The sequence below is a fragment of the Xanthomonas sp. fls2-241-TYG-148 genome, from assembly GCF_030208815.1.
In the GTDB taxonomy this organism is placed as follows: Bacteria; Pseudomonadota; Gammaproteobacteria; order Xanthomonadales; family Xanthomonadaceae; genus Xanthomonas; species Xanthomonas campestris.
Genome location: NZ_JARVTE010000001.1, coordinates 1,025,366 through 1,067,522 on the forward strand (window position 1 = coordinate 1,025,366; position 42,157 = coordinate 1,067,522).

The 42,157-nt window shown below is 65.9% G+C and carries 34 protein-coding genes; 15 read left to right on the top strand and 19 right to left on the bottom strand.

The window, feature by feature from the left end; genetic code table 11:
* Positions 1 to 78 precede the first annotated feature (78 nt).
* The 8 genes from QRM60_RS04630 to lpxH all read left to right on the top strand — a co-directional run bounded on the left by QRM60_RS04630 (position 79) and on the right by lpxH (position 10,435).
* On the top strand, positions 79 to 1,725 hold the full coding sequence (locus tag QRM60_RS04630; protein WP_115000584.1) for a M48 family metalloprotease: 1,647 nt from the start codon (positions 79 to 81) through the stop codon (positions 1,723 to 1,725).
* A gap of 69 nt (positions 1,726 to 1,794) precedes the next feature.
* A complete protein-coding gene (phoB, locus tag QRM60_RS04635; protein WP_011036177.1) occupies positions 1,795 to 2,484 on the top strand; it encodes a phosphate regulon transcriptional regulator PhoB in 690 nt (229 codons plus the stop codon).
* Positions 2,485 to 2,545: 61 nt separating this feature from the next.
* The gene (phoR, locus tag QRM60_RS04640) at positions 2,546 to 3,874 is read left to right on the top strand and encodes a phosphate regulon sensor histidine kinase PhoR (RefSeq protein ID WP_161962590.1); all 1,329 of its coding nucleotides are present in this window, start codon (positions 2,546 to 2,548) and stop codon (positions 3,872 to 3,874) included.
* A gap of 132 nt (positions 3,875 to 4,006) precedes the next feature.
* A complete protein-coding gene (gene ppk1 / locus QRM60_RS04645; RefSeq protein WP_228438504.1) occupies positions 4,007 to 6,109 on the top strand; it encodes a polyphosphate kinase 1 in 2,103 nt (700 codons plus the stop codon).
* Between the two features lie 63 nt (positions 6,110 to 6,172).
* Positions 6,173 to 7,693, top strand: a complete 1,521-nt coding sequence (ppx, locus tag QRM60_RS04650; protein WP_172666277.1) for an exopolyphosphatase — start codon at positions 6,173 to 6,175, stop codon at positions 7,691 to 7,693.
* Between the two features lie 221 nt (positions 7,694 to 7,914).
* Complete coding sequence (locus QRM60_RS04655) at positions 7,915 to 9,051, top strand: glycosyltransferase family 1 protein (RefSeq protein ID WP_285445695.1); 1,137 nt, start codon at positions 7,915 to 7,917, stop codon at positions 9,049 to 9,051.
* Positions 9,032 to 9,580: a phosphatase PAP2 family protein gene (locus QRM60_RS04660; RefSeq protein ID WP_042596226.1), complete on the top strand. Its 549-nt coding sequence runs from the start codon at positions 9,032 to 9,034 to the stop codon at positions 9,578 to 9,580. Before QRM60_RS04655 ends, QRM60_RS04660 begins: the two co-directional genes overlap by 20 nt.
* A 111-nt stretch (positions 9,581 to 9,691) precedes the next feature.
* Complete coding sequence (gene lpxH, locus QRM60_RS04665; RefSeq protein WP_115572593.1) at positions 9,692 to 10,435, top strand: UDP-2,3-diacylglucosamine diphosphatase; 744 nt, start codon at positions 9,692 to 9,694, stop codon at positions 10,433 to 10,435.
* A 101-nt stretch (positions 10,436 to 10,536) separates the two neighbouring features.
* Here the strand turns inward: lpxH and QRM60_RS04670 are convergent, their stop codons facing one another.
* From QRM60_RS04670 to QRM60_RS04720, 11 genes are all read right to left on the bottom strand, one after another.
* Positions 10,537 to 10,965 (bottom strand): hypothetical protein, encoded by a 429-nt coding sequence (locus tag QRM60_RS04670; protein WP_115573580.1) that lies wholly within the window; start codon positions 10,963 to 10,965, stop codon positions 10,537 to 10,539.
* 123 nt (positions 10,966 to 11,088) lie between these two features.
* Positions 11,089 to 12,342, bottom strand: coding sequence for a zinc-dependent metalloprotease (locus QRM60_RS04675; RefSeq protein ID WP_076056339.1), 1,254 nt, complete (start codon positions 12,340 to 12,342; stop codon positions 11,089 to 11,091).
* Positions 12,343 to 12,943: 601 nt separating this feature from the next.
* A complete protein-coding gene (locus QRM60_RS04680) occupies positions 12,944 to 13,744 on the bottom strand; it encodes a ferritin-like domain-containing protein (protein WP_285445696.1) in 801 nt (266 codons plus the stop codon).
* A gap of 79 nt (positions 13,745 to 13,823) precedes the next feature.
* Positions 13,824 to 15,290 (bottom strand): amidophosphoribosyltransferase, encoded by a 1,467-nt coding sequence (gene purF, locus QRM60_RS04685; RefSeq protein WP_011036167.1) that lies wholly within the window; start codon positions 15,288 to 15,290, stop codon positions 13,824 to 13,826.
* Between the two features lie 30 nt (positions 15,291 to 15,320).
* The gene (locus QRM60_RS04690) at positions 15,321 to 16,067 is read right to left on the bottom strand and encodes a CvpA family protein (RefSeq protein WP_014506849.1); all 747 of its coding nucleotides are present in this window, start codon (positions 16,065 to 16,067) and stop codon (positions 15,321 to 15,323) included.
* A 91-nt stretch (positions 16,068 to 16,158) separates the two neighbouring features.
* On the bottom strand, positions 16,159 to 17,217 hold the full coding sequence (locus QRM60_RS04695; protein WP_285445697.1) for an SPOR domain-containing protein: 1,059 nt from the start codon (positions 17,215 to 17,217) through the stop codon (positions 16,159 to 16,161).
* Between the two features lie 67 nt (positions 17,218 to 17,284).
* On the bottom strand, positions 17,285 to 18,553 hold the full coding sequence (gene folC / locus QRM60_RS04700) for a bifunctional tetrahydrofolate synthase/dihydrofolate synthase (RefSeq protein WP_285445698.1): 1,269 nt from the start codon (positions 18,551 to 18,553) through the stop codon (positions 17,285 to 17,287).
* Positions 18,554 to 18,737: 184 nt separating this feature from the next.
* The gene (locus QRM60_RS04705) at positions 18,738 to 19,286 is read right to left on the bottom strand and encodes a hypothetical protein (protein ID WP_228423858.1); all 549 of its coding nucleotides are present in this window, start codon (positions 19,284 to 19,286) and stop codon (positions 18,738 to 18,740) included.
* A 39-nt stretch (positions 19,287 to 19,325) separates the two neighbouring features.
* Positions 19,326 to 19,901 (bottom strand): hypothetical protein, encoded by a 576-nt coding sequence (locus QRM60_RS04710; RefSeq protein ID WP_285445699.1) that lies wholly within the window; start codon positions 19,899 to 19,901, stop codon positions 19,326 to 19,328.
* A gap of 17 nt (positions 19,902 to 19,918) precedes the next feature.
* Positions 19,919 to 20,563 (bottom strand): histidine phosphatase family protein, encoded by a 645-nt coding sequence (locus tag QRM60_RS04715; protein ID WP_285445700.1) that lies wholly within the window; start codon positions 20,561 to 20,563, stop codon positions 19,919 to 19,921.
* A 171-nt stretch (positions 20,564 to 20,734) separates the two neighbouring features.
* Entirely contained in the window at positions 20,735 to 22,816 is a 2,082-nt protein-coding gene (locus tag QRM60_RS04720) for a phospholipase C, phosphocholine-specific (RefSeq protein ID WP_285445701.1), read from the bottom strand.
* 114 nt (positions 22,817 to 22,930) lie between these two features.
* Between QRM60_RS04720 and QRM60_RS04725 the strand changes: the two genes are divergently transcribed.
* Positions 22,931 to 25,345 (top strand): TonB-dependent receptor, encoded by a 2,415-nt coding sequence (locus QRM60_RS04725; protein WP_285445702.1) that lies wholly within the window; start codon positions 22,931 to 22,933, stop codon positions 25,343 to 25,345.
* A gap of 559 nt (positions 25,346 to 25,904) precedes the next feature.
* Entirely contained in the window at positions 25,905 to 26,939 is a 1,035-nt protein-coding gene (tdh, locus tag QRM60_RS04730; protein WP_172666275.1) for an L-threonine 3-dehydrogenase, read from the top strand.
* A gap of 195 nt (positions 26,940 to 27,134) precedes the next feature.
* Here the strand turns inward: tdh and QRM60_RS04735 are convergent, their stop codons facing one another.
* The 5 genes from QRM60_RS04735 to QRM60_RS04755 form a co-directional block, all read right to left on the bottom strand.
* Positions 27,135 to 27,851 (bottom strand): TorF family putative porin, encoded by a 717-nt coding sequence (locus tag QRM60_RS04735; protein ID WP_011036158.1) that lies wholly within the window; start codon positions 27,849 to 27,851, stop codon positions 27,135 to 27,137.
* Positions 27,852 to 28,154: 303 nt separating this feature from the next.
* The gene (locus tag QRM60_RS04740) at positions 28,155 to 29,186 is read right to left on the bottom strand and encodes a sulfate/molybdate ABC transporter ATP-binding protein (RefSeq protein ID WP_011036157.1); all 1,032 of its coding nucleotides are present in this window, start codon (positions 29,184 to 29,186) and stop codon (positions 28,155 to 28,157) included.
* Positions 29,187 to 29,193: 7 nt separating this feature from the next.
* Entirely contained in the window at positions 29,194 to 30,147 is a 954-nt protein-coding gene (gene cysW / locus QRM60_RS04745) for a sulfate ABC transporter permease subunit CysW (protein ID WP_012439097.1), read from the bottom strand.
* Entirely contained in the window at positions 30,144 to 31,004 is an 861-nt protein-coding gene (gene cysT / locus QRM60_RS04750) for a sulfate ABC transporter permease subunit CysT (RefSeq protein ID WP_042596249.1), read from the bottom strand. The genes cysW and cysT overlap by 4 nt, the downstream gene beginning before the upstream one ends.
* 3 nt (positions 31,005 to 31,007) lie before the next feature.
* The gene (locus QRM60_RS04755; RefSeq protein WP_103699604.1) at positions 31,008 to 32,027 is read right to left on the bottom strand and encodes a sulfate ABC transporter substrate-binding protein; all 1,020 of its coding nucleotides are present in this window, start codon (positions 32,025 to 32,027) and stop codon (positions 31,008 to 31,010) included.
* A gap of 172 nt (positions 32,028 to 32,199) precedes the next feature.
* Here QRM60_RS04755 and kbl point away from each other — a divergent pair, with 172 nt between their 5' ends.
* Positions 32,200 to 33,408, top strand: coding sequence for a glycine C-acetyltransferase (gene kbl, locus QRM60_RS04760; protein WP_285445703.1), 1,209 nt, complete (start codon positions 32,200 to 32,202; stop codon positions 33,406 to 33,408).
* 2 nt (positions 33,409 to 33,410) lie between these two features.
* Positions 33,411 to 33,806, top strand: coding sequence for an HNH endonuclease (locus tag QRM60_RS04765; protein ID WP_285445704.1), 396 nt, complete (start codon positions 33,411 to 33,413; stop codon positions 33,804 to 33,806).
* Here the strand turns inward: QRM60_RS04765 and QRM60_RS04770 are convergent.
* From QRM60_RS04770 to QRM60_RS04780, 3 genes are all read right to left on the bottom strand, one after another.
* Positions 33,754 to 34,614, bottom strand: coding sequence for a pseudouridine synthase (locus tag QRM60_RS04770; protein ID WP_274348386.1), 861 nt, complete (start codon positions 34,612 to 34,614; stop codon positions 33,754 to 33,756). The genes QRM60_RS04765 and QRM60_RS04770 overlap by 53 nt on opposite strands.
* Positions 34,615 to 34,631: 17 nt before the next feature.
* Positions 34,632 to 35,144, bottom strand: a complete 513-nt coding sequence (locus QRM60_RS04775) for a hypothetical protein (RefSeq protein WP_011036150.1) — start codon at positions 35,142 to 35,144, stop codon at positions 34,632 to 34,634.
* A gap of 189 nt (positions 35,145 to 35,333) precedes the next feature.
* A complete protein-coding gene (locus QRM60_RS04780) occupies positions 35,334 to 36,431 on the bottom strand; it encodes an OmpA family protein (protein ID WP_103699515.1) in 1,098 nt (365 codons plus the stop codon).
* Positions 36,432 to 36,845: 414 nt separating this feature from the next.
* Here QRM60_RS04780 and QRM60_RS04785 point away from each other — a divergent pair, with 414 nt between their 5' ends.
* The 3 genes from QRM60_RS04785 (at position 36,846) to QRM60_RS04795 (ending at position 42,009) form a co-directional block, all read left to right on the top strand.
* Complete coding sequence (locus QRM60_RS04785) at positions 36,846 to 37,868, top strand: zinc-binding alcohol dehydrogenase family protein (protein ID WP_012439101.1); 1,023 nt, start codon at positions 36,846 to 36,848, stop codon at positions 37,866 to 37,868.
* 647 nt (positions 37,869 to 38,515) lie between these two features.
* Positions 38,516 to 40,555: an NADPH-dependent 2,4-dienoyl-CoA reductase gene (locus QRM60_RS04790; protein ID WP_115572581.1), complete on the top strand. Its 2,040-nt coding sequence runs from the start codon at positions 38,516 to 38,518 to the stop codon at positions 40,553 to 40,555.
* A 143-nt stretch (positions 40,556 to 40,698) separates the two neighbouring features.
* Positions 40,699 to 42,009 carry an MFS transporter gene (locus tag QRM60_RS04795; RefSeq protein WP_115555504.1) on the top strand — a complete coding sequence of 437 codons (1,311 nt, stop codon included), beginning with the start codon at positions 40,699 to 40,701 and terminating at the stop codon, positions 42,007 to 42,009.
* Positions 42,010 to 42,157 lie beyond the last annotated feature (148 nt).

The window sequence follows — 42,157 nt, forward strand, 5'->3', positions numbered from 1 at the left end:
AACACTGTGGATTAACTGCCGATTCACGCCAACGCGCCGCGCTGCCCGCATGCTCCGCGCACCACCTGGGAGTTCCTCTTGCGCCTGCTACCGCTCGCCACCGCCCTCACGCTGGCCGTCGCCATGGGCGTGGCGCCCGCGCAGGAGAATCGCCTGCCCGACATCGGCTCGTCGGCCGGCGAGCTGCTGACCCCGGCACGGCAGGCCGAGTACGGCAAGATGATGCTGGCCGAGCTGCGCAACTACGACTACGTGCTGGACGACCCGCTGGTCACCGACTGGCTGCAGACCATGGGCACGCGGCTGGGCGCCAACAGCGACCAGCCGCAGCAGCCGTTTACGTTTTTCATGCTGCGCGACCGCCAGATCAACGCCTTCGCCACGCTGGGCGGCTATATCGCCGTCAATGCCGGCCTGGTGCTGACCGCCGAGCGCGAGGACGAAGTGGCGGCGGTGCTGTCGCATGAAATCGCCCATGTCACGCAGCAGCACGTGCTGCGCGGGGTGGAACGCGCCCAGCGCGACCAGATCCCGATCCTGCTCGGCATGCTGGCCGCCGTGGTGGCTGCGCAACAGGCCGGCGGCAATTCCAGCGGCGACGCCACCATGGCCACGATCACCAGTGCCATGGGGCTGATGCAGCAGCGCCAGATCGACTACACCCGCTCCAACGAGTCCGAGGCCGACCGGCTGGGCATCCGCACGCTGGTGCGCAGCGGCTACGACGTGGATGCGATGGCCGGCTTTTTCGAGCGCATGTCGGTGGCGATGCGCGCCAACGAGGGCGGCTACAGCGCGCCGGACTTCCTGCAGACCCATCCGGTGACCACCACCCGCATCAGCGAGGCGAAGGCGCGCGCGGAGCAGATGAAGAAGAACACCGTGGTGCTGACCACCTCGGTGCCGGGCGGCACGCGCCAGGAGCGCGTGGACCCGTCCGACCCATCGCTGTCCGAGCCGCTGAGCCGCAACGGCAACGCGTTGCTGCCGTATGCGCTGCGCCTGCCGGTGGATGCATTGAGCCGCAGCAGCGACCAGCAGGGCTTCGACTGGGCCAAGGAGCGCCTGCGCGTGCTCAGCGCCAGCACGCCCGATAGCGCCATTCGCGAATACGAGAACCTGCGTCGCAGCGCCAAGCAGGGACTCACCGACGCGCAGCGCTATGGGCTGGCGCTGGCGCGGCTGCGCAACAGTGGCAGCCGCCCGGCCGAGCCGGTGGCCGAACTGACCAGCCTACTTGAGGCGCATCCGGACAACCTTTGGCTGGCGCTGGGCCTGAGCGAGGCACAGGCACGCGTGGGCCCGCGCGAACAGGCCAACGCGCGCTTCGATGCGCTGCTGAAGCGGCTGCCCAACAACCGCGCAGTGGCGCTGACCTACGCCGGCGCGCTCAACGAGCAGGCCAGCAAGGAGGCCGGCCAGCGCGCGCGTCAGGTGCTGGAGCCGCTGCTGTACCGCAGTGGCGAGGATCCGCTGCTGCAGCAGACCTATGCGCGCGCCTGCGAGCTGTCCGGCGACCATGTGCGCGCCAGCGAGGCGTATGCGGAGTCGGCCTACCTCAATGGGCGCGCAGAACAGGCGCTGATCCAGCTGGAAGCGCTGAAAAAGAAGGATCTCGATTATGTGACACGAGCCCGCGTGGATGCGCGCATTGCCGCGATCACGCCCACCGTGCTGGAGCTGCGCCGGCAAGGAATTCGCGACCCCGACCTGTCACAGCGCTAGGGGTGTCACATGAGAGTCACAAAACCGTAGTCTACTGGCGATCATCCGAAGCCAGACGGTAAGCCCCGCGTGCAGAAACGCATCCTGATCGTCGATGACGAACCCGCAATCCGCGACATGGTCGCGTTCGCACTGCGCAAAGGCGAGTTCGAGCCCATCCACGCCGGTGACGCCCGCGAGGCGCAGACCGCCATCGCCGACCGCGTTCCCGATCTCATCCTGCTCGACTGGATGCTGCCCGGCACCAGCGGCCTGGACCTGGCGAGGCGCTGGCGCAAGGAATCGCTGACCCGCGAGATCCCGATCATCATGCTGACCGCGCGCGGCGAAGAGAACGATCGCGTCGGCGGCCTGGAGGCCGGCGTCGACGATTACGTGGTCAAGCCGTTCTCGGCCCGCGAATTGCTGGCACGCATCCGTGCAGTCATGCGGCGCACCCGTGAGGACGATGAAGACGGCAGCGTGGCCGTGGGCCGCCTGCGCATCGACGGTGCCGCGCATCGCGTGTTTGCCGGCGATGCCCCGGTGCCGATCGGCCCCACCGAATACCGGCTGCTGCACTTCTTCATGACCCATCCTGAGCGCGTTTACACCCGCACCCAGCTGCTGGACCATGTGTGGGGCGGCAGCGTGTATGTGGAAGAGCGCACGATCGATGTGCACATCCGCCGCCTGCGCAAGACGCTGGAACCGTTCGGCCTGGAAAACATGGTGCAGACCGTGCGTGGATCGGGCTACCGTTTCTCCTCGGCCACCTGATGCCGGCCGCGCAGGCCGGCCCGGTCCCATGCCTACCTGACGCTCCGTGGTAACGCCTTCCATGCCCCAACATATCCGTTCCGCCTGGCTGAAGACGCTCGGCACCCTTGCGCTGTTGCTGGGCGCTGCCGTGCTGGCCGGTGTGCTGATCGGGCATGTCTGGATGGCGCTGACGCTCACCGCGCTGGGCGTGCTTGCCTGGCATTACTGGCGGTTGCGCCAGGTGCTGCGCCGCCTGACCGCGCGCCAGCGTGCCGAACCGGCCGCCGGTGTAGGCGCCTGGAACGAACTCGACCGGCTGCTGTATCGCAGCCAGGCCGAAATGCGCGCACGCAAGCGCCGCCTGATCGACATGTTGCGCACCTACCGCGCCGCCGCGCAGGCACTGCCCGATGCGGTGGTGGTGGTGGACCGCAACAGCCAGCGGGTGCAGTGGTTCAACAAGGCCGCCGCCGGCCTGCTCGGCCTGCATCATCCCGGCGATATGGGCGTGTCGGTGGTGGAGCGCCTGCAGCCGTTGCCGCTGGCCCACTGGCTGGCGGCCGGGCGCAATGCCGAGCCGATGCTCGATGCCGCCTCGCCGGTGGACCCGGACCTGCGCCTCAACCTGCGGCTGATCCCGTATTCGGACGACTACTGGCTGTTGGTGGCGCGCGACGTCAGCAAGCTGCTGCGGCTGGAGCAGGTGCGCCGCGACTTCGTGGCCAACGTCTCGCACGAACTGCGCACCCCGCTCACCGTGGTGCACGGCTATCTGGACATGCTCGACCCGGAGGACTTTCCGGATTCGGGCCCGATGCTGGCGGAGATGCGCAAGCAATCGCAGCGCATGGCGCAGCTGGTGGAAGACCTGCTGACGCTATCGCGCCTGGAATCGCAGGAAGAACTCGGCGAGGAACATGTGGCGATGGCACCGATGCTGTCCACGCTGCGCCGCGAAGCCGAAGCGCACAGCCAGGGCCGCCACACCGTGGAAGTGTTCGACGAAGCCGGCGTGGATCTGCTCGGTTCCAATAAAGAGCTGCATAGCGCTTTTTCCAATCTGGTGACCAACGCGGTGCGCTACACGCCCGGCGGTGGCACGGTGACGATTCGCTTCGTGCGCGAAGGCGATGGCGCGGCACTGGCAGTGCGCGACACCGGCTACGGCATTCCCGCCTCGCACCTGCCGCGCATCACCGAACGTTTCTATCGTGTGTCCAGCAGCCGCTCGCGCGAGAGCGGCGGCACCGGGCTGGGTCTGTCGATCGTCAAACACATTCTGGGCCTGCATCAGGCGCGCCTGGATATCGAAAGCGAAGTGGGACGCGGCAGCGAATTCTCGTGCCATTTCGGTGCGGCACGTGTTGTGCAACGCGAACAGTCCCTGCCCTTGTCACGCTCGGCGTGATATGAAGGATGCGCGCGCCACGGCGCTGCGCACTGCACCGACGCAGCGCTGGGTGTGGCGCATGTTGCGCATGGCGCGCACCGCATCGCCGCCGCCTGCCTTACCTTGATGACCGCCTCGAAGACCGACTCCATGGGCCACGCCAAGCACTCCAAAGACCCCGCACCTTCCGAGGACATCGGCAACGATCCGCTGCGTGACCCGGCGCTGTATCTCAACCGGGAACTGTCGCAGCTGGATTTCAATTTCCGCGTGCTGGCGCAGGCGCTGGACGAACAGGTTCCGCTGCTGGAACGGCTGCGCTTTTTGTGCATTTCCTGCACCAACCTGGACGAGTTCTTCGAGATCCGCGCGGCCACCGTGCGGCATGCGCAGGAGTTCGGCCTGCCGCCCGCACCCGATGGCATGAGCCCCACCGCCATCCTCAACGCGGTGCACGACCGCGCCGCCAAACTGGTGGATCAGCAGTACCACGTGTGGAACGATGTGCTGCGCCCGGCGATGGAACAGGCCGGGGTTGCGGTGCTGAGCCGCACCACCTGGAATTCGCGCCAGAAACGCTGGCTTCGCGCCTACTTCCGCAACGAGATCATGCCGGTGCTGTCGCCGCTGGGCCTGGACCCGGCGCATCCGTTCCCGAAGATCCTCAACAAGACCTTGAACATCGTGGTGGTGCTCGAAGGCCAGGACGCGTTCGGGCGCGCCGGCCATCTGGCGATCGTGCGCGCGCCGCGCTCGCTGCCGCGCATCATCCAGCTGCCGGCCAGCCTGTCGCCGGACGGCGAGCAGAGCTTCGTGTTCCTGTCCTCGGTGCTGTCGGAGTTCGTGGACGAGCTGTTCCCCGGCATGCAGGTCAAGGGCTCCTACCAGTTCCGCGTCACCCGCAATTCCGAGCTGGTGGTGGACGAAGAAGAAGTGGAAAACCTGGCACTGGCGTTGCGCGACGAACTGGTCACGCGCGGCTACCGGCCTGCGGTGCGGCTGGAGATTGCGCACGATTGCCCGCCGGCGATCATGCGCACCCTGCTGCAGAATTTCGGTCTCAACGAAAACGCGGTGTATCGCATTGCCGGTCCAGTGAACCTGAGCCGCGTGACCCAGGTGTACGACCTGGTGCAACGGCCCGAGCTCAAGTACCCGGCGTTCAATCCGCGCACCTTGCGCGACAACGTGGGCATCTTCGAGATCGTCAACAAGGGCGATGTGCTGCTGCACCACCCCTTCGATGCGTTCACTGCGGTGCTGGACGTGATCCGCCAGGCGGCAGTCGACCCGAACGTGTTGGCGATCAAGCAGACGCTGTACCGCACCGGCAAGGATTCGCTGATTGTCGATGCGTTGATCCTGGCCGCGCGCAACGGCAAGGACGTCACCGTAGTGGTGGAGCTGCGCGCGCGCTTCGACGAAGAAGCCAACCTGGGCCTGGCCGACAAGTTGCAGGAAGCCGGCGTGCAGGTGGTCTACGGCGTGGTCGGTTACAAGACCCACGCCAAGATGTTGCTGATCGTGCGCCGCGAAGGACGCAAGCTCAAACGCTACGTGCACCTGGGCACCGGCAACTACCACAGCGGCACCGCGCGCCTGTACACCGACCTGAGCCTGATCACCGCCGATGTGGAGATCGGCAACGATGTGCACATGCTGTTTCAGCAGCTCTCCGGCCTGGCGCCGCGCATGAAGCTGGAACAACTGCTGCAATCGCCCTTCACCCTGCATACCGGCGTGCTGCAGCGGATCGAACGCGAGACGCGGCTGGCGCGCAACGGCCGGCCTGGGCGCATCATCGCCAAGATGAACGCACTCAACGAACCGCAGGTGGTGCGCGCGTTGTATACCGCCTCGCAGGCGGGCGTGCAGATTGACTTGATCGTGCGTGGCGCCTGCACCTTGCGCCCGGGCGTGCCGGGCGTGTCGGACAACATCCGCGTGCGCTCGATCGTGGGGCGTTTTTTGGAACATAGCCGTGTGTACTGGTTCGGCAACGACGGCGCGGCGGAGTTGTATTGCGCCAGCGCCGACTGGCTGGAGCGCAATCTGCTGCGCCGGGTGGAGACCTGCTTCCCGATCCTGGACCCGGACCTGGCCAAGCGCGTCTACCGCGAAGTGCTGCAGAACTACCTGGACGACAACGTCAACGCGTGGGAACTGGATGCCGAAGGCATCTATCACAAGCGCACGCCCGGGCCTGGCGAGCCGGCGCATTCGGCCCAGATGACCTTGCTCGATCGGGTCTGAGGCCAGACGGGCTGCCGCCTCTCACGGGGCTGGCGGCCCATCGGCTACCATGCGGCCATGCCAATGCCCTCCCCCACGATCCCGCCCCTGCGCGATGGCGATTTTCTCGCCGCCATCGACTTAGGATCCAACAGTTTCCACATGGTCATTGCGCGCTACCTGATGGGTCAGTTGCGCGTTGTCGACCGCCTGCGCGAAACCGTGCGCATGGCCGACGGCCTGGATGGCAAGGGCGGCATTTCCAACGAGGCGCGCCAGCGCGCGCTCGAGTGCCTGGCACGCTTCGGCCAACGCATCCGCGAGGTGCCATCGCTGCGCGTGCGCGCGCTGGCCACCAACACCGTGCGCCAGCTGCGCTCGCCGCAGGCATTCCTGATGCCGGCCGAAACCGCGCTTGGCCATGCCATCGAAGTGGTCAGCGGGCGCGAGGAAGCGCGTCTGATCTATCTGGGCGTGGCGCATGCGCAACCACCCAAGCCCGATCAACGCCGGCTGGTGATCGACATCGGCGGTGGCTCCACGGAGTTCATCATCGGCCGCGGCTTCCAGACGCTGGAACGCGAAAGCCTGCAGGCCGGCTGTATTGCCAGTACGCGGCGGTTCTTTCCCGGCGGCAAGCTCTCCAAGAAAAAATGGAAAGATGCGCTGACCGAGATCGGCGCCGAGTTTCAGCAGTTCGCCGGCCAATACAAGGCGCTGGGCTGGCATGAAGCGATTGGCTCGTCCGGTACGCACAAGGCCATCGGCGAGATGTGCGCGGCGATGAAGCTGACCAAGGGCGCGATCACCGCCGAGGCGCTGCCGGCGCTGCGCGATGAGCTGCTCAAGGCCAAGCGCATCGAAGATATCCAGTTGCCCGGCCTGGCGGCCGAGCGGCGGCCGATCATCGCCGGCGGCATTCTGGTGCTCGAAGCGGCCTTCCAGGCGCTGGGCCTGGAGAAGCTGATGGTCAGCAAGGCGGCGATGCGCGAAGGCATCCTGTACGACATGCTCGGCCGCGGCGGCGAGAACGACCCGCGCGACAGTTCGGTGGCGTCGTTGGTGCAGCGCTACGGCATCGACGAGGCGCAGGCACGGCGCGTGGAAGCCACCGCGTGCCGCCTGTTCGACCAGGTCTGCGAATCCTGGCAGCTCGATGGCGACGACGCGCAAGTGCTGCGCCGTGCCGCACGCTTGCACGAGCTGGGCCTGATGATCGCGCACAGCCAGTACCACGTGCACGGCAGCTACATCCTGGAACACTCGGATATCGCCGGGTTCTCGCGGCAGGAACAGCAGGTGCTGGCCGCGCTGGTGCGCACGCATCGCCGCAATGTGCCCAAGACTGCCTTCGACGCATTGCCCGACCGCTTGCTGCTGCCAACCCGGCGCAAGGCCGCGCTGCTGCGGTTGGCCGTGCTGCTGCACCGCGCCCATGAAACCGATCCGATCCCGACCCTGGAACTCACCGCCGACGACAACCGGCTGTCGCTGATCCTATCGCAGGCCTGGATCGATTCGCGCCCGTTGCTGCGCGCCGACCTGATCGGCGAAGTGGAAGGGATGGCGGGTTTGGGCATCATGTTCCGGCCGTTTGTGACGTAGGCCAGCGGCCGTTGGCCTCTGGCGGGAATTGGGAATGGGGATTGGCCATGCATGGGGCGCTGAACGTCCCAGAGGTAGTTTCGCTCGGCGCCACAGCACCACGCTTTTACGATTCCCGATTCCCCACTCCCGATTCCCACCCCTCTGTCACCCCTGCGACTTCTTCGCGCAATACCGCTGCCATCGCGTTCCCGGAAGCTAGATCAAACGGGAGAACGACCATGCGCTACGCGATCGTTACCGAAACCTATCCACCCGAAGTCAACGGCGTTGCGCTCACCGTGCATGGCCTGGAAACCGGTCTGCGTGCGCGCGGCCACCAGGTCGATGTGGTGCGCCCGCGGCAAGCGGCCGACAGCACGCCGGCCGACACCGTGCTGGTGCGCGGCGCGTCGCTGCCACGCTACCCCGGGCTGAAGTTCGGGCTGCCGGCCACCCGGCGGCTCACCCGACATTGGGCAGCCACGCAACCGGATGCGATCTACGTGGCCACGGAAGGCCCGTTGGGATGGTCGGCCATGCGCGCGGCGCGGCGGCTTGGCATTCCGGTCGCAACCGGCTTCCACACCCGCTTCGACGAATACCTGCCCGACTACGGCGCTGCCTGGCTGCAAGGCACTGCGCTGCGCTGGATGCGGCGCTTCCACAACCAGGCCGAAGCCACGCTGGTTCCCACCCGCGAGCTGCAGCAGTTCCTGCGCGGCAGCGGTTTCGAGCGGGTGCAGTTGCTGGCGCGTGCGGTGGACAGCCTGCAGTTCGATCCGTCCCGCCGCGACCCCGCGTTGCGCGCCGAATGGGGGATCGAAGGCGAAGGCTTTGCGGCGATCTACGTAGGCCGGATTGCCAACGAGAAAAACCTGCCACTGGCGATTCGCGCGTTTCGCAAGCTGCAGCAGCTCCGCCCGAAAGCGCGCTTTGTGTGGGTGGGCGATGGCCCGGCGCGCGAAAAGATCGCTCACGAGAATCCGGACTTCATTTTTTGCGGCATCCAGCGCGGCGACGCGCTGGCGCGCCACTTCGCCAGCGGCGATCTGTTCCTGTTTCCCAGCCGCAGCGAGACCTTCGGTAACGTCACGTTGGAAGCGATGGCCAGCGGCGTGGCGACGGTGGCCTTCGATTACGGTGCGGCGCGCGAATACCTGCGCAATGGCCAGACCGGCGCTGCGGTGGAGGACGACGCTGCATTCGTGCAGGCCGCACTGACACTGACCGAAAACGACGACGTGCGCCAACGCATGGGCCATGCCGCCGCGCAAGCGATGAAGAAACTGCACCCGGACAACGTGGTGTCCGATTTCGAAGCACTGCTGCTGGGGATCACGGCGGCACGGGGGCGGTATGTCGTCGACGCGGCTTGAACTCCTGCACGGTCACGAAGCGCGCTGGTGCCGGCGGGCCAACCACTGGTGCCGCCGGCACCCGGTGCGGCGCAGCTTCGCGGCGATCAGCCGGCTGGGCGACGGGGTGTTCTGGTACAGCCTGATGGGCCTGCTGGTGCTGCTGGACGGAATGGACGGTGTGCGCGCCTCTGCGCACATGGCCGCCACCGGCCTGCTGGCGCTGACCCTCTACAAGACTCTCAAACGCTGGACGCGCCGGCCGCGTCCGTATGCGGCGGATGTGCGCATCCGCGCCTGGGTGGCGCCTCTGGATGAGTTCAGTTTTCCCTCCGGGCACACCCTGCACGCGGTGTCCTTCAGCATCGTCGCGCTGGCCTATTACCCCTGGCTGGCCCCGCTGCTGGTGCCGTTTTCTGCGGGCGTGGCGCTCTCGCGTGTGGTGCTGGGGCTGCACTATCCCAGCGACGTACTCGCCGCCACTGCGATCGGCATTGCGCTGGCCAGTCTCTCGTTGTGGTGGTTGCCGGTTCCCGCCTTGTTCGTCTGATGCGCGCCTTCCCGATCAGGGAACACCACACCGCACGCTCGCATCACCAGACCCGCCGCCAGCAATACATGAGGCGCTGATGCATCAGGGACGCTCCCGTACAATGGCGCGATGACGACCCTGTTCATCTCCGACCTGCATCTGGACCCGGCCCGGCCGGCGATCACCGAGCTGTTCCTGGATTTCCTGCGCACGCAGGTACCCGGCAGCGACGCGCTCTACATTCTTGGCGATCTGTTCGAGGCGTGGATCGGCGACGACACCCCGTCGACGGCCGCGGATGCGGTGGCCGAGGCCTTGCACGCTGTGGCCGCCACCGGTGTGCCGGTGTTTTTCATGCCCGGCAATCGCGACTTCCTGGTCGGTGCCGCCTACGCGCAACGCGCCGGCTTTCGCATCCTGCCCGACCCCACCGTCATCGATCTGTACGGGCAGCCGACGCTGCTGATGCACGGCGACCTGCTGTGCACCGACGACACTGCCTACCAGGCCTTCCGCGCGCAAACGCGCGACCCGGCTTTCCAGGCACAGTTCCTGTCGCAACCGCTGGCCGCACGCGTGGCGTTCGCACAGCAGGCACGCGCCGCCAGCCAGGCGCGCCAGTCAGAACTCAAGCAAGGCGACCAGGCACAGTTCGAAACCGTCACCGACGTGGCGCCGGCCGAGGTAGACGCCACCTTCGTGCGCTACGGCCTGGACCGCATCATCCACGGCCACACCCACCGCCCGGCCATCCACACCGTGCAGGCCGGTGGCCGCACCTGCACACGCGTGGTGCTGGGCGATTGGTACGAACAAGGCTCGGTGTTGCGCGTGGACGCCGACGGCTTGGTGCTGGAACAGCTGGCGCTGTGATCTAGCGCGTCCGTGCGACGGCGCAGGCATGGCGCGGTGGCGCGGTGCATGCACGCTGCGCAGTGGGCTTCACTACGTCTGCGCTGCTGATCGGCGCTGCATCACTGCGTGCTGCGCTGATGCTCGGCGTAGTCGACAAAATCCCCGTTGACCACGTCGTACCAGAGCAGGCGGCCATCGGCCTGCACGCGGAAGCGGTCGCGCACCGGACTGGTCTGCGGATCGCCCGGGCAGCCATCGCCGTGGCGTTCGTGCACGGCGAATTCAAAGGCGCCCGATGCAGATGTTTGGTCGTCCTGCTCGGTCATGATGCTGATGCAGTCATCAGGATAAAAACGGTCGCGCTGCAGTTGTGTCTGCAGGCGTTGCAGCGCGCGTTCTTCCGCTGCGTTGCCGGCGCTGGCCGCGGCTGCGGGGGTGGTGACTGCAGGTTTGGCCGGGGATGCGGCAGGCTCGGCCGGTTGCTGACGACAGCCGGCAACCGCCAGCACGGCCAGGCACAACACGCTGCAGGTCAGGGACTTGGACATGATCGCTCCGCTGGACATCACATGGCCGGCAACCACCGGCGGTGTGCCTAGTCTGCGCGATCAGCGTACGCGGATATAGCGGCACTGCCCGGCACGCGTGGTGCCGGGCAGGCTAGGCAGTGATCAGCGGAACGCGGCGATGTTGGCCTTGGTGTTGACCAGCACGCGTTGGTTGTCCGCGGTGCTGGCGTTGCCCATGGGCACGCCGTTGTAGCTGATGTTGGGATTGGACCAGTAGTTCAGGCGCGGGCAGCCGCTGGGACAGGCGTAGGCCATGATGGTGCGCCAGCTGTTGCCGTAGCGGTAGCCGTGGCCATACGCAAACGGCGAGGTGCTCGGGTCGGTGGCCGCATCGTGACGTGCACTCTGCAGGTGGCCGATTTCATGCGCAAAACTGTAGTAGCCGGTGGCGCAGTCCCAGTACACCGATGCAAACGCCGTGGCCGCCGTGGAGCCGATACCCGACGCCAGGCCGCAGTAGCTGCTGTTGTTCAACACGATCACGCCCACATCGGCGGTGTAGGTGTTGCGGCTGGTGTGGATGCTATCCATGTAGCCGTCGTTGGTGACGCGGAAGCGCTGCAGATCGGTGGTGAAGTTACCGGTTTCCGCATAGCTGGTGGTTTCATAGCGCGCCAGCTGCAAGGTGATGCCCACATTGCTGTTGACGTAGCCCTGGTTGGCCTCGGCCACCGCCAGTTGCACCAGCGACTGCATGTTGCCGCCGTACGCAGTCACCGCCTGGTTGGTGGCCACCACCAGCACGCGGATGGTGGCCGGGCTGCCGGACGAAGCCTGCGCAGCGGTCACGCGGCCGTCGCTGGGCATGTCGAACTTGGGCAACAGGCTGTATTCGGCCGGATGCTCCTGCGGCATGCGCTGCTCGTCCACCTGCACCAGCACATGGCGGCCATCGGCAAGCGGCCGCAGGCGATAGAGCTTGCCGGCGTAGCGGATGGTGCCGGTGACGGTGTCGCCGCTCCGCACCAGGATCGCCGAGTTGAGCGGGTCCACGCCGGACAGGGTGCGTGCACGGGTGCCGGCACGCGGGCCGAGATTGCCGTACCAGATGCTGTCGCCACCTTCCAACGCATCGACCTTGGCCTGGGTAGCGGTGATGGTCTGGCCATCCAGCTGTAGCTCGAGCAGTTTTTCCGCCGGCGCCACCGCGCCCGCATCGATCTGCACCACCTGTGCGTTTGCGGTGGATGGCGAGCTCAATACGCGCTGTAACGAGGGTTCTGCCGTGGCGGTGGCTGCAGCGCTGCGGCTCAATGCCGGGCCGGTTTGATACAGCGGCTTGCCTGCCGCTGCCGCCGAGCCAGCCAGACACATGGCAATCAGACCGACCGTGGTGCACATCGACTTCGACTTCATCGTCTCTCTCTCCTAGACATGGAAGCAACGGGATGTGAAACACCGGGCCCCTGTCCCCGGGACGCCATTAGGGCGCGCCGATCAGGATGGAATGCAAGTTGTTACAACAGAAAATTACCGTTCTGTGATGTTTGACGTTGACTGGATGCGATTCCAGCACCGGTGTGGCGCGACGGAGTGCACATTCCGGTGGACGGCAATGTCTTCCAGTGGGTCTCGACTCGGCGCTGCGAGGTGGCGGATGGCTGCTCCTGGGCCTTGATGAGGCCTGGCTTTCGGTTGGCAGCGCTCACGCACGCGGACGTCCAAGCAACGTTGGGACACGGGTGAAGGAAGGTAGTGACCGGCACCGCCTTGGCGCTGCACCGCATGCAGATTGTCGGGATCCAAGAGCATGCTGGCTTAAAGAGCCCGCTCTCCGTCGGATGGTGTTGCCTGGGCGTACACACGCTGGTCGACCGACACAGCGCTCATCGAAGCACCCTAATTAACCAGCGTGCTTCACTGCACGCACGAAATGCAGCGTCGGCAACACGCTCCTTGTCGGCCTGCGCGGAAGGATGCAAACCAATGGTTCTCCAAGCTGACCAGCGCGCGCGCCTCAGCCAGCCTGCTCCACCAGGCTCGCCAATTCGTCTTCATCGAAGCCTGCCAGCAGACGCGCTTCGATATTGAACGGGCCGTGCAGGTAGCCGCCGGCGTAGTCGCGCAACAGTTCCTTGAAGCGCGCGCGCGGCTCGATGCCGGCCTGCTCGCAATACCAGCGATACCAACGCGAACCCGCGGCGACGTGCGCAACTTCTTCGCGCAGGATGATCTCCAGCACCTGCGCAGTGGCGGTATCGCCCAGCGAGCGCAGTTTGTGGATCATGGCCGGCGTGACATCCAGCCCGCGTGCTTCCAGCACTCGCGGCACCAGCGCCATGCGTGCCAGGCCGTCGTGCGCGGTTTTCTCGCACATCTCCCACAGCCCGTTGTGCGCGGCAAAGTCGCCGTAGTCGTGGCCGTGCGCGTGCAACCGTGCGCGCAGCAGCATGAAGTGACGCGACTCGTCATCGGCCACCGCCACCCAATCGGCATAGAACCCGTCCGGCACACCACGGAACCGGTACACCGCATCCCAGGCCAGATCGATGGCGTTGAGCTCGATGTGCGCGATGGCATGGATGAAAGCTGCACGTCCCTCCGGCGTGCCCAGGCCGCGCCGTGGCAGCTCGCGCGGATGGACCAGCAACGGGCGCGGCGGGCGCCCCGGCATACGAATGGGTTCAGGCACGGCGGCCTGGTCCCGCAGCGGCAAGCTGCCCGCGCGAAACGCTGCGGCGTACTGCTGGGTCAGCGCGACCTTTTCGACCGGATCACATGCCTGCAGGCAGGCGTGCGCGGCTTGCAACAGATCCATCGTCACTCCCTGCGGCCCGCAGCCTTGTAGTTGCTGCGGCGCGCGCACTCACACTGCCGCGTCACAGTGCCCTGAGTGATCAGGCGCGCCGGCGCTTCTTGGCATCGTCCGAACGCAGCTGCTGGATGCGCTCGAAATACCCTGGCTCGATACCGGTGATGTACTCGCCGTTGAAGCACGACGAATCGAACTGCTTGATGTCCGGATTGCCTTCGCGCACCGCCACTTCCAGGTCTTCCAGATCCTGGTAGATCAGCCAGTCGCAGCCCAGGAATTCCTGGATTTCCTGCTCGCTGCGGCCATGCGCAATCAGTTCTTCGGCGGCCGGCATGTCGATGCCATAGATGTTCGGGTAGCGCACCGGCGGCGCAGCCGAGGCCAGATAGACCTTGCGTGCACCGGCGTCGCGCGCCATCTGCACGATCTGCCGGCTGGTGGTGCCGCGCACGATCGAATCGTCGACCAGCAACACCACGCGGTTGCGGAATTCCAGATGGATCGGGTTGAGCTTGCGACGCACCGATTTCTGCCGTTCGCCCTGCCCCGGCATGATGAAGGTGCGGCCCACGTAACGGTTTTTGACGAAGCCTTCGCGGTACTTCACACCGAGCACGTTGGACATCTCAAGCGCCACGTCGCGCGAGGTATCCGGGATCGGAATGATGGTGTCGATGTCATGGTCCGGACGCAGGCGCAGGATCTTCTCGCCCAGCTTCAGGCCCATGCGCATGCGCGCCTTGTGCACCGAGATGTTGTCGATCATCGAATCGGGACGCGCGAAATACACGTACTCGAAAATGCACGGCGCATGGTCGGTCGGCGCGGCACAGATTTCGGAGAACAGCTCGCCGCGCGCGGTGATCACCAGCGCCTCGCCCGGGCGCACGTCGCGCACGCGCTGGTAGCCGAGAATGTCCAAGGCCGCCGATTCGGACGACACGATGTATTCAGTGCCTTCGGCGTGTTCGCGCTTGCCCAGGACCAGCGGGCGGATGCCGTGCGGGTCGCGGAATGCCACCAGGCCCAGACCCAGCACCACGCTGACCACCGCGTAGCCGCCCTTGCAACGGCGATGCACGCCGGCCACCGCGCGGATCGCCGCTTCGGGGGTAAGCATGCGTTGCGCGTCCAGCTCGTAGGCGAACACGTTCAACAGCACTTCGCTGTCCGAATCGGTGTTGATATTGCGGCGGTCGGCCTCGAACACCTGCTGGCGCAATGCCTCGGTGTTGATCAGATTGCCGTTGTGCGCCAGCGCGATGCCGTACGGCGAATTGACGTAGAAGGGCTGCGCTTCGTCCATGCCTTCCGAGCCGGCGGTCGGGTAGCGGCAGTGCGCGATGCCGACGCGGCCTTCCAGCACCGCCATCTTCTTTTCGTCGAAGACGTCGCGGACCAGGCCGTTGGCTTTTTGCACGCGCAACCGCGTGCCATCGGCCGTGGCGATGCCTGCGGCATCCTGCCCGCGATGCTGCAGGACGGTCAGGCCGTCATAGAGCTGCCCGGCGACGTTCTGGTTGCCGACAATACCGACGATGCCACACATGGTGCGCGTTCTCCGCTTCGGCTTGCGCCGTTACTGTGAAGGTGGCCGTGCCTGGCCTTGGGACTCGACCCGAGCCGGGTCGCTTTCTCCGCCGCGAACCTGCGCCGGATCGATATTGGCCGGCATCGCCTGCGTCGGATCGCGTCCGTCGCTGGCAGCGTTGCCGGGTTTGCCGAGCGCCTTGTTGATCGTGTCGCTCAGGCCAGACCCAGAGAGCGCTTTGCCCAGGTCCGTATTATCGCCTGCCGAAGGCAACTTCCCCAACTCCGCTGATACGTTGCCGAGTTCCATCGATGGAAGGTCCATCGAGGGCATTCGCCAGGCCGGCAGTTGCGCGCGCATCCAGCCAGCGCCCGGCGACAGCACCGGCAGCAGGACCGATTGCCGCCAGGCCGGTTCGCGCGGCAGCGGCGTGAAGCCCATCAGCAGCACCAGCACGCAAGCCAGGAAGGCCCCGCGCACCACACCCAGACCGAACCCGAGCATGCGGTCGGTCCCGCCGAGCTTGACCGCGTCCACGCCGGCGCGGATCACCATGCCGATTACCGCCACGCTGATCAGCACGCCCACGAACACCATGGCGTAGCCACCGAACGACTCGGTCGCCGAGGGATGCTTGCCATCGGCCAGCCAGCGCGCGGCCGGGCCGCCGAACAGGAACGTGGCCCAGCCGGCCAGCAGCCACGACAGCGTGCCGACCACGATCGCCACAAATCCACGCAGCAGGCCCAACAGCGCCGACACCAGGATGATGACGCCCAACACCATGTCGATCATGGCCAACCTCGTGACGCGGGGTGCGCGCCGCTTGCCTGGCAGGATGCAGTCATCATCGCCCTCCCCTCCATGGGTGTGAGGCTATCGAGAATCAAGGATGTGGACGCACCATACCGGAGATGCCGACCTTGGCCGCCACCTGGGCACGCAATTGCTCGGCATCGCCCCGGTTGGCCACCGGCCCGACGCGCACGCGGTTGAGCGCGCCCTTGTCGGTGCGCACCTCTTCCACGAACGCGCTGAATCCGGCGGCGCGCACGCGGTCGCGCAGCGCATTGGCGTCTTCGGCACGGCCAAAGGCACCCAGCTGGACCGCAAACCCAACCCCACTGGCGGCCGGCGCGGTCGGCGCTGCCGCGACCGGCTTGGCCGGCTCGGGCTTGCTGGGTTCGGGCTTGGGCGCTTCCGGCTTGGCTGGCGCAGGCTTGGGCGCCTCGGCCGGCTTGGGCACTACGGCCACCGGCTTGGCCGGCTCCGGCGGCAGGCTCTCGGTCTTGGTCGGCGCCGTGGTGGCCGCCGCGGTGGTGCTGCCGGCCGGCTTGGGCGCGGTGGTGCTCGGGGTGGGAGCGGTCACCGGTGCAGGCGCATTGGCACCGGCATCCAGCGTCACCACCTGCGCGTTGACGTCGCTGCGCACCTTGACCGCCTGCAGACGGGCCGCTTCGGCCTGCGCCTGCTCGGCATACGGGCCCACCCGCACGCGCCAGGCAGGGCGACCATTGATCTGGGTCTTTTCGCTGAAGCCGGGCAACTGCGCCTGCTTGAGCCGCGCGATCACTGCATCGGCGTCGGCACTGCTGGCGTAGGCGCCGAAGTTGACCGCGTAATTACCCGCAGCCACCTCCGGTGCGAACGGCGTACTCGACGGGGCGGCCAGGTCGGCCGCATCCGGGTTGTCCTGCACTGCGGCCGGAGCGGTGGCAGCGCCCCGCATGCCGAGCGCGCCGCCAGCCGGCGTGGCACCGGGTGTGACCAGCGGCAATTCGCGGGTTTCGAACTCGCCATTGCCGGGTGCGGCAGGTGCGTCGAGCGGAACATCGGCCACGCCGCTGGAGGGCGCAGGGCCCTTGACCAGCATCGGCAGGAAAATCACGGCGAGCGCCACCAGAACGATGGCGCCAATCAGTCGCTGTTTCAGAACAGTATCCACGGAAGAGACAAGAGGCGGCGTGGCGGGGTGCCGCGGCGATTATAAGGCCGGCGCCCGGCAACCGACCTCAATGGCCTGAATGAAGTGCCTGCAACGCATCGGCCACGGTGTGGAAGGAGCCGAACACCAGCACGCGGTCGCCTGGCTGCGCCCCCGCCAGCACCGCGCGCAGCGCATCGGCCACATCGCCATGGCAGGCCGCCTGTGCGGCGGCGGTGCCCTGCAGGCGGGCGCGCAAGGCCTCGGCCGACTGCCCACGCGCGCCCTCCAGCCCGGCCAGCGCCCATTGGTCTACACATCCGGCCAGCGCCTCGACCACGCCTTGCACATCCTTGTCCGCCAGCGCCGCATACAGCGCAACGGTGGTGCCGGCCGGCGTGGCGGTGCCCAGCGCCTGGGCCAGGGCGCGCGCCGCCTGCGGGTTGTGGCCGACATCGAGCATCAGCTCCACCCCATCGCGCGCGACCTGCTGCAGGCGGCCAGGCAGCTGCGCGTCGGCCACACCCTGCGCCCAGGCGGTTGCAGGCAACTCGACCGGCAACGCCTGCAATGCGGCGATTGCCGCCGCTGCATTGGCCAGCTGCACCGGCGCCTGCAAGGCTGGCATCGGCAGCTCCAGGGTCTGCGCAACATCGCGCCAGCGCCAGTGCTGCACATCGATAGGCTCATGGAAATAATCGCTGCCGGCGCGGATGGCGTTGGCGCCCAATTGGTAGGCGCGCCGCAACACACTGGATGGCGGGTCGATCTCACCCAGCACCACCGGCTTCCAGCCGCGGATGATGCCGGCCTTCTCCGCACCGATCGCCTCGCGGTCCTCGCCCAGCCAATCGGTATGGTCGATGTCCACGGTGGTGATCACCGCCACATCGGCATCGATGATGTTGACCGCATCCAGACGCCCGCCCAGGCCGATTTCCAGCACCGCCAACTCCAGCGCGGACTGCTGCAACAGCCACAGCGCCGCTAGCGTGCCGAACTCGAAATAGGTCAACGCGGTGTCGCCGCGCGCCGCCTCCACCGCAGCGAACGCGGCCACCAATTGCGCATCGCTCGCCTCGACACCGTCGATACGCACGCGCTCGTTGTAGCGCAGCAGATGCGGCGAAGTGTAGGCGCCCACCTTCCAGCCGGCTGCACGCCCAATCGCTTCGATGAAGGCCACCGTGGAGCCCTTGCCATTGGTCCCGCCGACCACGATCACGTGCGTAGCCGGCGCTGCGATCTGCAGACGCGCAGCAACTTCGCGTACACGTTCCAGGCCCATGGCAATTGCGCTGGGATGCTGTTGCTCGATGTAGGCGAGCCAGTCGGAGAGTGTGTTGGGGGTGGTCACTGTGCTACCTGACGTCTTGCGGGCAGCGCGCATTATCGCGGTTGCCCGGGCCCTGGACTACCAGCAGCAGCTTTTCATCTTTGACCCGCAGACGTTAGGTGTCTGCCACCTTGTGAGCAGGTGGCAACGCGCTGAACATGGAACGACACCTATCCGGCCAACATGACGTCCACACCGTGGCGCGTCATTGCGGACCGTAGATTTCCACAATGTGTGTCCCCAATCGTGAGCGCTGCCCTTTCAATATCACTGCGACCTGCTGCTGTGGATAGCGGTGATACAGGTCTTCGTGGATGCAGAGGTAATCTGGAAACCCGTGTTCCATTGGCCCACCCCGCAGCCGATATTCACAGGTGCTTCGACTCGATTGATGGTCCGTCTGCATGACATACGCTTCTTCGAATGAACCGCCAATGGCCCAGGTCAGCAACCAGGGTGCCGTTTTTGCAAGCAACAACCACGACACAAAACCCAGCATCACCGGTGTTGCGCAGAACATGAAGACACTGAAAATACGCCCGTGTCCGTCCAGGTCCGTTGGTCGACCAAGACGCCGGTTGTGCCTGCGCAGCCACACCGTCAGCACGATGCCAACCGCTAAACATGGCCATTTCAAAGTGCGTCCTTGCAGGAATTGTGCAGGAACGAAATCGGCAAACAAGCCCAAGGCAAGCAGACCCATCACGGCGAAGAACGTTCCGATCTTCATCCATGCAAACAGTTTCGATGTCACTTGATCATCCTGACGAGGTACGTTGGAGGGTGCGCCGCGTTACGGCAGGGCCGATGCGATGCGCATGCCCAGCACCGACCGCTGGCCACGCACCCGCATCGCAACCTGCTGGTCCGGATGCCGCCGATACAGCTGCTCACTGATGCAGAGATGGCTCGGGAAACGCTCTTCGAGCGGGCCGCCGCTCAACCGGTATTTGCAGGTCCGCCCACTGCGCACGTACTCGGTTTGCATGAGGTGGGTTTCTTCAAAATCCACGCCCGCGATACGCGTATAGATCCACGGCGCGCCTCTGGCCAGCACGATCCAGCACAGCAACCCCAACAACGGCGGCGCCAGGCAGATGGCAAGCACGGTGTTGATCAGCTGCTTGCCGACGACCACCTTCCATCCCCCGAAGCGATAGCCCTGCACGACGATAAACGCCGTCATTGCCGCGCCCAGCAGCCACATCGGCGCAATCCAGTTCCGCCCGGACATGAAGGGTGCGGGGATGAAATCGGAGAAGCTCCCCAGCACCAACAGGCCGGCTACTCCCGCGAGCGCCGTGATACGGAACGCTTTTGGCCAGCGGGGCGGTGTTACGGTCGAACGCGCCATGGCGTCTTCCAGCATCCTTGCTGCACGTGGCCTTACAACGCCCGATGCTTGGCTTCACCAAAGAACGGCGTGTGGTGCGCGCAATCGTTGAGGCGGACCACTTCCAGGTGATCGACGTCGTCGCCTTCGAGCAGGTTGAGCGTGGTGGGGGCCTGGCGGAAGCTCCACAGCTTGGACAGCGGCAGGCCCAGGATCTTGCACAGGATCACGCGGTTGACCGCATCGTGCGCGACCACCAGCAAGGTGTCGTCTGCACCCAGGCCGTCGGCGGCGCGCGCCAGACCGCGCCAGCTGCGATCGAGCACCTGACGCAGCGATTCGCCGCTGGGCATCAGCACGGTGTCGGGTTCTTCGCGCCATGCGCGCAGGCGCGCCGGATCCTTGTCATTGATTTCGCTTGCAAGCAACCCTTCCCATTCGCCATGGGCGATTTCCTGCAGGTCCGCATCGGTCTGCAGCAAGCCTGCGCGTGCAGTGCCAAGTGCCAACTTTGCGGTGGCCTGGGCACGCGAGAGTGGCGATGCCACCGCGCGGTTGATCTGCAAGGCCTGCAGACGCGCGCCCAACGCGGCGGCCTGCCCTTCGCCGACCGGTGACAGCGGGATATCGATCTGGCCCTGGTAACGGCCTTCGGCGTTCCACGGCGTCTCGCCGTGACGGGCAAGCAGGATGCGCATGCGCGAGAGATTCCTTGGGGAGGGGCCGGCTCGCCTTGCGGCCAGACGGGAGCGGCATGATACCGCCCTCGCCGCCTCCCCGGGCCGCGAATCAGCCAGACGGTGAACTGGTCGGCGCACCGTCCTGCGCGTTGCATGTCACCCGCAGGCCAGCCAGCACCCGCGGCTGGCTCAGGCGCGACCGAGCGCCGGGTCGCTGCGACTGGGCTTGCCGGTTTCCAGGTGCCCGGCGAGCCGGCGGCGGAACGCGCTGCCCCGCTGCTCCACCACAATGTCATACCAGTGATCGCTCGCCGCCAATGCCAGGCGCAGGGTGTGGCGCTGCCCTGCGGCCAACTGCAGCGGCTGTGTGGTCGGCTCGGCGTACTCCAGCGCGCGCACCTGCAACGTGCACGGCTGGCGCCCGGCATTGCCGATCTCCAACACCAGCAGCTCGCCATCCTGACGCGCCTGCACCCACGGCGCTGACAACGCCGGCTGCTCGGCACCTAAATTCCCTGCGAATTCACGCAGGAATCCATTCGGGCCGTGCACGTGCAATGCATACGCGCCGTCGTGCACCGCGCCCATCGGCACGTCGTCCAGCTGAGTGCCGGGCAAGACGGTGTAATACCAGGGGCCGCCTGTCGCGGCGGACGTGTACACGTTGAAGGCAGCTGCAGCGGCACCGGTGTTGACGAACTGCAACTGCACGCCGTTGTCATCGTGGACACGCGCATGCACCTGCAACGCATACGGCAGCGCGCGCGCGGGCCGCTGCCCCGGTTCCTGCCGCGGCATCTGCGCAGTGGTTGGCGGCACCGGCAGCGGTTTGTCGCGCACCGCGGCCGTGCGTGCGCGGTAGTCGCCGATCGCTGGCAGCGCGCTCAGCGCGGAATGGTCCGGCTGGCGGAAGTCGAACACGCTGGTGAGATCGCCACTCACCGCGCGTCGCCACGGGCTGATGTTGGGTTCGGCCACACCGAAACGGCGCTCGAGCAAACGCAGCACGGAGGTGTGGTCGAACACCTGCGAGTTGACCCAGCCGCCGCGCGTCCAGGGCGAGATCACCAGCATCGGCACGCGAATGCCCAGCCCCACCGGAACGCCCTCGTGCACTTCGCCGCGCGCGTCCACGTTACTGCGGCCCATGCGCGCATCCAGCGCCGGCAGCGGTGCAGGCACGTGATCGAAGAAGCCGTCGTTCTCGTCGTAGTTGATGATTAGCGCGGTCTTGGACCACACCTCGGGATTGGCGGTGAGCGCATCGATCAGCCGCGCCACCAGCGATTCGCCATATGCCGGCGGCGCTTCGGGATGTTCGCAATAGGCGGTGGGCGGGATCACCCACGACACCTGCGGCAGTCGGTTGGCTTGTACATCGGCGGCGATGGCTGCGACCAGATGATCGGCCTGCGTGGTGGCGGCATTGTCGGCAGTGGAGCCCGGGACGCACGCACGTGCGCGTCGATAGCGCTCATCGTTGCGATCCAGATCGCGATAGTGCGCAAAGTACGCCAGCGAATTGCAGCCGAAGTTGTCGTACTCCTGATACACCCGCCAATCGACACCGGCCGCCTGCAGACGCTGCGCGTAGGTAGTCCATTGCATGGCGGCGTAACCGGGTTTGTCGCGCGCCATGTCGGCGGTCCAGTTGCCGTCGTCGGCATTGGTGACGGTCTGCGCACCGGTGTTGCCCACGCTCAAGCCGCTGGTACCGGTAAACAGATACATGCGATTGGGATTGGTGGGCCCATGAAGCGAGCAGAAATAGCCATCGCAAATGGTGAACGCGTCGGCGAGCGCGTGGTAGTACGGAATATCGCTGCGCTGGAAATAGCCCATCGTCAGCTCGCCCTTGTACGGCACCCAGGCGTCGTATTCCTGCCAGCGCAACGGGTCTTGCCCATGGCCGGCTTTCCAGGAGTGATCCAGGCTCTTGATCAGCGGCGCGCGGGTGTTGCGCGCATCGAAGGCGAACGGCAACACACGTCGCCCGTCGCTGGCGGCCTGGCTCCACACCGGGTTGCCGTCGCGCAACTGCAGCGCACGTGGGTCGCCGAAGCCGCGCACCCCGCGCATGGTGCCGAAGTAATGATCGAAAGAGCGGTTTTCCTGCATCAGGATCACCACGTGTTCGATGTCGCGCAAGGTACCGGTGCGTGCGTTCGCCGGCAGTGCGAGCGCGCGTCCGATCGAGGCGGGTAGCGCACCGGCAGCCGTCAGTGCTGCCACACGCTTGAGAAAGTCGCGACGCGAGGGGGAAGCCGTCATGGAAGAAAAACCTTTGGAAAACCCTGAAAAAGACGGCGTGCCGCAGCGGCGCCCGACGCCAGTGCACACGTATAGCCCCCGCACGCGACAGTTTTGCGACAGCCACCGTCATCAATGTTTCATGAGCCGTTGACACCCTGCGTCGCGAAACGCCGGTCTTGCACCGTGCGTCCGCCCTCAGCCGTGCTCGAACAGGATTCCCCCATGACTTCCGCCCGTCGTTTCCATGTCACGCCACTGGCGCTCGCCCTCGCCGCGCTGCTTCCCGTCATCGCACACGCCGCCGACCCCATCCCCGCCAGCGCGGCGGACGCGCCGGTAACGCCCGCCGATGCGGCTGGCAACGCGACCCAGCTGGATGCGATCAACGTGGTCTCGCAAGGCAGCACGCGGCAGGTGCAACGCATCAGCCGGCAGGACATCGAACAGCTGACACCGGGTAGCAGCGCCTTCAAGGCGGTGGAAAAGCTGCCCGGCGTGCAGTTCCAGTCCGCCGATCCCTTCGGCACCTATGAGTGGTCTACGCAGGTCACCTTGCATGGCTTCGACCAGAGCCGCCTGGGCTACACGCTCGACGGCATCCCGCTGGGCAACATGAGCTACGGCGTCACCAACGGCCTGCACATCACCCGCGCCATCATTTCCGAAAACCTCGGTTCGGTAGAGATCGCACAAGGCGCCGGCGCACTCGGCACCGCGTCCAACACCAATCTGGGCGGCACCATGCAGTTCTACTCCGCCGATCCGCAGACCACGCCCGGCGCGCGGCTGGTGCAGACGGTGGGCAGCGATGCAACGCGACGCACCTTCGTGCGCGCCGATACCGGCGATCGCAATGGCTTGTCGGCGTATCTGTCCTACGCCAATGCCAGCACCGACAAGTGGAAGGGCTTCGGCGATCAGCAGTCCGAGCAGGCCAACCTCAAGACTGTCTACCAGTGGGGCGATGGCAATCGCCTGAACCTGTTCCTGGATACCTCGCGGCGCAAGGAATACGACTACATGGACCTGTCGTTGACCAGTCAGCGCGCGCTGGGTTGGGACTACGACTACCTGCAACCGGATTGGGCCACCGCGGTGCAGATGGCGCGCGCCTACCAGACCACCGGTGCCACCAGTGGCGTGGCCAACGGCTATCCGCAATCGCTGGCCGGATTGCCGGACGACTACAGCTGGCTCGATGCCAGCTACTACGCCGGCGGTGGCCTGCGCCGCGACAATCTTGCCGGCCTGTCGGGCACGTTCGTGTTCGGCGGTGCAACCCTTGATGCCGCCGGCTACTACCACGCCAATCGCGGCGAGGGGCAGTGGGTGACACCGTATGTCGTCACCTCGGCGCAGATCCCGGTGTCGATGCGCACCACCGACTATGGCCTGGACCGTTTCGGCGGCACCAGCGCATTGAAGTGGTCGTGGGGCAATCACGATCTGGAAGCCGGCGTGTGGGCCGAGAATGCACGCACCACGCAAGGGCGCAATTACTTCGCGCTGGGCAACGAGGGCTACACCTCGCTATACAACGTGTACGAAGCGCAGACCCCGTTCCGCCGCGATTTCCAGCAGCGCTACACCACCCAGACCCGCATGCTGTACCTGCAGGACACCGTGCGCCTGCTCGATGACCGCCTGACGGTGAACTACGGCGCAAAGGCGCTCAGCACCACCACGCGTGCGCAATCGCTGGTGCCGACCACCGCGCTGGCGCAAGGCCGCATCCGTGCCGAAGACAACTTCCTGCCGCAAGTCGGCGTGAACTACAAACTCGACGAACGCCAGGACATCTACGCCTCCTATAGCAAGAACATCGCCGCGTTCGGCTTTACGCCGTTCGCCACCTCGCAGGCCGCGTTCGACCGCAGCCGCTCCACGCTGGAGCCGGAAGAATCGCAGACGGTGCAGGTGGGCTACCGCGTGCAGGACGCGCAATTTCAGCTCTCGGCCGACGCCTACTTCACCAAGTTCTCCAACCGCCTGCTGACCACCTCGCCGTGTACGGCGGTGCAGACCTGCGCATCGATCCTGAGCAACGTGGGCGCGGTGCACAGCGCTGGCGCCGACCTGGCGTTGATGTGGCGCCCGATCGAGGGCCTGAGCTGGTTGAACTCGCTGTCGTGGAACCGCTCGCGCTACCAGGACGATTACCTCAACAACGGCGTGGTCGCCACCGCGGGCAAGGACGTGGTCGGCATTCCGGCGTTGATGTTCTCTTCCAGCGCGAGCTACCAGATTGGCAACCTGCGCCTGGATCTGGACGGCAAGTATGTCGACAAGCGCTACATCACCTTCCTCAACGATTCGCAGGTGCCCTCGTACTGGCTGTTCAATGCCGGCGCGCGCTATGACTTCGGCCGCCTCGGCGGCGTAGTCAATGTGGCGCTGGCCTTGAACATCACCAACCTCACCGACAAGCGCTACTTCGCCAGCACCGGCACCAATGGCTATGTCGCCTCCGATCCGAATGGCTACAACCAGACCATGGTGGTGGGCGCGCCGCGGCAGACCTTCCTGAGCCTGGATGTGAAGTTCTGACGCTGGCGAATGAACAGTGCGGTGTTGGATGCGCGTTGCCTCCGCGAGTGAAATGCGGTGCAACGCCAGCGCATTGAGGAGTCCACCGTAGTGGCGCCTTCTCGGGCGCCAGCAGATTCTCGACCCAAGCCCCTCGCCGTCGGGAGAGGGGCCCGCCAGAGCGGACACCGGCAGCGGCGCTGGATGGCACGACCATCAAGCGCCGCACGTTGCGTCATCCGTTCCTGCCAGGCATTTTTCTTCAGGGGCAAGCTCCACGCGGGCTAATCCACCGCTCCGCCAGTCGATCGCACGCATCAGGTCGCTACGGCGGCGCTGCGAGGCTGACATGCGTCTGCCTCGCACGCCTCCGGATCTCTCCATCAGGCACGGGCATGGCCCATTCCGCCACATGATCGACCGCAACGCGCTCAACGCCATTCGCTTGGCGCGCCTCCCGCTCCACCCCGTCACCTGCCAAGCCAAGCCGAGTTCCACCGCAATCGTGCACCGCCGCATGGCGCCGACGCCCAGCCGCATATAATTGCCGGCTTATCTTTCACTGAGCAGGTCCCGCCAGATGGCGCAGACGATGAAGGCGCTGGTCAAGCGCGAAGCGAGCAAGGGCATCTGGCTGGAACAGGTCCCCGTGCCCACCCCGGGCCCGAATGAGGTCCTGATCAAGCTGGAAAAGACCGCCATCTGCGGCACCGATCTGCATATCTACCTATGGGATGAATGGAGCCAACGCACCATTACGCCGGGCCTGACCATCGGCCACGAGTTCGTCGGCCGCGTGGCCGAGCTCGGTTCGGCGGTGACCGGCTACCAGGTCGGCCAGCGCGTGTCGGCCGAAGGCCACATCGTGTGCGGGCATTGCCGCAACTGCCGTGGCGGCCGCCCGCATCTGTGCCCCAACACGGTGGGCATCGGCGTCAACGTCAACGGCGCCTTCGCCGAATACATGGTGATGCCGGCCAGCAACCTGTGGCCGATCCCCGACCAGATCCCCTCCGAGCTGGCCGCCTTCTTCGACCCCTACGGCAACGCCGCGCATTGCGCGCTGGAATTCGATGTCATCGGCGAAGACGTCCTGATCACCGGCGCCGGCCCGATCGGCATCATTGCCGCCGGCATCTGCAAGCACATCGGTGCGCGCAATGTGGTGGTCACCGACGTCAACGACTTCCGCCTCAAGCTGGCCGCCGACATGGGTGCCACGCGCGTGGTCAACGTGTCCAAGACCTCGCTCAAGGACGTCATGGCCGACCTGCACATGGAAGGCTTCGACGTGGGCCTGGAAATGAGCGGCAACCCGCGCGCGTTCAACGACATGCTCGATTGCATGTACCACGGCGGCAAGATCGCGATGCTCGGCATCATGCCGCGCGGCGCCGGTTGCGATTGGGACAAGATCATCTTCAAGGGCCTCACCGTGCAGGGCATCTACGGCCGCAAGATGTACGAGACCTGGTACAAGATGACCCAGTTGGTGCTATCGGGTTTTCCGCTGCAGAAAGTGCTGACCCACCAGTTGTCGATCGACGAGTTCCAGAAAGGGTTCGACCTGATGGAAGAAGGCAAGGCCGGCAAGGTCGTGTTGAGCTGGAACTGAGTAACCGCTCCACCGCTGTGAAACGCAAAAGGCGCCGGAAGGCGCCTTTTGCATGTCAGCTCCAGTGATTATCTCGGGACGCATCACCGGCGCTGTCGCTTCGCTGCCTGCTGCACCAAACTGATTGCCCTACCCCGCCCTCATGCCTGCAGCACGCTCCAATGCTCCGGCAAACGCCCTGTGCGCAGCGCCTTGCTACGGCCAGGTCACCGTCGCGGTGGCGACCAGATGGTTCTGCGAATTCTGCCGGCCAAATCCGAACTCCGCCGCTTCGCTGGTGTCGTAGTAGCCCACGCTCAAACCGAGCGGGCCAAACGCCTTGCCCACGTTCACCCCGAAATCGTTGTAGTCGTGATCCACCTGACTGAGCGAAGAGGTATAGATGCTGTGGCCCGCATGCGCGCCAAAGGTGAAGTCGTACGGCAGCGTCCAGTTGGCGTCCAGCGCGTAGTAGTAGCCATCGGTCTTGGTGCCGTACAGATCGTTGGTATAGGCAACCGTGACGCTGTAGGTTTTGAGGAACGTGGTCTTGGTGATCAGTTCGGCGTAATTCGACGCGCCCGCTCCCAGATACTGGTAACGGTTGACCATGACATCGACATTCCAGTTGGCCCCGAGGTCCTTGTTGTAGCCGACAAAACCATCCACTTCCCAATCCGGATCGCCCGCGCCGTAATCGACGTTGGAAGTCCAGGTGCCGATGTACAGGCCGAACGGTGTCTTGTAGGTCAGCCCGGCCTGAAACGCAGCCTCTTCGTTGGTCTGCGAAATGCCGCGGAACAGGTAATCGCTGGTCACCGCGAAGGTGCCGGTGAACGGTGAGGCGGGTGCGTCTTCGTCCTGTGCCTGTGCCAACGGCGCGGCACCTAGGAGCAACAGCGACAGGCAACAAGCAAGCGAGGATGGCTTCATCGGGCATCTCCTGGAGCGGTGGGCGTTCGGATTGCATGAAGCGAGACTGCACAGACTTATTAGTCCAACTGCCATTGCAGCGCAACATAAATGTCGCGCTCGCTTGACCTGGCGCACATCCTTCGACGGCAGGCCGTGCGACTCAGTCTCCCTTTCATCGACCGCCGACGCACAATCTTGATGCGCGCACTGCAGGATGAAGACGCGTCACAGCCCACGACCGACGCCACTCTTACGACTCCTCAGTCACCGCTAACCACTCACACATTCGAGCTCAACAGCCCAGCGCCAACCGGCGATGCATCAGGCCGGAAACACTCCGTAATGCCGCGCAGCCAGCCGCAGTTGCTGGCCTGCCGTGATGGTGCCCGCCGATGCCGGCAGTTCCACTTCCACTTCATTGCCCGCCGCGTCCAGGATGGCGCGCACCCGCAGGCGGGCGCCGCTGCGTTGTGCCCAGGCCACGGTGGCCGGCCAGCCATCGGCGTCCGGCACCAGATCCTCGGGGCGCACGTAGACCTCCACCGGGCCCGCAGCCAGTGCGGGGTTGGCCGACGGCAGCGCATGACCGGCCACCTGGATCTGGCCGTGCGCAAGCACGCCCGGAATCCGGTTCACCGCACCGACGAATGAGTACACGAACGGCGACGCTGGCGTGTCGTAGACGCGCGCCGGCGTATCGAGCTGTTCGATCCTGCCGCGGTTGAGGATGGCCACGCGGTCGGCCAGTTCCAGCGCTTCTTCCTGATCGTGCGTCACGAACACCGTGGTCAGGCCGGTTTGCTCGTGCAACTCGCGTAGCCAGCGGCGCAGGTCGCGGCGCACCTGTGCATCCAGGGCACCAAAAGGCTCGTCCAGCAGCAGCACGCGCGGCTCGATCGCCAGCGCGCGCGCCAGCGCCACGCGCTGACGCTGCCCACCAGACAACTGGGTCGGGTAACGCTGCTCCAGGCCCTGCAACTGCACCAGCGCCAGCAGCTCTTCCACGCGTGCGCGGATGCGCGCTTCGGCCCAGCGCTCCTTGCCGCGCCGCACGCGCAGCCCGAACGCGATGTTCTCGAACACATCCATGTGCTTGAACAGGGCGTAATGCTGAAACACGAAACCCACCCGCCGCGACTGCACGCTCATGCGGGTGGCGTCTTCGTCGCCGAACAACACCTGCCCGCCGTCTGCATGCTCCAGCCCGGCCATGATGCGCAACAACGTGGTCTTGCCCGAGCCGGACGGCCCCAGCAGCGCCAGCAACTCGCCCTGGCGCACGTCCAGGGTGATGTCGTCCAGTGCGGTGAAGCTCGCGAACTGCTTGCGCAGATGGCTGATACGGATGCCCATGGTCACCTCAGTGGCGGTGGTTGGCGGCGAGCGCATCGCCATGCCGCCATTCCAGATATGTCTTCACCGCCAGCGTCAGCAGCGCGGTCAATGCCAGCAGCGAGGCGCATGCAAACGCGGCGCTGTAGGCGTATTCGTTGTAGAGAATTTCCACGTGCAGCGGCAGCGTATTGGTGCGCCCACGGATATGCCCGGACACCACCGACACCGCGCCGAATTCGCCCATCGCCCGCGCCGCACACAGCAGCACGCCATACAGCAGGCCCCAGCGGATATTGGGCACGGTTACGCGCCAGAACATCTGCCAGCCGTTGGCGCCCAGGCTCAGTGCCGCCAGTTCCTCGTCACTGCCCTGCTGCTCCATCAGCGGCATCAGCTCGCGCGCGATGAAGGGAAAGGTCACGAAGGTTGTCGCCAGCACGATGCCCGGTAGCGCAAACACAATGCGCGGCAGCTGGATCAGCACCACGCCCAGTGCCGGCAATTCCACCCGCCAGCCTTCATCGATCAATGGCCAGGCCCAACCGTTGCGGCCGAAGATCAACACGAAGATCAGGCCCGCCACCACCGGCGACACCGAGAACGGCAGGTCGATCAGGCTGATCAGCAGGCGTTTGCCCGGGAACTGGTGCTTGCTCACCGCCCATGCGGCGGCCACGCCGAACACCAGGTTCAGCGGCAATACCACCGCGGTGACCAGCAAGGTCAGCTTGATCGCCGACAGCGCATCCGGGTCGACCAGCGCGTGCAGAAATGTCGCCCAGCCACCACGCAGCGCCTCGGCGAACACCAGCACCAGCGGCAACAACAAAAAGGCCAGCAAGAATCCCAATGCGCCAAGAATCATCAGCCACTGCACCCAGCGCGGCTCGCTGGTGGCCGACTCGGTGATGCGGCGTGCCTGTCGGGCGGTGGCAGTGCTCTGCAGCATGGTGGGCAGCGGCGAAACGGCGTCGGTCATGCGCTGCTCCGTTGATAGCGCAGCAGGCGTGCCTGCAGTGTATTGACCACCAGCAGGATCACGAACGACAGCAGCAGCATCGCCGCGGCAATCGCAGTGGCGCCGGCGTAGTCGAACTCCTCCAGGCGAATGGTGATCAGCAGCGGCGCGATCTCGGTCGCGTTGGGCAGGTTGCCGGCGATGAAGATCACCGAGCCGTATTCGCCCACACCGCGCGCAAACGCCAGCGCAAAGCCGGTCAGCACCGCCGGCCACAGTGCCGGCAACACCACCCGCCAGACCGACTGCCAGCGCGAGGCGCCCAGCGTGGCCGCGGCTTCCTCGATTTCGCGCTCGCTCTCGGCCAGCACCGGCTGCACTACCCGCACCACGAACGGCAGGCCCACGAACACCAGCGCAATCACGATGCCGAGCTGCGTATAGGCCACCTTGATGCCAATCGCCTCCAACCAGCGGCCCACCCAGCCATTACCGCCATACAGCGCCGTCAGCGCGATACCGGCCACCGCCGTCGGCAAGGCGAACGGCAGGTCGATCACCGCATCGAACAGGCGCTTGCCGGGAAAGCGGTAGCGCACGAACACCCAGGCCACCCAGGTGCCCATCACCGCGTTGAACGCACCGGCCGCGAACGCCGTGCCGAAGCTCACCCGCAGCGCCGACAGCACGCGCGGCTCGCTCCAGACCCGCCACAGGCCATCCCAGCCCAGCCCGCTGGTCTTGATGAAGACACCCAGCAACGGAATCAACACGATCAGCCCCAGCCAGGTCAGGGTGATGCCCAGGCTCAGTCCAAGACCGGGCATCACGCGTCTGCGCGATGCCCGCGCCGGAGGGGGTGCAACCGACATCTGCATCGCCTACTTGCTGGCCTGGATCTGGTCGAACAACCCACCGTCGGCGAAATGTTCCTGCTGCGCCTTGTCCCAGGAGCCGAATGCCTCCTGGATGGTCACCAGCTTGATGTCCGGGAACCGCGCCAGGTCGTTGCGGTCGGCAAACTCCGGATGGCGCGGGCGGTAGAAGTGCTTGGCGGCCAGCTTCTGGCCTTCCGGTGCATAGAGAAACCGCAGATAGGCTTCGGCCACATCGCGGGTGCCATGCTTGTCGACGTTCTTGTCCACCAGCGCCACCGAAGGCTCGGCCAGGATCGACAGCTTCGGCACCACGATCTCGAACTTGTCCTTGCCCAGTTCCTGGCTGGCCAGCAGGGCCTCGTTCTCCCAGGCCAGCAGCACATCGCCAATGCCGCGCTGGGCAAAGGTGGTGGTGGCGCCGCGTGCGCCTGTATCCAATACCGGCACGTTGCGGAACAGCGCGCGCATATAGCGCAGGGTGCGCTCGCGGTCGCCCTTGAAGATGTGGTCCGCGTAGGCCCAGGCCGCCAGATAGTTCCAGCGTGCACCGCCGGAGGTCTTGGGGTTGGGCGTCACCACCGACACGCCGGAGCGCAGCAGGTCCGGCCAGTCCTTGATGTTCTTCGGGTTGCCCTTGCGTACCAGAAACACGATGGTCGAGGTGTACGGCGCACTGTTGTCGGGCAGGCGCTTTTCCCACGCGGTGTCGATCAGCTTGGCCTTCTGCGCGATCGCATCAACGTCGTAGGCCAGCGCCAGCGTGACCACGTCGGCCTCGATGCCGTCGATCACCGCGCGCGCCTGCTTGCCGCTGCCACCGTGCGAGGTCTCCACACTGACGGTGTCTTGCGGATGCTGCTGCTTCCATTGCGCAGCAAAGGCCGTGTTGTACTCGCGATAGAACTCGCGGGTGGGGTCGTAACTGACGTTGAGCAGATTGATCTCACGGGCGGCAGCCGGGCCGGCCAGGGCCAGCAGCGTGCCGAACACCGCAGCAATAAGGCGGAAGCGGGAATGGGTCACAACGATCTCCTGGCCGATGGGGCGCAGCCTGAACAGCAAGCATGCCATGCTGCGCAGCGGCACGCGGCCGGTGAAATGACATCCACGCCGGCGCTTATGCCAATTTTGCATGACGTAGTGGTATGCCACCGTGATCGTTAAAATTGCGCCTCTTCCTGCCACTGCGATCGCCATGACCAACGCTCCCGCCGCGCTGACCGCCCATTACGCCGCCGAACTGGAATCAATCCAGTCCCAGGGGCTGTTCAAGTCCGAGCGCATCATCACCGGCCCGCAGTCGGCACAGATCACGCTGGCCGACGGCCGCCGCGTGCTGAACTTGTGCGCCAACAATTATCTTGGCCTGGCCGACCACCCGGCCATCATCCAGGCCGCCAAGGATGCACTGGACACGCACGGCTTTGGTATGGCCTCGGTGCGTTTCATCTGCGGCACCCAGGACCTGCACAAGCAGCTCGAACGCACCATCGCCGACTTCTTCGGCACCGAAGACACCATCCTCTACGCCGCCTGCTTCGATGCCAACGGCGGCCTGTTCGAGCCGTTGCTCGGCGAGCACGACGCCATCATTTCCGATGCGCTCAACCACGCTTCCATCATCGACGGCGTGCGCCTGTGCAAGGCCAAGCGCTTCCGCTACGCCAACTGCGACATGGCCGATCTGGAAGCGCAGCTGCAGGCCGCCGATGCCGCCGGCTGCAAGACCAAGCTGATCACCAGCGACGGCGTGTTTTCGATGGACGGCTTCATCGCCCCGCTGGATGAAATCACCGCGCTGGCACGCAAGTACAACGCGCTGGTGCACATCGACGAATGCCACGCCACCGGCTTTTTGGGCGCGACCGGGCGCGGCTCGGCCGAGGTCAAGGGCGTGATGGACCAGATCGATATCTTCACCGGCACGCTGGGCAAGGCAATGGGCGGCGCGTTGGGCGGCTTCACCACCGCCAAGCGCGAAGTCATCGAACTGCTGCGCCAGCGCTCGCGGCCGTACCTGTTCTCCAACTCGCTGCCGCCGCACGTGGTGGCTGCCGGCATCAAGGCCTTCGAGATGCTGGACGCGGCCGGCGAGCTGCGCACGCAGCTGGTGGAAAACACCCGCTACTTCCGCGAGCGCATGACCGCTGCCGGCTTCGACGTGAAGCCCGGCGTGCATCCGATCAGCCCGGTCATGCTGTACGACGCACCGCTGGCGCAGCGCTTTGCCGAACGCCTGCTCGAAGAAGGCATCTACGCGATCGGCTTCTTCTTCCCGGTGGTGCCCAAGGGGCAGGCGCGCATCCGCACCCAGATCAGCGCCGCGCACACCCGCGCGCAACTGGATCAGGCGATCGACGCCTTTACCCGAATCGGTCACGAGCTCAAGGTCATCGGCGGCTGAGCATGCGCACGGTGCTGCGCCAGCGCCTGCTGCTGGCTGCGCAGACCGATGCGCAGGCCCAGTTGCACGCAGGCAGTTGGGAAACCCGCTGCCTGCACTGCCGGCGGCGCCTGTCGGTGCGCGCCGATGGCGAAGCGCTCGGGCACACCACGCTGGAACACGTGGTGCCGCAGGCCTGGTTTGGCCGCCGCGCGGCAGCGCCGCTGTGCGCCCAGGTGGGAGACGACCCCAACGACGCACGCAACCTGGCGCTGGCCTGCGCCAGCTGCAATCACGCCAAGGGCCGCCGGCACGATGCCAACGGCGCAGGCGACGCGCGGGCCGTTGAGGTGGTGACGGCCTTGCTCAACGCGCGGCTGGCGCGCTGGCGGCCTGTGCCGCCGGTGCCAATGCCCTGACTTCGGCGGCGCTGAGCAGACGCCAGCTGCCCTTGCCCAGCTCGCCCATCGCCAGCGGGCCGATCGCCACGCGCACCAGGCGCAAGACACCGATATCCAGTGCTGCGAGCAAACGACGGATCTGCCGGTTGCGGCCTTCATCCAGCACGATTTCCAGCCAGGCGTTGCGCTCACCTTCGCGCAGCACACGCACCTGCTTGGCGCGCAGCAGGCTGCCATCGCCCCCGGGGTCGGTATCGGCCACGCCGTCGTGCATGCGCGCCAGCTGCAGCGCATCCGGGCGGCAATCCACCTGGACGTGATAGGTCTTGTCCGGGCCGGTCGCCGGGTCGGTCACGGCGGCGGCCCATTGTGGGTCGTTGCTGAAAAGCAGCAACCCCTCGCTGGCCTTGTCCAGCCGCCCCACCGGTGCCAGCCATGGCAGGCCGGCGCCGTCGAAGCAGCGGTAGACGGTGTCCCTGCCCTGCTCGTCGCGCACCGTGGTGACCACGCCGCGCGGCTTGTTGAGCATCAGGTACAGCCGTGCCCGTCCGGCCAGGGGCTGGCCATCGATGGCAATGCCGTCGTGTTGATCGGCGCGCAGCGGGAACTCCGGATCGCGCACCACTCGGCCCGCCACGCTGACCCGCCCATCGGCGACCCAGCGCGCAGCCTCGGTCCGCGAACACACGCCCAGCTTGGACAGCACCCGCGCCAGACCATGCCGAGGCGTGGGTGTAGCGCTGCCTGCACCAGCGCGCGCGCCAGCTGGCGCCTTGCCAGCGTGGCGGCGTTGCCGGGATGCTGCCGGCGCAGGTCGCCGGGGCATCGCGTCCGCTCCGGGGCTTACTTGTTCTCGACCGGCTTGGCGTCGGCCGCCGGAGCCGGCGTCGCTGCCGCAGGCGCTGCGCCGGCAACCGGACGCGCCTTGACCACGCGCACGCCGCGTGCCTTCATCCAGGCGTCGAACTCTTCGGCCGTCATGCGCTTGCCGTTCTGGCTCATGTCAAAGCGCCACGGGGTGTTATCGAACGCGGTGGTGGCCTTGTAGGCCGCCGGATCGTTTGGATTGACGGTGCCGCCCGCCGGCATGGCCTTGGCTAGGTCCTGGCAGCCTTCCACGCGCAGACGCAGCAACACGCGGTCCACCGACTGCTCGCTGGTGTAGGGCTGTGCCAGCACGCCGGTGGGCATGCCCAGCTGCACGCTGCGGGTGTAGAACTCGGCGGCCGCCGGAGCGATCACGGTGGCAGGCAGCGGCAGTGGCTGGGACACCGTGCTGCCAGTGCAGTTCGGAGCGGCGTAGGCGGCGGGAATCAAAGCGAGACAGAACAGTCCTGCCGTAGCGGTACGCAGCATCGTGAATTCTTCCAATGGGTGGTATGTCGACGCGGCGAGTGTAGGCAGCGATGAACGCCGTTTCAACCGGAACCGTGCCTGGATCGCAACACAGACAGGATTTGCGCCGCAGGACGGCGCGATTGCCGGCCCCACAAAGACAAAACCCGGCACAAGGCCGGGTTTTGTATGAAGCAGCTAGCGGTCCAATTAGTTCTGGACGTTCAGCTCGGTACGACGGTTCTTCGCACGGCCTTCCGGATTGTCGGAACCATCCGGGTTGGCGTTCGGAGCAATCGGACGGCTCTCGCCGTAGCCGATCGGACCAACCAGACGCGACGCATCAACGCCGTTCTTGGTCAGGTAGTCATACACGGTCGTCGCACGACGCTCGGACAGCTTCTGGTTGTACTCGTCGGTGCCCTTCGAGTCGGTGTGACCGGCAACCTCGACCTTCAGGTCGGGGTAACGCTTCAGGATCTCGGTCGCTTCGCTCAGGATCGACACAGCGTCCGGACGCAGGGTCGACTTGTTGAAGTCGAAGTTCACGCCCTTCAGGTCGATCGACACAGGCACCGGGCAGCCGTCCGGACCGATGGTCTGGCCAGGCTGGGAGGTCGGGCACTTGTCGTCGCAGTTGTTGACGCCGTCACCGTCGTCATCCAGATCGGCGCAGCTCGGAGCAACCGGAGCCGGAGCCGGCGGCGGAGCCGTCGACGGAGCAGGTCCCAGCGGGATCACGACGCCGACCGAAGCCAGCACGTCGCCGAACCAGTCTTCCTGCGGAGCAGCAACGCTCTGGTCATTGAAGTCGGCGCGGTAGGCCAGTTCGGCACGCACGGCAACGCGCTTGTCGAAGGTGGTCTGCAGACCCACACCAGCCTTGGCGGCAAAGTTGCCGTCCTTCTGCTGGCCCGGCGAAACCGGGTTCGGGGTGGCGTCGAACTCTTCTTCCGAACGCTGATAGCCCAGACCGAACAGCAGGTAGGGGTTCCAGCCGCGGCCTTCTTGGATGAAGTGGCGACGCAGGTCGAACGAGATGCCGTACTGGCTCCAGTTCTGGTCCTGGTTGGCATCGAAGTTCGGGTTCTGATAGTTCAGCTCGCCGTCGATCGACCAGTTCGGGCTAACGAACTTGCCCAGACCCAGGGTGACGAACGGAGCATCATTGGTCAGACGATCGCTGTCCTGGAAGTTGAAGCCAGCGCTACCGGTCAGGTACCAACGGTCATCGAACTCCTGCGCGGAAGCAGCCTGGGCAACCGCCAGACCGCCGAGCAACGCGGCAGTGAGAATTTTCTTGTTCATGTATACAGCTCCTTCTTTGGGAGATAAACCGATAGAGGCGTTGTTCTTGGTAAAAGATGCTCGTCACATCCAGAGCCATCGGGGCGCAGATTAAGCCGGGCTTAGTGAAGATCGCGTTAACGGTCATATAACATGTGAAAGCAAATGCCGCCCGCCGCAAACGCTGCTAATCCTACGTATACAGCTTTATGAGGAGTGCGACCGGGCACCCAGTTCGGACATGCAGTGCAGATGAACGCCACCCCAATTTATCCAGTTGAATACGTCGCTTGAACGCCTGGGGCAGGTGCGTGAAGACCGTGTCCAAGTGCACGTTGGTGAACGGAAAGGCCCGCCCGACCTGAATTGTGGGGTTGGTGGTTGCGGTGAACTTCCCACACAACGCACCCTGAACTCCCCACCAGGAGCGCTCCGATGAAAGCCGTCGCCCTCACCCATTACCTCCCGATCGACGACCCCGCGTCACTGCTTGACATGGACCTGCCAGCGCCATCCGCGCCGGCCGGGTATGACTTATTGGTACGTGTTGAAGCGGTGTCGGTGAATCCGGTCGATACCAAGCTGCGCGCGCCCAAGGCGCAAACCCTTGCCGCCCCGAAGGTACTGGGCTTCGACGCCGCTGGCGTGGTTGAAGCCGTGGGCCCGGACGTCACCGCGTTTGCGGTCGGCGACGAGGTCTATTACGCAGGAGATAGCGGGCGCCAGGGCAGCAACGCCGAATATCATTTGGTGGATGCGCGCATTGCCGGCTGCAAGCCGACGTCGCTGAGCTTTGCGCAGGCCGCCGCGATGCCACTGACCACGCTCACTGCGTGGGAACTGCTGTTCCAGCGCATGCCGTTCGCGTTCGACGGCGCGCGCAACCGTGGCAAACATTTGTTGATCATCGGTGGCGCCGGCGGCGTGGGATCCATCGCCATCCAGTTGGCGCGGCATGCGGGCTTCACCGTCATCGCCACCGCGTCGCGGCCGGAAACCGTTGAATGGGTCCGCCAGATGGGCGCGCAGCATGTGATCGATCACCACCAGCCACTGCACCCGCAATTACAGGCCATCGGCCTGGACCAGGTGGACGCGGCGCTCAACCTGGCCGATACGGACCGCTACTGGGCGCAGCTGGGCGAGATCCTGGCGCCGCAGGGGCATGTGGGGCTGATCGTGGAGCCACGCGGCCCGTTGCCGATCGGCGACCCGTACAAGTCCAAGTGCATCGGCATCCACTGGGAACTGATGTTCACCCGTGCGCGCTATGCCACGGACGACATGGTCGAGCAGCACCGTATTCTCAATCGCGCGGCCAGCCTGATCGATGCCGGTGAGCTGCGCACCACCCACACCGAGACACTTTCGCCAATCTGTGCGCAGACCCTGCGCGAGGCGCACCGCCGCCTGGAAAGTGGCAGCACCATTGGCAAGCTGGTGGTGGCTGGTTGGTGATGGCGGTTGCACCGAGTGGGTGGAGCTGCGGCGGCGAGGTGGGCCTCAGCTACGCGCTTATGGTTGCGGGTTGCGGGTTGCGGGTTGCGGGTTGCGGCATGAGCGTGCCCTCCCGCCCGCCAAAAGACCGGTATCGCGACACAATTTTTGACGGTCATGCGCTGGCTTGTTTCGATCTGTGGCAAGCCCGAGTACATGCGTTCGCGCCCAGGTGCGCTCCTACGTGTTCCAGATAGCCTGACGACAGCGAGCGGTGGCCAAGCCTCGACGGAGGACGCGGCGAATGATCGACACCGTAGCGATCTACGTGTTGCGTGCCTGCCTGGAACAACCAGACGCGCTCCACGTCGTAGGAGCGCACCCGGGCGCGACCGGCAGGAATGGCCGGCCAGGTTTGGCTGGATGCACAGCACCCTTCCGCCACCCAACACCTTCACTAGCGGCACCAGCAGTGCTGCTCAGATGCGACTTCCGGCAACCGCGCAAGGCATGCAGCCGCACGCTGCCGCGGAAGATCGGGGCAAGCCCGCCTAGACCCTGCCCCGCGCCCCTCCGGCACGACCGACAGCCCAGCACCCGCACCCAGGGCTTGCCGACGCGGCCGTTTGCCTGCATCGTGCGCACTCCGTACGCCAGCGTATCCATTTATGTCGCCCGCCACCGGCCTGTCCGACTCCCCGTTCCCGCACCTGTTCGCCCCGCTCGATCTGGGCTTCACGCAACTGCGCAACCGCGTCCTGATGGGCTCGATGCACACCGGTCTGGAAGACCGTGCGCGCGACTTCCCGAAGCTGGCCGCGTATTTCGGCGAACGTGCGGCTGGCGGCGTCGGGCTGATCGTCACCGGTGGGTTCTCGCCAAATGTTGTCGGGTGGCTCAAGCCGTTCGGCGGCAAGCTGTCCTGGCCGTGGGAAGTACGCCCGCATCGGCAAGTAACCGCGGCGGTGCATTCGCACGGCGCCAAGATCTGCCTGCAGCTACTGCACGCCGGGCGCTACGCATACCACCCGTTGTCGGTGGCACCTTCAAAGCTCAAGGCACCGATCAACCCCTTCACCCCGCGGGCGTTGTCGGCTGGTGCGGTGGATCGGCAGATCGGTGCCTATGCACGCGCCGCACGGCTGGCCCGCGAGGCCGGCTACGACGGCGTGGAAGTGATGGGATCAGAAGGCTATCTGATCAATGAATTCACCGCCGCGCGCACCAATCGGCGCAGCGACGCCTGGGGTGGCGATGCCGCCAAGCGCATGCGGTTTGCGGTGGAAATCGTGCGCCGTATCCGCGAGGCCTGCGGGCCGGACTTCATCATCATCTACCGATTGTCGCTGGTGGATCTGGTGGACGGCGGCAACCAGTGGCAGGAGATCGTGGCGCAGGCGCAGGCGATCGAGGCCGCCGGTGCAACCATCATCAATTCGGGCATCGGCTGGCACGAAGCACGCGTGCCCACCATTGCCACATCGGTACCGCGCGCGGCCTTTGCCGGCGTCACCGCCAAGCTCAAGCCGCACGTCGGCATCCCGGTGGTGGCGACCAACCGCATCAACATGCCCGAAGTGGCCGAGCGCATCCTGGCCGATGGCGCGGCCGATATGGTCTCGCTGGCACGCCCGCTGCTGGCCGACCCGCAATGGGCCAACAAGGCCCGCGCCGGGCAGCCGCACACCATCAATACGTGCATCGCCTGCAACCAGGCCTGCCTGGATCACGTGTTCGAAAACAAATTGGCCAGCTGCCTGGTCAACCCGCGTGCCGTGCACGAAACCGAACTGGTCTACACACCGACCACCGCACCCAAGCGCGTGGCCGTGGTCGGCGCGGGCCCTGCGGGCCTTGCCTGCGCAACCGTGGCGGCCGAGCGCGGCCACCAGGTGACCCTGTTCGATGCGGCTGATGAAATCGGCGGGCAGTTCAATGTGGCCAAGCGCATCCCGGGCAAGGAAGAGTTCCAGGAAACCCTGCGCTATTTCGACCATCGCCTGCAGGCGACCGGCGTGCAGCTGCGGCTGCGCACGCACGTACAGGCAGGCGACCTGCAGGCATTCGACGAGATCGTGCTGGCGACTGGCATCGAGCCGCGCCGGGTGGATTTTCCTGGTGCGGATCATCCGATGGTGGTCAGCTACCTGGACGTGGTGCTGGGCCGGCATGAGGCGGCCGACAAGGTCGCCATCATCGGCGCGGGCGGCATTGGCTTCGATGTGTGCGAATTTCTGGTGCACAGCGGTGTGTCGCCGTCGCTGGACGTGGCGCGCTGGATGGCCGAATGGGGTGTGGACCCCAGCTTCGAAACGCGTGGCGCACTGGCCAAGCCGCAGCCGGAACCGCCGGCACGCCAGGTCTGGCTGTTGCAACGCAGCCCGGGGCGCCCCGGCGCGCGCCTGGGCAAGACCACCGGCTGGATTCACCGCGCCGCCCTCAAGGGCAAGGGCGTCAAGATGCTCGGCGGGGTCGAGTATCTGGGTGTGGACGACACCGGCTTGCGCATCCGCGTGGATGGCAGCGAGCAAGTGCTCGACGTAGGCACGGTGGTGGTGTGTGCCGGACAGGAGCCACGCCGCGAGCTGCTCGCAGCCCTGCAGGCGCTCGGCAAGCAACCGCATCTGATCGGCGGTGCCGACGTGGCGGCGGAACTGGATGCCAAGCGTGCAATCAACCAGGCCAGCCGGCTCGCGGCGCAGCTGTAGCGCTGCACGCCCAATACTTCGCCCCCGCTCCGTCGTGCCTCGACGCGGGCGGGCGAGCAGGCATTCATCGCTGCGTTCAGGACACTGGCGCGGCAAATCGCGCAGTTCTTCTTCCTGACGCGTCGCTGCGCTATAACGCCGGCATGCACGCGCCCCGTCCCCTGCCCTTGTTGCCGGCTCTACCGGCGGCAACGCTGCGGGCCTATGCCGGTGCGCACTTCGGCAAAAGCCTGCTCTGGTATACCGGCGAGCTGCTGCTGATCTTCGCGCTCACTGAGCATGCCGGCCTGGATGCAATCGCAGCCGGCTGCGCGGTGGCAGCTGGCCTGCTCCTCAGCGCGGCAATGGGCCTGCTCGCCGCGCGACGTTGGGGCGCGGGCACCAGCCTGGCGTGGGCGGGGCGATCGCAATGGCGCGGCATCGCGCTGGCGGCACTGAGCTTGTTGTTGCTGTTCCTGGTGCCGCTGCTGCCGGCCAGCATGCGCCTGGGCTGCGTGCTGCTGCTCAGCCTGCCCTTCCGTGCTGCCTACGCGGTGGGCGACGTCGCACAGAATGCCTTGCTGGGGCTTGGGCGTTGGCCCTGGCGCGGCGCGCGCGGCGTCAGCGCGCTGCGGCTGATCGGCAGCGGCCTGGCGGCAGTGTCGATCAGTGCGGCGATCGGGTTGGTGCTGCAGAGCCACCAGCCGTCAGCGCCCTGGACCGCGTTGATGGTGGTTGCAGTGGTCAGCAGCATTGCGCTGTTGTCAGCTGCATGGCTGCGTCAGGCATTGCGCCCCTACACCCAGGCTCTTGCCCCAGCGCCACGCACAGTGCCGGTGACAGCTCGGCAGGCCGATCAGCTGTCGACGTTTGCAGTGATGGCGCTGCTGTGCTGTGCCCTGCCCACCTTCACCAAGTTGGCGCCCTATCTCGCGCAATCGCGCATCGGTGCGCCAGGCTGGTGCAGCGCCATCCTGATGGGCTACGCACTGGGAACAGTTGCTGTGCAGCCGCTGGCCGCACGCTGGCGCACTAACGCGCTGCCGCGTCTTGCAGGCAGCGGCGCGGTGCTGGCGGCTTTGGGGATGAGCTTTGCGGCCGCCGCAGGTCATGCGCTGTGGCTGGACACCGCCATGGCCTTCGGCATGGGGATGGCAGGCGGCAGCGCCGGGCAATGGGTCTGGGCGCGCCATGCCGAACTGTCGTGCCAGCAGCCGGCACAGCATGCCGCCGGCGTCGCGCGACTCGCCGCCTGCGCGCAGGTGGCCCTGGCACTGGGCAGCATCTTGATCGGGCTGATGCTCAATCTCGGGGACGGCCACGGGCGTGGTCACGTCGACCTGGCCTGGGCCATGGCAGCGGGCCCGATGCTGTGCGGAACTGGCTGCCTGCTGCTGGCGTATGCCAACGGGCTACGCAATCGACTCAACCGAAGACCGCTTGCAAAATCGGGGCTCGCGCCGCGACGTGGTTGATCGCATTGACCTGTGGCATGCACCGCATGCGAATTCGTAGCTAGCTACTCAGTTTACTGCCACGCCCCTGATTTTTCAGACAGCTGGCTTGGCCTTAGAACCTGTTCACGATCTTTCCTGATCAGTGCAGACTATGCGGATGCGCCAA

Coding starts and splice junctions, on each gene's coding strand:
- QRM60_RS04775 (WP_011036150.1), bottom strand. CDS start 35,144: ATGCTGCGTACCGCTACGGCAGGACTGTTCTGTCTCGCTTTGATTCCC.
- cysW (WP_012439097.1), bottom strand. CDS start 30,147: ATGACCGACGCCGTTTCGCCGCTGCCCACCATGCTGCAGAGCACTGCC.
- QRM60_RS04780 (WP_103699515.1), bottom strand. CDS start 36,431: ATGAACAAGAAAATTCTCACTGCCGCGTTGCTCGGCGGTCTGGCGGTT.
- QRM60_RS04765 (WP_285445704.1), top strand. CDS start 33,411: ATGCGCACGGTGCTGCGCCAGCGCCTGCTGCTGGCTGCGCAGACCGAT.
- QRM60_RS04785 (WP_012439101.1), top strand. CDS start 36,846: ATGAAAGCCGTCGCCCTCACCCATTACCTCCCGATCGACGACCCCGCG.
- QRM60_RS04740 (WP_011036157.1), bottom strand. CDS start 29,186: ATGGGCATCCGTATCAGCCATCTGCGCAAGCAGTTCGCGAGCTTCACC.
- lpxH (WP_115572593.1), top strand. CDS start 9,692: ATGACGACCCTGTTCATCTCCGACCTGCATCTGGACCCGGCCCGGCCG.
- purF (WP_011036167.1), bottom strand. CDS start 15,290: ATGTGTGGCATCGTCGGTATTGTCGGCAACCAGAACGTCGCCGGGCAG.
- QRM60_RS04725 (WP_285445702.1), top strand. CDS start 22,931: ATGTTTCATGAGCCGTTGACACCCTGCGTCGCGAAACGCCGGTCTTGC.
- QRM60_RS04720 (WP_285445701.1), bottom strand. CDS start 22,816: ATGACGGCTTCCCCCTCGCGTCGCGACTTTCTCAAGCGTGTGGCAGCA.
- QRM60_RS04670 (WP_115573580.1), bottom strand. CDS start 10,965: ATGTCCAAGTCCCTGACCTGCAGCGTGTTGTGCCTGGCCGTGCTGGCG.
- QRM60_RS04660 (WP_042596226.1), top strand. CDS start 9,032: ATGTCGTCGACGCGGCTTGAACTCCTGCACGGTCACGAAGCGCGCTGG.
- QRM60_RS04735 (WP_011036158.1), bottom strand. CDS start 27,851: ATGAAGCCATCCTCGCTTGCTTGTTGCCTGTCGCTGTTGCTCCTAGGT.
- phoR (WP_161962590.1), top strand. CDS start 2,546: ATGCCCCAACATATCCGTTCCGCCTGGCTGAAGACGCTCGGCACCCTT.
- QRM60_RS04710 (WP_285445699.1), bottom strand. CDS start 19,901: ATGCTGGAAGACGCCATGGCGCGTTCGACCGTAACACCGCCCCGCTGG.
- QRM60_RS04690 (WP_014506849.1), bottom strand. CDS start 16,067: ATGATCGACATGGTGTTGGGCGTCATCATCCTGGTGTCGGCGCTGTTG.
- tdh (WP_172666275.1), top strand. CDS start 25,905: ATGGCGCAGACGATGAAGGCGCTGGTCAAGCGCGAAGCGAGCAAGGGC.
- QRM60_RS04790 (WP_115572581.1), top strand. CDS start 38,516: ATGTCGCCCGCCACCGGCCTGTCCGACTCCCCGTTCCCGCACCTGTTC.
- QRM60_RS04680 (WP_285445696.1), bottom strand. CDS start 13,744: ATGGATCTGTTGCAAGCCGCGCACGCCTGCCTGCAGGCATGTGATCCG.
- ppk1 (WP_228438504.1), top strand. CDS start 4,007: ATGGGCCACGCCAAGCACTCCAAAGACCCCGCACCTTCCGAGGACATC.
- QRM60_RS04675 (WP_076056339.1), bottom strand. CDS start 12,342: ATGAAGTCGAAGTCGATGTGCACCACGGTCGGTCTGATTGCCATGTGT.
- kbl (WP_285445703.1), top strand. CDS start 32,200: ATGACCAACGCTCCCGCCGCGCTGACCGCCCATTACGCCGCCGAACTG.
- QRM60_RS04715 (WP_285445700.1), bottom strand. CDS start 20,563: ATGCGCATCCTGCTTGCCCGTCACGGCGAGACGCCGTGGAACGCCGAA.
- cysT (WP_042596249.1), bottom strand. CDS start 31,004: ATGCAGATGTCGGTTGCACCCCCTCCGGCGCGGGCATCGCGCAGACGC.
- QRM60_RS04655 (WP_285445695.1), top strand. CDS start 7,915: ATGCGCTACGCGATCGTTACCGAAACCTATCCACCCGAAGTCAACGGC.
- QRM60_RS04795 (WP_115555504.1), top strand. CDS start 40,699: ATGCACGCGCCCCGTCCCCTGCCCTTGTTGCCGGCTCTACCGGCGGCA.
- QRM60_RS04770 (WP_274348386.1), bottom strand. CDS start 34,614: ATGCCCCGGCGACCTGCGCCGGCAGCATCCCGGCAACGCCGCCACGCT.
- ppx (WP_172666277.1), top strand. CDS start 6,173: ATGCCCTCCCCCACGATCCCGCCCCTGCGCGATGGCGATTTTCTCGCC.